This is a genomic window from Microbacterium imperiale (assembly GCF_017876655.1).
Lineage (GTDB): Bacteria > Actinomycetota > Actinomycetes > Actinomycetales > Microbacteriaceae > Microbacterium > Microbacterium imperiale.
On sequence record NZ_JAGIOK010000001.1, the window covers coordinates 2,832,901 to 2,889,904 of the forward strand.

At 71.1% G+C, this 57,004-nt stretch carries 49 protein-coding genes (2 of these 49 running past the window's edge); 30 read left to right on the forward strand and 19 right to left on the reverse strand.

The annotated features are described in order from the left end of the window. Positions 1–1,001: the 5' portion of an NAD(P)-binding domain-containing protein gene (locus tag JOF37_RS13695; RefSeq protein ID WP_210007321.1), read on the reverse strand. 103 nt of this gene lie to the left of the window's left edge; 1,001 of the gene's 1,104 nt are visible here — the first part of the coding sequence; the start codon lies at positions 999–1,001; its stop codon lies off the left edge, out of view. Between the two features lie 100 nt (positions 1,002–1,101). On the opposite strand from JOF37_RS13695, the gene JOF37_RS13700 reads away from it, so the two are divergent. Together JOF37_RS13700 and recR are read left to right on the forward strand one after the other, a co-directional pair. Next, positions 1,102–3,396 carry a DNA polymerase III subunit gamma and tau gene (locus JOF37_RS13700; protein ID WP_210007322.1) on the forward strand — a complete coding sequence of 765 codons (2,295 nt, stop codon included), beginning with the start codon at positions 1,102–1,104 and terminating at the stop codon, positions 3,394–3,396. Between the two features lie 3 nt (positions 3,397–3,399). After that, on the forward strand, positions 3,400–3,993 hold the full coding sequence (gene recR, locus JOF37_RS13705; protein ID WP_210007323.1) for a recombination mediator RecR: 594 nt from the start codon (positions 3,400–3,402) through the stop codon (positions 3,991–3,993). Positions 3,994–4,013: 20 nt separating this feature from the next. Here recR and JOF37_RS13710 read toward each other — a convergent pair whose 3' ends face one another. Further along, on the reverse strand, positions 4,014–6,158 hold the full coding sequence (locus JOF37_RS13710) for a S9 family peptidase (RefSeq protein WP_210007324.1): 2,145 nt from the start codon (positions 6,156–6,158) through the stop codon (positions 4,014–4,016). A gap of 200 nt (positions 6,159–6,358) precedes the next feature. Here JOF37_RS13710 and JOF37_RS13715 point away from each other — a divergent pair, with 200 nt between their 5' ends. The 10 genes from JOF37_RS13715 (at position 6,359) to JOF37_RS13760 (ending at position 17,269) form a co-directional block, all read left to right on the forward strand. Then, positions 6,359–7,594: an inorganic phosphate transporter gene (locus JOF37_RS13715; RefSeq protein WP_210007325.1), complete on the forward strand. Its 1,236-nt coding sequence runs from the start codon at positions 6,359–6,361 to the stop codon at positions 7,592–7,594. Next, positions 7,591–7,926 (forward strand): peptidase, encoded by a 336-nt coding sequence (locus JOF37_RS13720; RefSeq protein WP_210007326.1) that lies wholly within the window; start codon positions 7,591–7,593, stop codon positions 7,924–7,926. The genes JOF37_RS13715 and JOF37_RS13720 overlap by 4 nt, the downstream gene beginning before the upstream one ends. A gap of 23 nt (positions 7,927–7,949) precedes the next feature. Continuing rightward, the gene (locus tag JOF37_RS13725; RefSeq protein WP_210007327.1) at positions 7,950–8,882 is read left to right on the forward strand and encodes a phosphodiesterase; all 933 of its coding nucleotides are present in this window, start codon (positions 7,950–7,952) and stop codon (positions 8,880–8,882) included. A gap of 51 nt (positions 8,883–8,933) precedes the next feature. Further along, positions 8,934–10,397 carry an aspartate ammonia-lyase gene (locus tag JOF37_RS13730; RefSeq protein ID WP_210007328.1) on the forward strand — a complete coding sequence of 488 codons (1,464 nt, stop codon included), beginning with the start codon at positions 8,934–8,936 and terminating at the stop codon, positions 10,395–10,397. A gap of 17 nt (positions 10,398–10,414) precedes the next feature. Further along, entirely contained in the window at positions 10,415–10,879 is a 465-nt protein-coding gene (locus JOF37_RS13735; protein ID WP_210007329.1) for a DUF4190 domain-containing protein, read from the forward strand. 192 nt (positions 10,880–11,071) lie between these two features. Then, entirely contained in the window at positions 11,072–12,337 is a 1,266-nt protein-coding gene (locus JOF37_RS13740; RefSeq protein ID WP_271175098.1) for a sugar ABC transporter substrate-binding protein, read from the forward strand. Between the two features lie 5 nt (positions 12,338–12,342). Next, complete coding sequence (locus JOF37_RS13745; RefSeq protein WP_210007330.1) at positions 12,343–13,299, forward strand: carbohydrate ABC transporter permease; 957 nt, start codon at positions 12,343–12,345, stop codon at positions 13,297–13,299. Positions 13,300–13,303: 4 nt separating this feature from the next. Beyond that, complete coding sequence (locus tag JOF37_RS13750) at positions 13,304–14,188, forward strand: carbohydrate ABC transporter permease (RefSeq protein WP_210007331.1); 885 nt, start codon at positions 13,304–13,306, stop codon at positions 14,186–14,188. Positions 14,189–14,232: 44 nt separating this feature from the next. Continuing rightward, positions 14,233–16,077 carry a glycoside hydrolase family 3 protein gene (locus JOF37_RS13755; RefSeq protein ID WP_210007332.1) on the forward strand — a complete coding sequence of 615 codons (1,845 nt, stop codon included), beginning with the start codon at positions 14,233–14,235 and terminating at the stop codon, positions 16,075–16,077. Positions 16,078–16,114: 37 nt separating this feature from the next. Next, positions 16,115–17,269, forward strand: a complete 1,155-nt coding sequence (locus JOF37_RS13760; RefSeq protein ID WP_210007333.1) for a LacI family DNA-binding transcriptional regulator — start codon at positions 16,115–16,117, stop codon at positions 17,267–17,269. Here JOF37_RS13760 and JOF37_RS13765 read toward each other — a convergent pair. Further along, entirely contained in the window at positions 17,259–18,128 is an 870-nt protein-coding gene (locus tag JOF37_RS13765) for a fumarylacetoacetate hydrolase family protein (RefSeq protein WP_210007334.1), read from the reverse strand. The two genes, JOF37_RS13760 and JOF37_RS13765, sit on opposite strands and share 11 nt — an antisense overlap. Positions 18,129–18,137: 9 nt before the next feature. Then, complete coding sequence (locus JOF37_RS13770; RefSeq protein ID WP_210007335.1) at positions 18,138–19,520, reverse strand: MFS transporter; 1,383 nt, start codon at positions 19,518–19,520, stop codon at positions 18,138–18,140. Positions 19,521–19,669: 149 nt separating this feature from the next. Between JOF37_RS13770 and JOF37_RS13775 the strand changes: the two genes are divergently transcribed. The 6 genes from JOF37_RS13775 to JOF37_RS13800 all read left to right on the forward strand — a co-directional run bounded on the left by JOF37_RS13775 (position 19,670) and on the right by JOF37_RS13800 (position 25,135). Further along, positions 19,670–20,326, forward strand: a complete 657-nt coding sequence (locus tag JOF37_RS13775) for a response regulator transcription factor (RefSeq protein WP_210007336.1) — start codon at positions 19,670–19,672, stop codon at positions 20,324–20,326. Then, entirely contained in the window at positions 20,323–21,699 is a 1,377-nt protein-coding gene (locus JOF37_RS13780) for a sensor histidine kinase (RefSeq protein WP_210007337.1), read from the forward strand. The genes JOF37_RS13775 and JOF37_RS13780 overlap by 4 nt, the downstream gene beginning before the upstream one ends. Then, a complete protein-coding gene (locus tag JOF37_RS13785; protein ID WP_210007338.1) occupies positions 21,690–22,619 on the forward strand; it encodes a TAXI family TRAP transporter solute-binding subunit in 930 nt (309 codons plus the stop codon). Before JOF37_RS13780 ends, JOF37_RS13785 begins: the two co-directional genes overlap by 10 nt. Before the next feature lie 81 nt (positions 22,620–22,700). Continuing rightward, positions 22,701–23,867, forward strand: coding sequence for a PrsW family intramembrane metalloprotease (locus JOF37_RS13790; protein ID WP_210007339.1), 1,167 nt, complete (start codon positions 22,701–22,703; stop codon positions 23,865–23,867). Positions 23,868–24,049: 182 nt separating this feature from the next. After that, positions 24,050–24,418: an FKBP-type peptidyl-prolyl cis-trans isomerase gene (locus tag JOF37_RS13795; RefSeq protein WP_210007340.1), complete on the forward strand. Its 369-nt coding sequence runs from the start codon at positions 24,050–24,052 to the stop codon at positions 24,416–24,418. A gap of 162 nt (positions 24,419–24,580) precedes the next feature. Next, positions 24,581–25,135, forward strand: coding sequence for a YceI family protein (locus tag JOF37_RS13800; RefSeq protein WP_210007341.1), 555 nt, complete (start codon positions 24,581–24,583; stop codon positions 25,133–25,135). Positions 25,136–25,187: 52 nt separating this feature from the next. On the opposite strand, the gene JOF37_RS13805 is transcribed toward JOF37_RS13800, so the two are convergent. After that, entirely contained in the window at positions 25,188–26,492 is a 1,305-nt protein-coding gene (locus tag JOF37_RS13805) for an MFS transporter (RefSeq protein WP_210007342.1), read from the reverse strand. A gap of 118 nt (positions 26,493–26,610) precedes the next feature. Between JOF37_RS13805 and rpsO the strand changes: the two genes are divergently transcribed. Beyond that, complete coding sequence (gene rpsO, locus JOF37_RS13810) at positions 26,611–26,880, forward strand: 30S ribosomal protein S15 (RefSeq protein ID WP_210007343.1); 270 nt, start codon at positions 26,611–26,613, stop codon at positions 26,878–26,880. A gap of 179 nt (positions 26,881–27,059) precedes the next feature. Here the strand turns inward: rpsO and JOF37_RS13815 are convergent, their stop codons facing one another. Together JOF37_RS13815 and JOF37_RS13820 are read right to left on the reverse strand one after the other, a co-directional pair. Then, entirely contained in the window at positions 27,060–28,070 is a 1,011-nt protein-coding gene (locus JOF37_RS13815; RefSeq protein WP_210007344.1) for an isopenicillin N synthase family dioxygenase, read from the reverse strand. 9 nt (positions 28,071–28,079) lie between these two features. Continuing rightward, positions 28,080–29,243: an acyltransferase family protein gene (locus JOF37_RS13820; protein WP_210007345.1), complete on the reverse strand. Its 1,164-nt coding sequence runs from the start codon at positions 29,241–29,243 to the stop codon at positions 28,080–28,082. A gap of 147 nt (positions 29,244–29,390) precedes the next feature. On the opposite strand from JOF37_RS13820, the gene JOF37_RS13825 reads away from it, so the two are divergent. Together JOF37_RS13825 and JOF37_RS13830 are read left to right on the forward strand one after the other, a co-directional pair. Beyond that, positions 29,391–30,587: an LLM class flavin-dependent oxidoreductase gene (locus JOF37_RS13825; protein ID WP_210007827.1), complete on the forward strand. Its 1,197-nt coding sequence runs from the start codon at positions 29,391–29,393 to the stop codon at positions 30,585–30,587. Further along, a complete protein-coding gene (locus tag JOF37_RS13830) occupies positions 30,584–31,228 on the forward strand; it encodes an FMN reductase (RefSeq protein WP_210007346.1) in 645 nt (214 codons plus the stop codon). The genes JOF37_RS13825 and JOF37_RS13830 overlap by 4 nt, the downstream gene beginning before the upstream one ends. A 9-nt stretch (positions 31,229–31,237) precedes the next feature. On the opposite strand, the gene JOF37_RS13835 is transcribed toward JOF37_RS13830, so the two are convergent. Together JOF37_RS13835 and JOF37_RS13840 are read right to left on the reverse strand one after the other, a co-directional pair. After that, entirely contained in the window at positions 31,238–32,038 is an 801-nt protein-coding gene (locus tag JOF37_RS13835) for a DNA/RNA non-specific endonuclease (RefSeq protein WP_210007347.1), read from the reverse strand. Beyond that, positions 32,035–32,688 carry a DedA family protein gene (locus JOF37_RS13840; RefSeq protein ID WP_210007348.1) on the reverse strand — a complete coding sequence of 218 codons (654 nt, stop codon included), beginning with the start codon at positions 32,686–32,688 and terminating at the stop codon, positions 32,035–32,037. The genes JOF37_RS13835 and JOF37_RS13840 overlap by 4 nt, the downstream gene beginning before the upstream one ends. Positions 32,689–32,839: 151 nt before the next feature. On the opposite strand from JOF37_RS13840, the gene JOF37_RS13845 reads away from it, so the two are divergent. Further along, positions 32,840–34,825: a glycosyltransferase gene (locus tag JOF37_RS13845; protein WP_210007349.1), complete on the forward strand. Its 1,986-nt coding sequence runs from the start codon at positions 32,840–32,842 to the stop codon at positions 34,823–34,825. A 28-nt stretch (positions 34,826–34,853) separates the two neighbouring features. Here the strand turns inward: JOF37_RS13845 and JOF37_RS13850 are convergent, their stop codons facing one another. Both JOF37_RS13850 and JOF37_RS13855 read right to left on the reverse strand, forming a co-directional pair. Further along, positions 34,854–35,534: a response regulator gene (locus JOF37_RS13850; RefSeq protein ID WP_210007350.1), complete on the reverse strand. Its 681-nt coding sequence runs from the start codon at positions 35,532–35,534 to the stop codon at positions 34,854–34,856. Continuing rightward, a complete protein-coding gene (locus JOF37_RS13855) occupies positions 35,531–36,796 on the reverse strand; it encodes a sensor histidine kinase (RefSeq protein ID WP_210007351.1) in 1,266 nt (421 codons plus the stop codon). Before JOF37_RS13855 ends, JOF37_RS13850 begins: the two co-directional genes overlap by 4 nt. Positions 36,797–36,948: 152 nt before the next feature. On the opposite strand from JOF37_RS13855, the gene JOF37_RS13860 reads away from it, so the two are divergent. Then, on the forward strand, positions 36,949–38,397 hold the full coding sequence (locus JOF37_RS13860) for a cation:dicarboxylate symporter family transporter (RefSeq protein WP_210007352.1): 1,449 nt from the start codon (positions 36,949–36,951) through the stop codon (positions 38,395–38,397). A gap of 266 nt (positions 38,398–38,663) precedes the next feature. Here JOF37_RS13860 and JOF37_RS13865 read toward each other — a convergent pair whose 3' ends face one another. Beyond that, on the reverse strand, positions 38,664–40,097 hold the full coding sequence (locus JOF37_RS13865; RefSeq protein ID WP_210007353.1) for an HNH endonuclease signature motif containing protein: 1,434 nt from the start codon (positions 40,095–40,097) through the stop codon (positions 38,664–38,666). Between the two features lie 703 nt (positions 40,098–40,800). Here JOF37_RS13865 and JOF37_RS13870 point away from each other — a divergent pair. Beyond that, entirely contained in the window at positions 40,801–41,775 is a 975-nt protein-coding gene (locus JOF37_RS13870; protein WP_210007354.1) for an FKBP-type peptidyl-prolyl cis-trans isomerase, read from the forward strand. 129 nt (positions 41,776–41,904) lie between these two features. After that, complete coding sequence (gene dxr / locus JOF37_RS13875; RefSeq protein WP_210007355.1) at positions 41,905–42,990, forward strand: 1-deoxy-D-xylulose-5-phosphate reductoisomerase; 1,086 nt, start codon at positions 41,905–41,907, stop codon at positions 42,988–42,990. A 39-nt stretch (positions 42,991–43,029) separates the two neighbouring features. Here dxr and pflA read toward each other — a convergent pair whose 3' ends face one another. The 5 genes from pflA to JOF37_RS13900 form a co-directional block, all read right to left on the reverse strand. Beyond that, positions 43,030–43,842 carry a pyruvate formate-lyase-activating protein gene (pflA, locus tag JOF37_RS13880; protein WP_372445468.1) on the reverse strand — a complete coding sequence of 271 codons (813 nt, stop codon included), beginning with the start codon at positions 43,840–43,842 and terminating at the stop codon, positions 43,030–43,032. Between the two features lie 5 nt (positions 43,843–43,847). After that, on the reverse strand, positions 43,848–46,121 hold the full coding sequence (gene pflB / locus JOF37_RS13885; protein ID WP_210007356.1) for a formate C-acetyltransferase: 2,274 nt from the start codon (positions 46,119–46,121) through the stop codon (positions 43,848–43,850). Between the two features lie 182 nt (positions 46,122–46,303). Further along, positions 46,304–47,911: a Mur ligase family protein gene (locus tag JOF37_RS13890; protein ID WP_210007357.1), complete on the reverse strand. Its 1,608-nt coding sequence runs from the start codon at positions 47,909–47,911 to the stop codon at positions 46,304–46,306. 70 nt (positions 47,912–47,981) lie between these two features. Then, positions 47,982–48,674: a DUF1775 domain-containing protein gene (locus JOF37_RS13895; RefSeq protein WP_210007358.1), complete on the reverse strand. Its 693-nt coding sequence runs from the start codon at positions 48,672–48,674 to the stop codon at positions 47,982–47,984. A 62-nt stretch (positions 48,675–48,736) separates the two neighbouring features. Then, positions 48,737–49,324 (reverse strand): hypothetical protein, encoded by a 588-nt coding sequence (locus JOF37_RS13900; RefSeq protein WP_210007359.1) that lies wholly within the window; start codon positions 49,322–49,324, stop codon positions 48,737–48,739. A gap of 57 nt (positions 49,325–49,381) precedes the next feature. Between JOF37_RS13900 and JOF37_RS13905 the strand changes: the two genes are divergently transcribed. After that, entirely contained in the window at positions 49,382–50,686 is a 1,305-nt protein-coding gene (locus JOF37_RS13905; RefSeq protein ID WP_210007360.1) for a M50 family metallopeptidase, read from the forward strand. 28 nt (positions 50,687–50,714) lie between these two features. Here the strand turns inward: JOF37_RS13905 and JOF37_RS13910 are convergent, their stop codons facing one another. After that, positions 50,715–52,643 (reverse strand): anthranilate synthase family protein, encoded by a 1,929-nt coding sequence (locus tag JOF37_RS13910; RefSeq protein ID WP_210007361.1) that lies wholly within the window; start codon positions 52,641–52,643, stop codon positions 50,715–50,717. A 229-nt stretch (positions 52,644–52,872) separates the two neighbouring features. Between JOF37_RS13910 and ispG the strand changes: the two genes are divergently transcribed. Both ispG and JOF37_RS13920 read left to right on the forward strand, forming a co-directional pair. Beyond that, positions 52,873–54,003, forward strand: coding sequence for a flavodoxin-dependent (E)-4-hydroxy-3-methylbut-2-enyl-diphosphate synthase (gene ispG, locus JOF37_RS13915; RefSeq protein WP_210007829.1), 1,131 nt, complete (start codon positions 52,873–52,875; stop codon positions 54,001–54,003). 94 nt (positions 54,004–54,097) lie between these two features. Next, complete coding sequence (locus JOF37_RS13920; RefSeq protein ID WP_210007362.1) at positions 54,098–55,171, forward strand: hypothetical protein; 1,074 nt, start codon at positions 54,098–54,100, stop codon at positions 55,169–55,171. A 37-nt stretch (positions 55,172–55,208) separates the two neighbouring features. Here JOF37_RS13920 and pcp read toward each other — a convergent pair whose 3' ends face one another. Beyond that, positions 55,209–55,844: a pyroglutamyl-peptidase I gene (gene pcp, locus JOF37_RS13925; protein WP_210007363.1), complete on the reverse strand. Its 636-nt coding sequence runs from the start codon at positions 55,842–55,844 to the stop codon at positions 55,209–55,211. Positions 55,845–55,908: 64 nt separating this feature from the next. Here pcp and JOF37_RS13930 point away from each other — a divergent pair, with 64 nt between their 5' ends. Next, positions 55,909–56,442 carry an RNA polymerase sigma factor gene (locus JOF37_RS13930; RefSeq protein WP_210007364.1) on the forward strand — a complete coding sequence of 178 codons (534 nt, stop codon included), beginning with the start codon at positions 55,909–55,911 and terminating at the stop codon, positions 56,440–56,442. Further along, positions 56,433–57,004 carry the 5' end (the start) of a hypothetical protein gene (locus tag JOF37_RS13935; protein WP_210007365.1) on the forward strand. 634 nt of this gene lie beyond the right edge of the window, so 572 of the gene's 1,206 nt are visible here — the first part of the coding sequence; its start codon is at positions 56,433–56,435; the stop codon falls past the right edge of the window. The genes JOF37_RS13930 and JOF37_RS13935 overlap by 10 nt, the downstream gene beginning before the upstream one ends.

Genomic DNA, 57,004 nt, shown 5'->3' on the forward strand with positions numbered 1-57,004 from the left:
TACCCGATGAGGAAGAGGCGCGGCTCGTCGATCGACCGACCGTTCGCGACGCGGACGCCGCCGGCCGGCGTCCGCAGGCCGAGGGGCGCGAGATGGGGGATGTCGGCTCGGAAGCCGGTCGCCCACAGGATCGCGTCGGCGCGTTGGAACGACCCGTCCGGCATGCGGATGCCGTCGGGCTCGATCCGCTCGAACATCGGATGCCGCACGAGCACGCCCCGCGCCTGCGCCGACTCGGCCCAGCGGTTCCAGTGCAAGCCCGTCACCGAGATGACGCTGCCGGGCGGCAGGCCCCGCCGCACCCGCTCCTCGACCCCGGCGATCGCGGCGATGCGGGCCGCGGTGTCGAAGTCACCGGCATCCCACCGCAGCTCCTCGCGCGTCACCCAGAACGTGTCGGCGACGTGCGAGATCTCATCGAGCAGCTGGATGGCCGAGATTCCGGCACCGACGATGACGACCCGCTGGCCGGCGAAGCGGTCGGCCGCGACGTAGTCGTGCACGTGCAGCTGACGCCCGCGGAAGCTGTCTGCGCCCGGATACCGCGGCCAGAACGGGCGCCGCCAGGTCCCGGTCGCGTTGACGACCCACCGCGCCGACCAGTCGCCGTCGTCGGTGGTCACGCGCAGCCGGCCGCGGGGGTCGTCGTCCTCGCGCTCGACCCGCCGTACCTCGACGGGGCGGTGCACCCGCAGGTCGAACCGCCGCTCGTACTCGTCGAAATAGGCCGGCAGCACGGAGCGCGCCGACGCCCGCGGGTCGGCCGGCGGGACGGCGAACCCGGGGAGCTCGTGGATGCCGTTGACCGTCTCCATGCGCAGCGACTCCCAGCGGTGCTGCCACGCGCCGCCGGGCGCGGCCTCGGCATCGAGGACGACGAAGGTCCGCTCGGCGGCCCCGGAGCCGACGGGCCCGAAGCCGCGGCGCCGCAGGTGGTAGGCGGCCGACAGCCCGGCCTGCCCCGCTCCGATGACGACGACATCGACGGGCACGGCATCCATGCTCCGTGCAACCGTTGCGCTCGCCGCGCTGTTCCCGCCCGGCGCCGGAGGGGTGGATGCCGGCAGGACCCATGTCGGCGGTTCGCCGTAGTCTGTTCGGGTGACCACCGCCCTCTACCGCCGCTACCGTCCCGAAGCGTTCGGCGAGATGATCGGCCAGTCGCAGGTGACCGAACCCCTGATGACGGCGCTGCGCTCCGACCGCGTCGGGCATGCCTATCTGTTCTCCGGACCGCGCGGGTGCGGCAAGACCACCTCGGCGCGCATCCTCGCCCGCTGCCTCAACTGCGCACAGGGGCCCACCGACACCCCGTGCGGCACGTGCGACAGCTGCGTCGAGCTCAGCCGCGGCGGCGGGGGATCGCTCGACGTCGTCGAGATCGACGCGGCATCCCACAACGGTGTCGACGACGCGCGCGACCTGCGCGAGCGCGCCGTGTTCGCGCCGGCCCGCGACCGGTTCAAGATCTTCATCCTCGACGAGGCGCACATGGTGACGGCGCAGGGCTTCAACGCCCTGCTGAAGCTCGTCGAAGAGCCGCCCGCGCACGTGAAGTTCATCTTCGCCACGACCGAGCCCGAGAAGGTCATCGGCACGATCCGCTCGCGCACCCACCACTACCCGTTCCGGCTCGTCGCACCCGCCGCGATGCTCGAGTACGTCGAGCAGCTCTGCGCCCAGGAGGGCGTGCAGGTCGAAGCCGGCGTGCTGCCGCTCGTCGTGCGCGCCGGGGGAGGGTCGCCGCGAGACACGCTGTCCCTGCTCGATCAGCTGATCGCCGGCTCCGACGACGGGGCCGTCGCCTACGAGCGCGCCGTCGCACTGCTCGGCTACACCCACGCCGAGCTGCTCGACGAGGTCGTCGGCGCCTTCGGTGCGATCGACGCCGCGGCAGCCTTCGCCGCGGTCGACCGCGTCATCCAGACCGGGCAGGATCCGCGGCGCTTCGTCGACGATCTGCTCGAACGGCTGCGCGACCTCATCATCGTCTCGGCCACCGGTCAGGGAGCCTCTGCCGTGCTGCGCGGCGTGTCGGCCGAAGAGCTCGAGCGCATGGATCGTCAGGCGGCGCTGTTCGGCACCGACCGGCTCTCGCGCACCGCCGACCTCGTCGTCTCCGCTCTCGACGAGATGTCGGGGGCCACCTCGCCGCGTCTGCAGCTCGAGCTGCTCGTCGCGCGTGTGCTGGCCGCTGCCCAGCACGCGGTACCGGCGACGAGCGGCGCCCCGGTCGCGGCAGCCCCGGCCTCGTCGGCGGCATCGGCGCCCGCCGCGTCTTCGTCGCCGGCCGCGCCGCCGCGCATCGTCACGCCCGCCTCGCCCGCACCGACGACCGCAGCGCCGTCCGCCCCGGCCTCGGCGGCCACGCCTACCCCCGCCACGCCGGCCCAGACCGCCCCGGGCGCCCCGTCGCCGTCCAGCGGGTCGGATGCTGCGCCCGCCGAGCCCCGCGACCCGTCGTCGGTCACGCTCGGACAGATGCGCGACGCGTGGCCCGAGGTGCTGCAGCGGCTCGAGTCCGTCAGTCGCACGTCGTGGATGATCGCCTCGGTCGCCTCGCCCGTCGCGTTCTCTGAGACGGGTGTGCTGACGCTGTCGTTCCAGAGCCACTCCGACGTCCTGCAGTTCAAGAAGCTCAACGCCGGAAAGGGGCCGAGCGAAGACCTGCGCGGTGCCATCCTCAGTGTCCTCGGCGTGCGCGTGAAGTACGTCGCCCGGCACGACTCCGACCCCGGCGGCGGCCCGGCCCCCGGCGGTCCGGCCCCGACCGCTCCCGGTGGTGAACCCGGCGGCGACGCTCGTCCGCAGCCCGAGGGGCGCCCGGCGCCATCCGCTCCGCCCGCGCGGGGAGCGTCGGAAACGTCGGGGCAGCCCGCCGCCCGGACGACGGTCCCCGCGGCCGCGGCGGCACCGGGAGGACGAGCGGGCGGGGCGCCCGCACGTGGCGCTGCCTACGCCGCGCCCGTGACCGAGTGGGCGGTGGCTCCCATCCCGCAGGGCGAACCGGTCGCGCAGCTCGCCGTCGACGACGAGCCCGAGGATGCCGTCGTCGCACCGCGTCGCACGCTGACGGCACCCCACGACGGCGACATCGACCGGTATCCCGATCCGCTGCCGCCGATCGACGAAGAAGATCGCGACGACCCGCCGCCCCCGATCGACGACGAGGCTCCGCTGCCGCCGCGCGCGCCGGCCGCCGTCGAGCGGCCCGCACCCGAGCGTGCGTCGCCCGCGTCGTCCGCAGCGCCCGCACCGACCGCGGCGGCGGCGCCCGAGCGGTCCGCGCCACGGCGCGGCGGCATCGAGCGCTACGGCGAGGCCGTCGTCCGCCAGATGCTCGGCGCCACCTTCGTCCGCGAAGAGCCCTTCACCTCACCCACGAGATTCGGATAAGCCATGTACGACGGCATCGTCCAGGACCTCATCGACGAGTTCGGCCGCCTGCCCGGCATCGGGCCGAAGTCGGCGCAGCGCATCGCGTTCCACATCCTCCAGACGCCCACCTTCGACGTCTCGAAGCTCTCGCACCTGCTGGGCGAGCTGCGCGAGCGGGTGCGCTTCTGCGAGCTGTGCGGCAACGTCTCCGAGCAGGAGCGCTGCGCCATCTGCCGTGACCCTCGTCGCGACGGGTCCTTCATCTGCGTGGTCGAAGACGCGAAGGACGTCGCCGCCATCGAGCGCACCCGCGAGTTCCGCGGGCTGTACCACGTGCTCGGCGGCGCGATCAGTCCCATCGGCGGCGTCGGCCCCGACGATCTGCGCATCGCGCAGCTCATGCAGCGCCTCGCCGACGGCACGGTGCAAGAGGTCATCCTCGCCACCAACCCGAACCTCGAGGGCGAGGCGACGGCGACCTACCTCAGCCGGCTGCTGACGACCCTCGAGATCCGCGTCACGCGTCTCGCGTCGGGGCTGCCCGTCGGCGGCGACCTCGAGTACGCCGACGAGGTGACCCTCGGACGCGCCTTCGAGGGCCGCCGCCAGCTCTGACGACGACCCTCGAAGCGGCCTCAGCCCTCGGCCGGGGCGTCCGCGAGCCCGACCACGTCGAGAAGCCAGGCCAGCTCGAAGGCCCGCTCGCGCCAGGAGTTGTAGCGCCCGCTGACGCCGCCGTGGCCGGCTGACATCTCGCACTTGAGCAGCGCGTCGGCGCCGACCTCGCGCAGGCGAGCGACCCACTTCGCCGGCTCGACGTACAGCACGCGCGTGTCGTTGAGCGAGGTCACGGCCAGGATCCGCGGGTAGGTCGCGCCCTCGCGGACGTTCTCGTACGGCGAGTACGACTTCATGTAGGCGTACACCTCGGCGTCGTGCAGCGGGTCGCCCCATTCGTCCCACTCGATGACCGTCAGCGGCAACGACGGGTCGAGGATCGTCGTGAGCGCGTCGACGAAGGGCACCGCCGCCAGGATGCCGGCGAACAGCTCGGGGGCGAGGTTGGCCACGGCGCCCATGAGCAGTCCGCCCGCCGAGCCGCCCTCGGCCACGAGTCGATCGGGTGAGGTGTAGCCGGTGTCGACGAGGTGGCGGGCCACGGTGACGAAGTCGGTGAAGGTGTTGCGCTTGTGCAGCAGCTTGCCCTCCTCGTACCACTGGCGGCCCATCTCACCGCCGCCGCGAACGTGCGCGACGGCGAAGACGACGCCGCGGTCGAGCAGCGACAGCCGTGCCACCGACATCGCCGGGTCGATGGAGTGCTCGTACGAGCCGTAGCCGTAGAGGTGCAGCGCGCGCGGACCGGCATCCGTCGCGGTGGGGTCGCCGAATGAGCGCTTCCACACCACCGAGACCGGGATGCGGGTGCCGTCGTCGGCGACGGCCCACACGCGCCGCTGCTCGTAGTCCTCCGGCTCATAGCCGCCCAGCACCGGCTGGCGCTTGCGCAGCAGCAGCTCGCCGGTCTCGACGACGTAGTCGTAGACGGCGGCGGGCGTCACGAACGAGCCGTACCCGAGCCGGATCACCGGCGGGGCCCATTCGGGGTTCCCGCCCGAACCGACCGTGTACAGCGGCTCGGGGAAGGCGAGCTCGTCGACCGACCCGCTCGCGTAGTCGAAGACGCCGAGTCGTTGCAGCCCCTCGCGGCGGTACCCGAGCAGCGCCCAGTCCCGGAACGTCGACAGCCCCTCCAGTCGGCGTCCGGGCTCGTGCGCGAGCACGACCTCGCGTGCACCGGTCGGGTCGGCGGCGGCGACGCGGACGAGCTCGAAGTCCAGCGCGCCGTCGTTGTGCAGGATGTACAGCACGTCCTCGCCGCCGACGACCGCATGCGACAGCGAGTACTCGACTCCCTCGCGCCGCGGCCACACCGACCGGGGCTCGGCCCGCAGATCGTCGGCCGGCACGAGGAACTCCTCGCTCGTGATCGACGAGCCGACCTCGATCACGAGGTAGCGGTCGCTGCGGGTGAAGCCCGCACCCACCCAGTAGCGCTCGTCCGGCTCGTGGAAGAGGCGCTGATCGGATGCCGGCTCGGTGCCGATCTCGTGCAGCCACACCGTGTCGGGGCGCCAGGCGTCATCGACGGTCGAGTACACGACGAAGCGGCCGTCGGGAGACAGCGAAGCGCCGGCGAAGGTACCGGGGATCTCGTCGGGCAGCGTGCGGCCGGTCGCGATGTCACGGATGCGCAGGGTGTACCGCTCGTCGCCCTCGGTGTCGATGCCGTACAGCAGCAGCGAGCCGTCGTTCGACACCTCGAAGCTGCCGAGCGAGAAGAACTCGGCGCCCTCGGCCTCGGCGTTGCCGTCGAGCAGCACCTGCTCGCCGGGCACGTCGACGCCGGGCTCGAGCAGCGGGGGCGTCCAGTCGTCGGCGGACGCGAGGGGAGCACGGCAGTGGATGCCGTACTGGCTGCCCTCCACGGTCCGGCTGTAGTACCACCAGTCGCCACGACGCGAGGGCACGGACAGGTCGGTCTCGAGCGTGCGGCCCTTGATCTCGTCGAAGATGCGATCGCGCAGGCCGGCGAGGTGGGCGGTGCGGGCGTCGGTGTACGCGTTCTCGGCTTCGAGATGAGCCAGGACCTCCGCGTCGTCCTTCGCGCGGAACCACTCGTACCGGTCGACGAACTCGTCGCCGTGATGCCGGCGTCGGTGCTCGCGGACGGGGGCGATCGGGGCGGGCAGCGGTGCGGTGTCGCGGGAATCGGTCACCGTTCCACGCTAGTGCCGCGTCCGCGGTGCCCGGCCGGACGATTGCCGGTCGCCCGCGTCGATGTGGCAGGATTCGATGGTCCGGTTGCCGGACCCTGAACAGACGGTGAACTCTTCGTTCGCGCCCGCCGCGGCCGCGGCATCCCGATCCGTCCTGCCGGACCCGCGTTCGCGGGGCCGCACGTCACAGAGAGCGCGCAGTGGAAACCGCTGTACTCATCCTTCTGCTGGTCATCGCACTGGCACTCTTCTTCGATTTCACCAACGGCTTCCACGACACGGCCAACGCCATGGCGACGCCGATCGCGACCGGGGCGCTCAAGCCGAAGGTCGCCGTGCTGCTGGCCGCCGGCCTCAACCTCGTCGGAGCCTTCCTGTCGACCGAGGTGGCCAAGACCGTCTCGCACGGCATCATCCATGAGGACCAGCTCGCTGCGACGGCCCTGCTGCCGCTGATCTTCGCCGGACTCATCGGCGCGATCACCTGGAACATGCTGACGTGGCTGCTGGGGCTGCCTTCGAGCTCGTCGCACGCGCTGTTCGGCGGCCTCATCGGAGCGACCCTCGTCGGCGTCGGCGCCATGGCGATCGACTTCGGGGTCGTGCTGAGCAAGATCATCCTGCCGGCGCTCATCGCCCCCGTGACCGCGGGCGTCATCGCCTTCACCGTGACGAAGGTCGCGTACGCCGTCACCCGCCGTTACGACGGCAAGCCGGACGGGCGCGACGGATTCCGCTGGGGTCAGATCTTCACCTCGTCGCTCGTCGCGCTCGCGCACGGCACCAACGATGCGCAGAAGACGATGGGCGTCATCACTCTGGCGCTCATCGCCGCGGGATGGCAGAGCGCCGAGCACGCCGAGCCGCAGCTGTGGGTCATCGTCGCGTGCGCCGTCACGATCGCCCTGGGCACCTACATGGGCGGCTGGCGCATCATCCGCACGCTCGGCAAGGGGCTCACCGACGTCAAGCCCGCGCAGGGCTTCTCGGCCGAGGCGTCCACCGCGTCGACGATCCTCGCCTCGAGCGCCCTGGGCTTCGCGCTGTCGACGACGCAGGTGGCGTCGGGCTCGGTCATCGGCTCGGGGCTCGGGCGGCGCGGCTCGACCGTGCGGTGGCGCACCGCGGGCCGCATCGCGATCGGCTGGCTGCTCACCCTGCCGGCCTCGGGTGCCGTCGGCGCGCTCGCCGCGCTGCTGGTGGTGTGGTTCGGCGCGGTCGGCATCATCGTCGACGCGGTGCTCGCCGTCGCGATCGTCCTGGTGCTGTTCCTGCGGTCGCGTCGCGACGAGGTCCACGCCGGGAACGCGATGAGCGAGGTCGCCGACTCGGGTCTGGCCGTCGACGTGCCGTCCGATCCGCCGCCCACGCGCCGCCAGCGCCGTGAGAAGGCCGCTGCCGCCGCGCACACCCCGACGCGGGAGGAGGACCGATGAACGTCTCGATCGACTGGCTCGCCTTCGTCCAGGTTTTCGCGGCCGCCATCTGCGGCGCCGTGCTCGTCGTCGGCTTCTACGCGCTGGGACTGCGCCTGCTCGTGCGGGCGGGCCGGGTGCCGGTGGTCGCCCCCGCGGAGTTCACCGACGCGATCGCCGTGATCAGCGAGAAGCAGGCCCGCCGCCGCGCGAAGGCCGCCGCCAAGGCCGCGAAGAAGAGCCCGCTCACCGCGGGACAGAAGCGCGTCGCATACATCGGCGCCGTCGGGGCGTTCGCTCTGTGCGGCCTCGCCGTGCTGGGCGGCATCGTCCTCATCGTCGCGGGACGGTAGGAGGCCCGTCCTAGGCTGACGGTATGACCTCCCGCGAACCGTCCGACGCCCGCGTGCAATTCGGTCGCCACGCCCCGGCCGAGCACGTGATCGTCCACCTCAGCGACACGCACCTGCTCGCCGGCGGCGCCGCGCTCGGCGGCCGGTACGACGTCGAGGCGAACCTCGCGGCCACGCTCGCCGCGGTCGAGCGCACCGGCGTGCGCCCCGACGCCCTCGTGTTCACCGGTGACCTCACCGACCTCGGTGAGCCCGACGCCTACCGACGGCTGCGCGATGCGGTCGAGCCGGTCGCCGAGCGGCTCGGCGCCCCGGTCGTGTGGGTGGCCGGCAACCACGATGAGCGTCCCGCGATGCGCGCGGGACTGATGGATGCCGCGGCGCCGGGCGATCGTGACGACGCGCCGTTGACGGGTGTCTGGGACCTGCGCGGACTCCGGCTCGTCGCGCTCGATTCGACGGTGCCGGGATGGCATCACGGGCAGATCGACGCCGATCAGCTCGCGTGGCTCGCGGAGGTTCTCGCCGAGCCGGCGCCCCACGGCACGATCCTCGCGCTGCACCACCCGCCGCTTCCGAGCCACATACCGTTCTTCGACATCCTCGAGCTGCGCGAGCAGGACGCCTTCGCCGACGTCATCCGCGGCACCGACGTGCGCGGCATCCTCGCCGGTCATCTGCATTACTCGACCTCGGGCACGTTCGCCGGTGTTCCCGTGAGCGTCGCGTCGGCGACCTGCTACACGATGAACCTGCAGCGCCCCGCCGCCGCGGTCAACGGCATGGATGCCGGCCAGGCCTTCCAGCTCGTGCACGTGTACGACGACGTGATCACCCACGCCGTCGTGCCCGTCGTCGAGGCCCCGACGGGCGACTACTTCTCGGCCGAGTGGACCGCTCGCATGGCGGCCCTCACGCCGCAGGAGCGGCTCGAGGCTTTTTCGCGCAAGCGCTGAGTAGGCTGGGAGCGTCCCTCCCATCGCCGTGAGACCCACAAGGACCCGTGCATGAGCATGCCCACTGCCGCCACCCGCACCGAGACCGATTCGCTCGGATCGCTCGAGATCCCCGCCGACGCGTACTGGGGGGTGCACACGGCGCGAGCCCTCGAGAACTTCCCGGTCTCGCAGCGCCCGATCTCGGTGTATCGCGACCTCGTGCGCGGGCTGGCGATGGTGAAGCAGGCCTCGGCTCGCGCTAACCGCGACATCGGCGCCCTCGACCCGGAACGGGCCGACCTCATCGACCGCGCCTCGCAGCGGGTCATCGACGGCGAGTTCCACGACCAGTTCGTCGTCGGCGTGGTCCAGGGCGGCGCCGGCACGTCGACCAACATGAACGCCAACGAGGTCATCACCAACGTCGCGCTCGAGATGGCCGGCCGCGAGAAGGGCGACTACGCGTACCTGTCGCCGATCGACCACACCAATCGCAGCCAGTCCACGAACGATGTCTACCCGACCGCCATCAAGGTGGGGCTCGGGCTCGATCTGCAGACCCTGCTCGACGAGCTGGGGCTGCTGCGCGCGTCGTTCCTGGCCAAGGCTGTGGAGTTCCACGACGTGCTCAAGGTCGGCCGGACGCAGCTGCAGGATGCCGTTCCGATGACACTCGGGCAGGAGTTCCACGGCTTCGCCACCACCCTGGGCGAGGATCTCGAGCGCCTGGGCGAGAACGCCTCGCTGCTGTACGAGATCAACATGGGCGCCACCGCGATCGGCACGGGGATCACGACGCACCCCGACTACCGCCCCAGCGTCGTGCGGCACCTGCGCGAGATCACCGGTCTCGACCTGTCGAGCGCCGTCGACCTCGTCGAGTCGACGAGCGACACCGGCGCGTTCATGTCGTTCTCGTCCTCGCTCAAGCGCAACGCCATCAAGCTGTCGAAGATCAGCAACGACCTCCGGCTGCTCTCGAGCGGGCCGCAGGCGGGCTTCGGCGAGATCAACCTGCCGCCCCGGCAGGCGGGATCGAGCATCATGCCCGGCAAGGTCAACCCCGTCATCCCCGAGGTCGTCAATCAGGTCGCCTTCGCCGTCGCCGGCGCCGACCTCACGGTGACGATGGCGGTCGAGGGAGGGCAGCTGCAGCTGAACGCCTTCGAGCCGATCATCGCGCACTCGATCTTCCAGTCGATCACCTGGATGCGGCGTGCCATGCGCACCCTGCGCGTGAACTGCGTCGACGGCATCACGGCCAACCACGAGCGGCTCGGCGCCATGGTCGGATCGTCGGTGGGCGTCGTCACCGCCCTGACCCCGTTCATCGGATACGCGGCGGCCGCAGCTTTGGCCAAGACGGCGCTGCTGACCCACCGCAACGTGGGCGACCTCGTCGTCGAGGCGGGGCTGATGTCGCGCGAAGAGGTCGACAAGCAGCTCTCGCCGGCGCGCCTGTCGGGCCTGCAGGCGGTCACGGCGGCGATCCCGATCGTGCGTGCCGACATCGACGAGGATGTCGCGGGCTGACAAGCCTTTGTGCGGCGGTGACCGCTGTCGCTAACGTCGGTGGTGTTCATCGCTTCTCGACCGACCCGGGGGACCCCATGACCGACCCGAACAACCCGTCCGCGCCGCAGCCTCCGGCCTACCAGCCGCCGGCTTACCCGACCTCGTCCTCCGACACCTCGTACGGCAACCCCAACGCGCCCGTGCCCGGCAAGACGCTCGGCATCGTCGCGTTCATCCTGTCGTTCTTCGCTCAGCTCGTCGCACTGGTGCTGGGCATCGTCGCGCTGGTGCAGAGCAAGAAGGCGGGGCACAAGAACGGTTTCGCTCTCGCGGCGATCATCATCAGCGCCGTCCTCATGGTGATCGGCATCATCGTGGCGATCGTGCTGTTCACGATCTTCGGCAACGTGGCCAACGACGTCTACCAGGCGTGCGTCGTCGAAGGCGCCGACACGGTGACGGTGTGGGGCCAGACCCAGTCCTGCGCCGACATGCGCTGACGCCGTCAGCACGACGACGACCCGAAAGCCCCCGCGGATGACCGCGGGGGCTTTCTCTTGAGGGCCATCGCTGCGCGGTTCCCGGTTCGTCATCGCTCGGTTGCGCGATGACGATCAAAGCGCTTAAACTCACACCTGCGCGGTTTAAGCGCTTTGATCGCGCCGCGTGACCCGCGATTCAAGGAGGAAGACGTGAAGTTCAAGACAGTGGCCGGCGGCGTGGCGACTCTGACCGCATTCGCCCTGGTGCTGACCGGATGCGGTCGCGCCGATGACACCGCCTCGGGGCCGGCCGAGGTCACCTCGATCGATGACAGCCCCGCCACCGGCACGCTCAGCGTCTGGGCCATGGGCGCCGAGGGCGAGGCTCTGCCGGAGTTCGTGGCCGAGTTCGAGAAGGCCAACCCCGACGTGAAGATCGACGTCACCGCCATTCCGTGGGATGCCGCGCACAACAAGATCCAGACCGCGATCGCGGGCGGCAACACCCCCGACGTCGCCATGATGGGCTCGACCTGGATGGCCGACTTCGGCGACGCCTTCGCGACTGTCCCCACCGAGATCCCCACCGACGGCTTCTTCCCCGGTGCGCTCAGCACGACGGAGTTCGACGACCGCGCGGCCGGAGTGCCCTGGTACGTCGACACCCGCGTGCTGTACTACCGCACCGACCTGGCACAGCAGGCCGGGTGGACGGAGGCGCCCACCGACTGGGACGAGCTGCAGCAGCTCGCCGCCGACATGAAGGAGAAGGCGGGGGCCGACTTCGGCATCCGGATGCCGGGCGGCAACGACTCGTTCCAGGGCGCCATGTGGATGCCGTGGTCCGCCGGCGCCGAGCTGATCGACGGTGACTCCTGGACGCTCGACACCCCCGAGATGGCGGCGGGGCTGTCGTACTACCAGAGCTTCTTCGACGAGGGCCTCGCCGACGCCGACGCCGACGTCTCGGCCGGCGCCACCGAGGCGGAGTTCGTCGCCGGCACCACCCCGATGGTCGTCGAGGGGCCGTTCCTGCGGGGACAGCTCGAGCTCGTGGGCGGCGAAGACTTCGCGTCGAAGTACGCGACCGCCGTGCTGCCGGCTGCCGAGGAGTCGGTGTCGTTCAGCGGCGGTGCCAACCTCGTCGTCTTCGAGAACAGTGCCAACGCCGAGTCGGCGTGGAAGCTCGTGCGCTGGCTGAGCGAGCCCGAGACGCAGGTCGCCTTCTACGAGGAGACCGGTGACCTCCCGGCGCTGGAGTCGGCGTGGGACGACCCCGCGCTCGCGGACGATGCGAGCCTGACGACCTTCGGCGAGCAGCTGCGGACCGCGAAGGCTCCGCCCGTCACGACCAGCTGGGTTCAGGTCGCCGCCAAGGGCGACCAGGCGCTCGAGCAGCTGCGCCGCGGCGGCGCCGACGTCGCCTCGGTGCTGCAGAAGCTGCAGGCCGACGCCGACGCCATCGGCGTGAAGTGACGTCGATGTCCACCTCCACCCTCCCCGCGGCCGGAGCCGTCACCGACTCCGGCCGCGGGGCCTCCCGCCCCGGCGGCCTGCACGCGCGCCAGCGCAAGCGCCAGGCCCTCATCGCGTGGGCGTTCTGCCTCCCCTTCGTCGCGGTGTTCGCGGTCTTCATGCTCTTCCCGATCGTCGGGTCGTTCGCGATGTCGTTCACCGACTTCACCGCTCGCGACATCACCTCGCCGTTCGCGGTGAACTTCGTCTGGCTCGACCAGTTCGCGACCCTCTTCCGCGATCCCCGCTTCCTCACCTCGCTCGGAGTCACGGCGGTCTTCGTCGTCGTCGGCATCCCGGTGACGATGGTGCTGGCGCTCGCTCTCGCTCTCGCGCTCAACAGCGGGGGAGGACGCATCGTCGCGTTCTTCCGCGTCGGGTTCTACGCCCCCGTGGTCACGAGCATCGTCGCGGTGGCGGTCGTCTGGCGCTACATCCTGCAGCCCGAGGGCCTGCTGAACTCCGCTCTCGCGGTCGTCGGCATCGACGGGCCCAACTGGCTGAACGATCCCGCGTTCGCGTTGCCTTCGCTCATCATGATGGCTGTGTGGCGCAATGTCGGCACGTTGATGGTGATCTTCCTCGCCGGTCTCCAGGCGGTGCCGCAGGACGTCAACGAGGCGGCCACGATGGACGGGGCGTCCTCCTGGCGGCGCCTCATCTCGGTGACCCTGCCCCTGCTGCGTCCGACGATCCTGCTCGGAGCCGTCCTCATCTCGGTGGGCTACCTGCAGTTCTTCGAGGAGGCGTTCGTCATGACCAAGGGCGGGCCGCTCGATTCGACCCTGTCGGTCGCGTACTACACCTTCCAGCAGTTCGGCTTCGGTGAGTACGGCCTCGCATCGGCCGCCAGCTACGTCCTGTTCCTCGCCATCGCCCTGCTGAGCCTGCTGCAGTTCCGCCTGCTCCGTTCGAAGGACTGATCCGATGACCACGATCCCCGCCCCCGTGGTGGACACCGTCACGCCGCCACCCGCCCCGCGGCGCCGCCGCCGTCGGTTCGGTCCGCGTGCGATCACCTACACCGTCCTGACCGTCGGCCTCGCGCTGTGGCTGATCCCGTTCGTCTGGATGCTGCTCGGCTCGGTCAAGACGCAGGGCGAGATCCTGCAGCGGCCGCCGACATGGCTGCCCGAGAACCCGACGGGCGAGAACTTTGCGCAGTGGTTCGGACCGCTCGACTTCGGGCACTTCTTCGTCAACAGCCTCGTCGTGGCCGTCGTCACGGTGCTCGGCAACATCGTGTTCTGCTCGATGGTCGGCTACGCGCTGGCGAAGATGGAGTTTCCCGGCAAGCGCGTGCTGTTCGTCCTCGTGATGGTGACGCTCATGGTGCCCGGCGTCGTGACATTCGTGCCGTTGTTCGTCATGGTGTCGTCGCTCGGGCTGGTCAACACCTACCCGGCGCTCATCCTGCCCTTCATCACCGCCCCCATCGGCGTCTTCCTCATGCGCCAGTTCATCCAGGGCATCCCCGACGCCCTGCTCGAGGCGGCACGGCTCGACGGGGCGGGGGAGTGGCGCATCTTCTCCCGCATCGTGATGCCGCTGTGCGGTCCGCCGCTCGCGACGCTCGGAATCCTCACGTTCCTGGCGTCGTGGAACAACTTCCTCTGGCCGCTCGTGTCGGCCCAGACCGAGGACATGTACACGCTTCCGGTGGCGCTGTCGCTCTACTCGACGGGGCAGAACGCCACCAACTACGGGCTGCTGCTCGCCGGCTCGGTCCTGGTCATCGCCCCGATCATCGTGCTGTTCATCTTCCTGCAGCGCTGGTTCATCCGCGGCGTGGCCACGACCGGCCTCAAGTGACCGGCGCGCCGCGGCATCCGTCCCCCCACGAACGAAAGCTCCCCATGCGACCCGACTTCCAGACCGCACCCGACGGCACGCGCTTCCGCGACCTCAACGGCAACGGGGTGCTCGACCCGTACGAGGACCCCCGCCTGAGCCCTGAGGAGCGCACCGACGACCTGCTGGCGCGGATGTCGCCGGCCGAGAAGATCGGGCTGATGTTCCAGACCGTCATCGAGATCGGTCCCGAAGGCGAACTGCTCGAGACCCCCGGGGCGATCTCGAAGTCGCCGACCTCGGATGTCGTCGTGGGCAAGAACATGAGCCACTTCAACGTCCACGCGATCCGCACCGCGCGCGAGGGCGCCCGCTGGAACAACCACCTGCAGCGTCTGGCCGAGAGCACGCCGCACGGCATCCCGGTCACGATCAGCACCGATCCGCGGCACGCCTTCGTCGAGAACACCGGCGTGGCGTTCTCGGCCGGTCCGTTCTCGCAGTGGCCCGAGCCGCTGGGCCTCGCCGCCCTCGATGACCTCGACGTCATCGAGCGGTTCGCCGACGTCGCGCGGCGCGAGTACTGCGCCGTCGGCATCCGCGCGGCGCTGCATCCGCAGATCGATCTGCCGACCGAGGCCCGGTGGGGTCGGCAGGCGCAGACCTTCGGGTTCGACGCCGAGCGGGTCTCGCAGATCACCGCGGCGTACCTGCGCGGGTTCCAGGGCGAGCAGCTCGGCGCCGAGAGCGTCGCGTGCACGACCAAGCACTTCCCCGGCGGCGGCCCGCAGCTCGACGGCGAGGACGCCCACTTCCCTTACGGGCGCGAGCAGGCGTACCCGGGCGGGATGTTCGACTACCACCTCGAGCCGTTCCGCGAGGCGATCCGGCGCGGCACCGCCGGCATGATGCCCTACTACGGCATGCCCGTCGGGCTGGAGCGGAACGGAGTGCCGATCGCCGAGGTCGGGTTCGCCTACAACCGGCAGATCATCACCGACCTGCTGCGCGACGAGCTGGGCTATGACGGCGTGGTCGTCACCGACTGGGAGCTCGTCAACGACAACCACGTCGGCGACCAGGTCCTGCCCGCCCGCGCCTGGGGGGTTGAAGAGCTCGACCCGACCGAGCGCATGCTGCGCCTGCTCGACGCCGGTGTGGACCAGTTCGGCGGCGAGGAGTGCACGGAGCTGCTGGTCGACCTCGTCGAGCGCGGGGTCGTGCCGATCGAACGCGTCGACGCCTCGGCCCGCCGCATCCTGCTCGTGAAGTTCCGCCTCGGCCTGTTCGACGACCCGTACGTCGACGAGGACGAGGCCGAGCGCATCGTCGGCAACGCCGACTTCCGCGCCCTCGGCGAGCGGGCGCAGGCCGAGTCGCTGACCGTGCTGCAGAACCGCGACGGCGTGCTGCCGTTCGCGGCGATGTCGCGCCCCCGGATCTACGCCGAGAACATCGGCGACGAGGCGCTCGCCGCCGTCGGCGAGCGAGTGCAGCGACCCGAGGATGCCGACGTCGCGGTGGTCCGCGTCGGGGCGCCCTTCGAGCCGCGCGACGACCTCTTCCTCGAGAAGTGGTTCCACCAGGGGTCGCTCGAGTTCGGACCGGGGCTCGTCGCCCGGCTGGCCCGAGTCGCGGCGCACGCCCCGCTCGTGCTGGTCGTCGGGCTCGATCGACCCGCGATCGTGACGCCGCTCGTACCGGTGGCGTCGGCGATCGTCGCCGACTACGGCAGCTCGGATGCCGCGGTCCTGGCGGCCCTGACCGGTGCCGTGCCGCCACGCGGGCACCTGCCCGTCGAGATCCCGCGCTCGATGGAGCAGGTCCGACGCTCGCGCACCGACGTGCCGGGCGACACGGTCGACCCGATCTTCCCGCGCGGCACCGGTCTGTCGATCGTGACGGCATGAGGGCGCTGGGTAGACTCCCCGAGGAATCGAGGTAGCCATGGCGATCGGGCGTCCCACCGTCTATGACGTCGCGGAACGGGCCGGGGTGTCGATCGCGACGGTGTCGTTCGCGTTCCGGCGGCCCGACAAGGTGCGCAGCGAGACCCGCGAGGTGGTGCTGCGTGTCGCGCGCGAGCTCGGCTACGTCCCGAGCGGTTCGGCCCGCAACCTCGCGCGCGGTCGCACCGGGGTGCTGGGACTGCACCTGTTCGACCTGCTGGTCGAATCGGCGACCCCGCTCGAGCTCGATCCCGCTCGGCCCGTGCCGCCCGAGCGGGGCCGACTCACCGACCTCGCCGATCTCGACCTCGACGGGGGCCTGCTCGCCTGGGACTCGGATGAGGACAGCCGTCGGAGCGAGCCGCGCACGTTCCCGCTCTACGTCGACGAGATCCAGCGCGGCTTCGTTCTCGAATGCAAACGCAACGGGTCGGCGGTGCTGCTGAGCACCGGCGGCCTGGGCGCCTCCGAGATCGCCGACACGGCCGGCCAGGTCGACGGCCTCGCGATCCTGCCGGGTGCGACCGTCAACGCCTCGCTCGGCTCGGTCGCCTCGACCCTGCCGGTGGTCGTGCTGAGCTCGCCGATCGGCCACGCGCATCACGTCCTCGCCGACAACGTCGGCGGCGAGCGGATGCTCGTCGACCACTTCGTGCGGACGCACGGCGCACGATCGTTCGGATGGATCGATGCGCCCGCGGGCTTCGACACCGACGAACGGCGGACCGCGTTCTTCGATGCCGTCGCGGCGCACCCGGGAGCCTCCGCCGAGGTGCTCGACGTCGTCGACCTCGAGCGCGCGCCGTCGTTTCCCGAACTCACCGGCCGCATCCGCGCCGGCGCGCTGCCGGACGCACTGCTGTGCGCCACCGACCAGCTGGCTCTCGCGACGCTCGACGTGCTCCATGCCCACGGCGTCGACGTGCCGCGTCAGGTCGGATTGGCCGGGTTCGACGGCATCCAGGCGGCACGGATGTCGACGCCGCCGCTGACGACTGTGCGTCAGCCCATGGAGCTGATGGGACGGCTCGCGGCGCATCTGCTGCTGAACGATCCCGCGGACGGCACGCTCGACCGGCGCAGCGTCCGCGTCGAGGTCGAGCTGCGCGTCGGGGGCAGCTGCGGCTGCGAGGCCGGCGCCGTCAGTCGATGATGCGGCAGTGGGTGCGCAGCTCGCCGATGCCGTCGATGCCCACCGTGACGACCGAGCGGTCGCGCAGGAAGATCTGCGGGTCGCGCGAGTAGCCGGCGCCGCCGGGGCTGCCGGTCGAGATGAGCGTTCCCGGCAGCAGCGTCGCAGCCGTCGACAGGTGGGCGACGAGCGTCGCGACCGACCGGATCATCTGGCCCGTCGAGGCATCCTGCACCGTCTGCCCGTCCACGACGGCCCAGATGTGCAGGTTCTGCGGGTCGGGGATCTCGTCGGCGGTCACGACGACGGGTCCGGTGGGGGTGAAGCCGTCGAACGACTTGCAGCGCGACCACTGCGCCTCGGAGAACTGGATGTCGCGGGCGGTGATGTCGTTGACGACGGTGTAGCCCCAGACGTGGTCGAGGGCGGTGTCGGCGGCGACGTTCTTCGCCGGACGGCCGATGATGACGCCGAGCTCGGACTCGTAGTCGACCGACTCGCTGAGGCTGCGCGGCCACGAGGTCGTCGCCTCGTGGGCGGTGAGCGAGTTCGGCCACAGCGTGAACACGGTCGGTGCGCTGTCGGCCTTGAGTCCCAGCTCGCTGGAGTGGGCGGCGTAGTTCAGCCCGACGGCGAGCACGATCGGGGGGTTGAGCACGGCCGACGCGTAGGTGACTCCGTCGAGCTCGTGCCAAGCGACCGCGTCTGCCGCTGCGGCCTCGGCGACACGGGCCAGACCCTCGTCGCCGAGCTCGACCAGCTGCTGCAACCGCTCGGGTGCGCCGTCGAACAGGTCGCCGACGAATGTGGCCCGGTCGTCATCGACGAGCACGAGACGGGGTTCGTCGGCCCCCGCGGTCATCACGTGGGCAAAGCGCATGATCCCAGGCTACCGGGCGCCGGACGCGGATGATCCCGCGCGTGCATCCGCCGCGGCCCGCTCGCGGGGCGCCGCCGGGTGCTTGTCGGTGTCGAGCCAGTTCGTCTGGTCGGTCTTGAGGAACTTCGCGTAGACCACGAGCGAGACCGCGATGACGACGGTGACGTAGGCGATGAACAGCGGCACCTGCGAGCTGGCGTTCGCCGCGGTGAACAGCAGCGGCGCCGTCCCTCCGAAGATCGAGTTGGCCATGGCGTACCCGAATCCGACGCCGAGGGCGCGGACGTAGGTCGGGAAGAGCTCCGCCTTCACGATCGCGTTGATCGAGGTGTAACCCGTGAGGATCACGAACGCGCCGATGAGCAGGGCGAAGGCGATGACCGGATCGGTCTGCTGCGGCAGGTAGGTCAGGAAGAACCAGGTGTAGAGCACTCCGCCGATGCCGAAGAACACCAGCAGCGCGCGGCGTCCGACGCGGTCGGAGATCCAGCCGCCGAGCGGCTGCAGCAGCATGAGCACGGTCAACGCGATGAGGTTGATCACCGTTCCGGCGACGACGTCGCCGTCCGCGAACGCGTTCTTGACGATGTTGGGCCCGGTCACCGAGTACGTGTAGAACGCCACGGTGCCGCCCATCGTGACGAGGAAGCACAGCAGGAGAGGCCGCCACTGCACCACGAGGAGATCGCGCATCGACCCCGCGCGGGTGAACTGCCCGGTGCGCACCGCGTCGAGCGTCTCCTGGCTGAGCGACTCGTCCATGGTGCGGCGCAGCCAGAACACCACGATCGCGGCGAGGCCGCCGATGCCGAACGCGACGCGCCAACCCCAGTCGCTGATCTGCTCGGAGCTCAGCGTCAGCACCATCACCAGCAGGGTCGTCTGCGCCAGCACGTGCCCGCCGACGAGGGTCACGTAGTGGAACGACGAGAGGAAGCCTCGATGGCCGGGGACCGCCGCCTCGGACATGTAGGTCGCGCTGGCCCCGTACTCGCCGCCCGTCGCGAAGCCCTGCGCCAGTCGGGCGATCAGCAGGATCACCGCCGCACCGCCGCCGATCATCGCGGCCGTCGGCGCCAGCGCGATGAGGGCGGAGCACGCCGCCATGACGGTGACCGAGACGGTGAGGGCGAACCGTCGTCCGCGGCGGTCGGCGAGACGGCCGAAGTACCAGGAGCCGAGGGGACGCATGAGGAACGTGACCGCGAAGATCGCCCACGCGTACAGCGTCGAGTTCTGGTCGTCGGCGCTGAAGAACTGCGACTCGAAGTACGTCAGGAACACCGAGTAGACGTAGACGTCGTACCACTCGACGAGGTTGCCCGCCGAGCCCTTCAACGTGTTCAGGACGGAGCGCTTGACGCTGCGGGGCCGATCTGTCGTCGTCGACATGAGCGAATCCTCTCTCTGCGGCGGGCGCTTCGGTGCGTCCGTCGGACTCTTCCACGCCCAGGATCCCCGCCTCATCGCATCGTCGCCGCGATCTTTACGTCGCCTTTACAGCGCGATCGGTCGGCGTCCGATCCGTCGTACCCTGCAGTATGCGTTTGCTCATCGTCGAGGACGACGACTCGGTCGCCGCCGCGCTCGTCGCGGGCCTGCGGCGATCGCCGCACTCGGCCACCCGCGTCGCGCGGGCGAGCGATCTGCTGCTCCAGCACCACGACCACGACGTCGTGCTCCTCGATCTCGGGCTGCCCGATCTCGACGGCATCGAGGCGCTGCGTCGCCTGCGTCGCACCACCGAGGTTCCGCTCATCGTCGTCACCGCCCGCGGCGACGAGGAGTCGACGGTGCGCGCGCTGCGGGCAGGAGCGGACGACTACGTCGTCAAGCCGGTGCGCATCCCGGAGCTGCTCGCGCGCGTCGAAGCCGTCGCCCGCCGTCGGGGCGAAGCGCCCCGCGTCGACCGGGTGAGCATCGGCGACCTCGCGATCGACCTCGCGGCGCGGCGAGTGATGATGCGCACCGACGAGGTGCACCTGACCGCCACGGAGTTCGAGATGCTCGCCGAACTCGCCCGCTCGGCGGGGCGTGCGGTCAGCCGCCATCGCCTGCTCGATGCGGTGTGGGGTGATGCGTACGCCGCCTCGTCGCGGTCGTTCGACGTGCACCTGACGGCACTGCGTCAGAAGCTGCCCGGCGCGACGATCACCACGATCCGCGGCTACGGCTATCGCCTCGAGACGGAGACATGAAGGCGCGGATGCTGCTGGGGCTGCTCCTGCTCGGAGGTATCAGCCTCGTCGCCGTGCTCGTGCCGCTGCTCGGCGCGCTCGCGTCGGCGCGGACCCAGTCGCTCGTCCTGCAGCGGGGAGCCGCGCTGACCGAGATCGTCGAGCTCGCCGCGACGACCGGCGAGCGCGACCCGGTGTCGCTGCAGCGCTATCTCGACCGGTTCTTCGAGGTCCACGGCGAGTCGGTGCGGGTGGTCGACGGCACCGGGCGGACGATCGCCGCCGTGGGCGAGCTGCCGGATACCGAGCGTGCGGACCGGATGCTGCTGTCCGCGCGCCGCAACCTGCCGCAGTACGACCTCCCCGTGGTGCTGCCCTGGTCGTCCGAGACCGCGCTGATCGCCGCGCCCGTGCGCCGTGCGTCGGAGGTGGCGCGCGGTGCGGCGATGCTCGTCGTAGACGTCGGCGAGGCCCGGGCCGACGTTGCGCGATCGTGGGCGATCGCCGTCGGTGTGGCGGTGGTGCTGCTCGGCGCCCTGATCGTGTTCTCGCTCCGGTTCGCCGAGTGGGTGCTGCGCCCCGTGCGCATCCTCGATGCCGCGGCCACCGACGGGGCGATCGGCGCGGGCGGGGTCGATGCCGTCCCGATCGGCCCGCCCGAGATCCAGCACCTGTCGGAATCGGTGGCGCGGATGACGCGCGCTCGCGAAGAGGCGCTCCAGCGTCAGCGGGGGCTCGTCGCCGACGTCTCGCATCAGCTGCGCAACCCGCTCAGCGCCATGCGCTATCGCGTCGACGACCTGCTCGCCGACGACCCGACCTCGGAATCCGTCGCCGCCCTCGACACCGATCTCGAGCGGCTCAGCGCCACGCTCGACCGGCTGTTGCTCCTCGCCGAGGCCGAGCAGCGGGCGAGCTCCCGCCCCGACGACGGCACGGCCGCGGCGGAGCACGTGACCTCCGCCGACGCGCTCGTCGCGCTGTTCCGGCAGCGCCGAGACCTCGACGGCCTCCGTCTGGCATCGGCCGGCAGCGACGAGGTGGTGGTCGGGTGCCGCCGCAGCGACCTCGAGGACGTGGTGTTCATCCTGCTCGAGAACGTCGGGAAGTACGCCGGTCCGACCCCGACGGCGACGCTGGCGCTGCGAGCCGAGGGGGACCGGGCGGTGCTGCGGGTCACCGACGACGGTCCCGGACTGCCCGACGAAGACCTTCCGCTCGTGGGTCGGCGGTTCTGGCGTGCGCAGGCGCACCGGACCATGCCCGGCACCGGCCTCGGCCACGCCGTGCTCGCCGCGATCGTCCACGCCAACGGCGGGACCGTCTCCGTCTCGCAGGCACGCCCGCGCGGGCTGGCCGTGACGGTGACGCTTTCAGGTGCGTCATGGAGTTGACCCGTCGAGCGGTTCTCGGGCTCGGGCTCGGACTCGGCTCGGTCGCTCTCGCGACGCTGACGGGATGCGCGCCCGGGGATGCCGCTCCGACCCTGCGCCTGGCGTGCGGGGAGCGGGGCGGAACCTATCTGCAGTTCGGCGAGAACTTCCGCGACCGCCTCGACACCCGTCGCCCGGATGCGGTGCGCGTCGTCGAGACGCAGGGGAGCGCCGAGAACGTCGACCTGCTCCGCAGCGGCGACGCCGACCTGGGGCTCTGCCTCGCGGACCTCGCCGCCGAGCGGGCCGACGGACTGCAGGCGGTCGGGCGGGTCTACCAGAACTACCTGCAGTGCCTCGTGCGGGCCGATTCCGACCTCAGCGCCGCCGAGCAGCTGGCGGGGCTCACGGTGTCGATCGGTGCTCCGCGGTCCGGGGCGGCACTGGCCGCCCGGCGCATGCTCGAGGTCGGCGATCCCGCCCGCTGGCCGCGGATCCGGCAGCTGCCGCTGCGTGCGGCGCTCGATGCGCTCGAGGCTCGGGAGCTCGATGCCGTGTTCTTCTCCGGCGGCGTGCCCATCCCCGAGCTCGGCGACCGACCGCCCGCGACGGCGCTGCGTCTGCTCGACCTCGACGAGCCCGCGGCGCGCCTCGCGCGGGACTGGCCGGAGTTCTATCGCCCGGTCGATATCGCCGCGGGGGTCTATCCCGGGCAGAACGTGGCCCGGACGGTCGGCATCCCGAACCTGCTGCTCGTGCGACCGGATGTCGCGGTCGACGCGGTGCGGCTGCTCGTCGACGTCCTCGTGGATGACGCCGCGCGGCTGGTCCCGCCCGGCAGTCTCGGCGTGCAGTACCTCACCGAGTCCTCGCTCATCGACACCGCACCGCTCGAACTGCATCCGGGCGCGCTCGCCGCCTACCGCGCGCGTTACGGCTGACGAGGCGCGGGCTGCGCGCTCGCGCCGTGCGATTCGAACGATCCGGCTCCCGAGCGAGCGGGCGCACCCTAGGGTGGGGGCGTGTCGTACCCGTCGCCGCTCTCGCAGCCCCAGCCCGGTCAGCCCGGGGCAGTTCCGCCCGCCCCCGCCTCGCCGGCGACGCTGCCCGTCCACGCGCGACCCGGCGGCTGGGCCGCCCTCTGGGTGATCGCGCTGCTCGTCGTGCTGCTGCTCGGGCTCGTCGCCTACTTCGTCACCTTCCTCGGGTGGGTGGCTTCGATCGTCGGCGCGGTGCTGGCCCTCCTGCCTCTGCTGGGCGTGCTGTGGGTCGTGCGCATCGTCGACCGGTGGGAACCCGAGCCGCCACGTCTGCTCTGGCTCGCCTTGGGCTGGGGTGCGATCGCGTCGGTCGTCATCGCGCTCGGCGTCGACCTGCTGCTGACGATCGCGTTGGGACCCTCACGGGATCCGCTCGCCTCGGCGATGGCGAGCGTCGTGCAGGCGCCGATCGTCGAAGAGATCGCCAAGGGTCTCGGCATCCTGCTCCTGCTCTCGATCGGACGGCGGTACTTCGACGGGCCCGTCGACGGCGTCGTCTACGGAGCGATGATCGGAGCCGGCTTCGCCTTCACCGAGAACATCCTGTACTTCGCCGAGAGCCTGATCTCGGGCGGTTTCGCCCAGGTCACCGTCACGTTCGTGCTGCGCGGCATCCTCTCTCCGTTCGCTCACGTCATGTTCACCGCCGCGACCGGCTTCGCCGTCGGTCTCGCGGTGCGCCGAGGCGCGCGCGGGGGAGCGGTGTTCGGCCCGTGGGCGGGCGGTCTGGCCGTCGCGATCCTGCTCCACGCGCTGTGGAACGGGTCGGCCGCTTTCGCCGACTTCTTCGCGCTGTACGTGACGCTGCAGGTGCCGCTGTTCATCGCCTTCGTGCTCGGCGTCATCCTCCTGCGCCGCGAGGAGTCGCGGCTGACCCGCGCGCGGCTGCAGGACTACGCCGCCGCCGGCTGGTTCACCCCGGTCGAAGTCGACCTGCTCGCGACCGGATCGGGTCGGCGCCGCGCCCTCGCGTGGGCGCGGTCGCTGCCCGGTGACCGCACCGAGACGATGCGTGCGTTCATCGCCGAGGCCACGCGACTCGCCGCGGCGCGCCAGCGCGCCCTCACCGGACGCGACGACGAGGCCCTCGCCGACGAGCGCGCCCACCTGGCGCGCGCGACGCGGCTTCGGCGGACGCTGCTGCTCTGACGCCGCTCGGCTGACACCGGTACGAAGACTCAGCGCCCGGTGCCGCGGCGATGCCTGCGTGTCTCCCGGGCGCTGAGTTGGCCTGAGACCATGATCCATCCGGATGCCGGGGTCGTCAAGGGTGGTCGCGTCGCCCCCGGCTCGCGTTGCACCCGGCCCCGCGCTCGGGTTGGATGGAGCCCATGACTGACGACCGCACCAAGCCCGAGATCGACGCCCCCGAGGGCCCGGCACCCGACGACCTCGCCGTTCGCGACCTGATCGTCGGCGACGGCGCCGAGGCCAAGCCCGGCGACACCGTCACCGTGCACTACGTCGGTGTCGAGTACACCTCGGGGGAGGAGTTCGACTCGTCGTGGAACCGCGGCGAGAGCATCCAGTTCCCGTTGCGCGGCCTCATCCAGGGCTGGCAGGACGGCATCCCGGGCATGAAGGTCGGCGGACGCCGCGAGCTCGTCATCCCGCCGCACCTCGCGTACGGCCCCGCCGGTGGACACTTCCTCGGCGGCAAGACCCTCATCTTCATCATCGACCTGCTCGCGGTGGGCTGACCCCGCTCCGACGCTCTTCCGGGCGGATGTCGCGCGCAGCGGCATCCGCCCGTCGTCGTTCCGTCACCGCGAATTTACATTCGTGGGAATACGATGTTCGGTGGGCGCGTTGTCGCCCCCCTGTACGCCGGACCCGCCGGACGCCCTACGAGAAGGACGATCATGACCACCACGACTGACATCCCCGGTTACAAGGCAGGCACCTGGGTGCTCGACGCCTCCCACAGCGAGGTGGGCTTCAGCGTTCGCCACATGATGATCTCGAAGGTCCGCGGCACGTTCGCCGTCGCCGAGGCCACCATCGTCGCCCCCGAGAACCCGCTCGACCTGACGCTCGAGGCGAAGGTCGACGTCGCGTCGATCAACACCAAGGACGAGGGCCGCGACGGCCACCTGCGCAGCGCCGACTTCTTCGACGTCGAGACCTACCCGACCATGACCTTCGTCTCGACCGGTGTGCGCGAGCAGGGCGGCGACTTCCTCGTCGACGGCGACCTCACCATCAAGGACGTCACCAAGCCCGTCACCTTCACGGTCGAGTTCGGCGGCTTCGGCACCGACCCGTGGGGCAACTACAAGGCCGGCGCGACCGCCAAGACGGTCATCAACCGCGAAGAGTTCGGCCTGACCTGGAACGCCGCCCTCGAGACCGGTGGCGTGCTCGTCGGCAAGGACGTCACGATCGAGCTCGACCTGCAGGGTTCGATCTCGGCCTGATCGCCCGTATTTCCGAGGGGCGGATGCTGCGGCATCCGCCCCTCGTCGCGTCTCAGGGCGTCGGGTGGGCTGCGTCGTAGGCGCGGAACGCCGGGGCCAGTCGCACGAGCAGGGTGACGAGCCCGATGATGACGAAGCCGCCGAGCAGCGGCGGGAACCACAGCGCGGTGACGGTGGCGAGCGTGCCCGCGTACAGCGCTCCCAGCCGTGGCCCACCGGCCACCACGACGATGAAGAGTCCCTGCAGGCGACCGCGGATGGCGTCGGGGACGGCTGCCTGGACCATCGTGTTGCGGTAGATGGAACTGACGTTGTCGGCGGCGCCCGATCCCGCCAGCGCGAGGGCGGCCAGTGCGATGAGGGCGACGTTCGCGGAGTCCTCGCCGATCCGCTCCGGCGCGAGCACCCCGAAGCTTCCGGCGAGCAGCACCCCGCCGAAGAGGGCGATCGACGCCCCGTACGCGATGATGGCGCGCTCGATGCCACGGCCGTGCAGCGGGTAGCGGGCGATGGGGCCCGAGAACAGGCTCGAGAAGAACGCGCCCACGGCGATCGCGGCGGTCAGCAGTCCGGTCGTGATCGCACCGCCTCCCAGCAGCACGGCGCCGATGGCGGGGAAGAGCGCGGTGGGCTGACCGAACGTCATCGCGATGATGTCGAGGATGAACTGCATCCGGATGTTCTTCGCGCGGCTCACGAACCGCCAGCCGTCGGCGAGCGAGCGCAGACCCGGCCGCACGACGGTTCCCTCGGGACGGATGCTCGGCAGCGACCACAGGCCCAGGAACAGCGCGCTCATGAGCACGAGGTCGATCGTGTACGTCCAGCCGTAGCCCGTGAAGGCGACGAGCAGCCCTGCGGCGGCGGGTCCGACCGACACCATGATCCCCATCGTGATGCCCCCCAACGCGGATGCCGCGGGCAGCAGCTCTCGGGGGATGAGCCGCGGCACGATCGCCTGGCGCGCCGCCATGACGACGGAGTTGGCGGCCGAGTTGACGACGGCGATCGCGTACAGCCACGCCACGGTCTCGTCGCCGGTCCAGGTCAGCACCATCAGCACGGCCGTCGAGGCGAAGGTGATCGTCGCCGCGATCAGGGCGACGCGGCGCCGGTCGAACGCGTCGGCGAGCATGCCGCCGTACAGGCCGGCGATGATCATCGGCACGAGGCCGGCGACGGCGATCATCGCGACGGCGAAGGTCGACGCGGTCAGCTCGTACATGTGAAGCATGATCGCGACGATGGTCAGCTGACCGCCGAGGCCGGCCAGCGTCGAGCCGACCCACATGCGGGCGAACGCGGGAGAGGTGGTGAGCGGCCGCAGATCGATCAGATGGTCTCGTCGCAGGCGCATCAGATGAGCCTAAAGGACTGGTACAGTAGAGCGGTTGCCGTTCGATCGGCCGCGGATAAAGAGAGCTCGCACATCGGGTGACGGGCGCCGCGCAATGAGAAGGAAGGGGATCCCATCTATGGCACTCGAAGCAGACGTCAAGAAGGCGATCATCGAAGAGTACGCGACGCACCCCGGTGACACCGGATCCCCCGAGGTGCAGGTCGCGCTCATGTCGCAGCGCATCAAGGACCTCACCGAGCACCTCAAGATCCACAAGCACGACCACCACTCGCGCCGTGGACTCTTCCTGCTCGTCGGTCAGCGCCGTCGACTGCTCGGCTACCTCCAGGAACTCGACATCCAGCGTTACCGCAAGCTGATCGAGCGCCTCGGTCTGCGCCGCTAAGGAGCACGACCCGCGCACAATCGCGCAAAACATTCTTGCGAAGGCCGTCCCAGGTGTGGGGCGGCCTTCGGCTTTTCCCGGTGACCCGCGACGCGAGAACGCACCCGCCCGCCGAGCGCGTACCGTCGCCGGTGCGTTCTCGGTGAGAGGGTGCGTCCTCGGCGCGGTGGCGCGTCGCGTCAGGCGCGGGCGGCGAGGAGGTCGCCGTGCCAGCGCTCGGCGACGTCGGGATGGGCCCGCAGGCGTGACTTCAGTGCGTTCTCGCCGTGCACGGCGTGGATCGGGTTCGACGGGTCGCGGGTGACGCCGCGCGCCTGGGCGGCGAGCTCGGCGGGCAGGTCGATGAGCGGGAAGCGCGCGTCGAGGGCGGGGTTGAAGAAGAACGGCACCGAGATGCGGTCGTCGGGGTAGCGGGGCGAGACCACGCGGTGGTTCGTCGCGATCAGGTAACCGTCGGTGGCGTGCTCGAGCAGCTCGCCGATGTTGACCACGAAGGCTCCCGGCACCGGCGGCGCGTCGACCCAGGTGCCGTCGCGCTCGACCTGCAGCCCGCCCTTGCCCGGTTCGACCCACAGCAGCGTCAGCGCGCCGGAGTCCTTGTGCGCGCCCACGCCCTGAGCTGGCGTCGGGTCGTCCTTGCCGGGGTAGCGGACGATCTTCAGCAGCGTCTGCGCCTCGCCGAAGTGGTCCTCGAAGTAGGACGCGGGAGCCCCCAGGGCCTCCGCCCAGGCGCGCAGCAGCCGACGTGCGACCTCCGACAGATGGGCCACCCACGCGTCGGTCACCTCGCGCAGCTCGGGCTGGGCCTCGGGCCACAGGTTCGGGCCGATGAGGCGGGCGTAGTCGGGAGCGTCCGCATCGGTCACGGCGGGGCGCTCGGGCCCGATGTCGATCTGCTCGCGCCAGTCGACGCGTCCCTGCGTGCGCTCGCCGCCCACGCGCGTGTACCCCCGGAAGTGTGGGCTGGTCACATTCTCAATCGCCAGCTTGTCGGCCTCGGGCAGCGAGAAGAACTCGCGCGCCACGCGGTGCAGGCGCTCCTCCAGGCCGGCGGGGATGCCGGTGCCGGTGAGGTAGAAGAAGCCGACGTCGTGGGTCGCGGTGCGCAGCTCGTCCTGGAACCGGGCCACGGCCGCTGCGTCGCCGTCGAGCTGCGAGAAGTCGAGAACGGGCAGGGAGAGGTCGCTCATGCAGCGAGGCTACGAGCCGTCGGCGGCATCCGCTCGATTGTTGCGGGGGATGACTCCACCGGGTTCGCGGGGCCGGCGCGATCCCGTCGGGTCGTTGCGGCGGCCCTCGCGTGCCGCGAGCCCCCGGTCGGCGAAGATCCATGCCGGACGCGGCTCGACGAGGGGGCGGAGCAGGCGGCGCACCGGGCGGCTGGCGAGGCCCAGGGCGATGCCGAGCGACGACACGACGACCAGAGGCAGCCACAGCCAGGTGGGCTCGGCGTCGCGCAGGATCCCGGACTCGCGGAACGGGTAGAGCACGAACGAGTGCAGCAGGTAGACGTACATCGTGTACTGGCCGAAGCGGGTCCAGCCGTGCTCGCCCCGCGGCACGAGGGCGAAGAAGGCCGCCGTCAGCACCAGGGCGAGCAGGAGCAGGGCGATGCGGATGCCGCCGGCCCACCACTCGGCGGTTCCGGCGTCGGCATAGCTGGCGTCGTACGAGAGCCACCGCGCGAGGTCGACCTCGCGCCAGGTGTCGACGAAGGCCCAGGCGGCCCAGCCGGCGACCGTGAACGTGGCCACCGCGGCGACGACCGACCAGACGCTGCGTCGCAGCAGGTGGAAGCGTTCGACGATGTCGCGGTCGCGGAGCCACCAGCCGAGGACGAAGAGCGGCAGGAAGCCGAAGGTCCGCGACAGCGACAGCGTGGAGTCGATGTTCGACAGGTATCCCGCTGCGATCGAGATCGCGAAGGCCCACAGCAGCGGCCAGCGCAGCAGGGCGAGGTAGGGGAGTACGAGGCGGAAGATCCCGAGCGCGAGGAGGAACCACAGCGTCCACGACGGCTGCGTGGGATTGGGATTGGCGTGGCCCTCGACGAGGAACTTCGTCAGGGTCCACAGCCCCTCGAAGATGACGTAGGGCGCGACGATGTCGGTGAGGATGCGAGCCATCTGCCGGCGCGAGGGCGGGTCGGACTTGGAGAAGTAGCCCGAGATGATCGCGAACGCCGGCATGTGGAAGGCGTAGATCACGAGGTACATCGCCATGGCGATGTCGGAGTCGTACGTCAGGCGCTGCACGGCGTGGCCGAGCACGACCAGGACGATGCACGCGAAGCGGGCGTTATCCCAGAACGGGACGCGGCGCTTCGGGCGCGCTGCGGTCGTGCCGGCTTCGGGATGCGTCATCGTGGATGACACACTATCCCGCGGGAATACTCCGGGCGTGACGACGTTCCATGGTTTATATTCATTTGCATGAAACGGATGCCGAGGCGTCCGGGAAGGCGGATCGACGTGAACACGCACACGAGCGACAACATCAGCTGGCCGGGGATGCAGTTCGGCATCTTCACCGTGAGCGACATCACGGCCGACCCCACCACCGGTCACACCCCGAGCGAGGCCGAGAAGATCCGTGCCGCGGTGACCATCGCCAAGCACGCGGAGGAGGTCGGACTCGACGTCTACGCGATCGGCGAGCACCACAACCCGCCGTTCTGGTCGTCGTCGCCGACCACCACGCTGGCTTACATCGCGGCTCAGACCGAGCGGCTCATCCTCTCGACAGCCACGACGCTCATCACCACGAACGACCCGGTGAAGATCGCCGAGGACTACGCGATGCTGCAGCACCTCTCGGGCGGCCGCGTCGACCTGATCATGGGGCGCGGTAACACCGGCCCCGTGTACCCCTGGTTCGGCAAGGACATCCGCCAGGGCCTGCCGCTCGCGATCGAGAACTACGCGCTGCTGCACAAGCTGTGGCGCGAGGACGTCGTCGACTGGGAGGGCAAGTTCCGCACGCCGCTGCAGGGCTTCACCTCGACGCCCCGCCCGCTCGACGGTGTCGCCCCCTTCGTCTGGCACGGCTCGATCCGCACGCCCGAGATCGCCGAGCAGGCCGCGTACTACGGCGACGGCTTCTTCGCCAACAACATCTTCTGGCCGAAGGAGCACTACCAGCGCCTGATCGACCTGTACCGCCAGCGCTTCGCGCACTACGGTCACGGCACTCCCGAGCAGGCGATCGTGGGGCTCGGCGGCCAGGTGTTCATGAGCGCCAACTCGCAGGATGCCGTGCGGCACTTCCGCCCGTACTTCGACAACGCGCCGGTCTACGGCCACGGACCCTCGCTGGAAGACTTCAGCGAGATGACGCCGCTCACGGTGGGCTCGCCGCAGCAGGTCATCGACCGCTACGCCGCCATGCGCGAGACGTTCGGCGACTACCAGCGTCAGCTGTTCCTCATCGACCACGCGGGGCTTCCGCTGAAGACGGTGCTCGAGCAGCTCGACATCCTCGGCGGGGAGGTCGTGCCGGTGCTGCGCAAGGAGCTCGCGCAGGGTCGCGGCGCCCAGGTGCCCGATGCCCCGACGCACGCCGCACGCGTCCGCGAGGTGTACGGCGACGGCCCCGCGCGCGAGGCGCGTCCCCGCGCCAACCGCGGTGACAACCTCAGCGGCCCCTCGCCCTACCAGGACGCTCCGGCGCCCGCGGGCTCGGCCTTCGGTGTGGCGGCAGCACGATGAGCGCCCGGCGTATCGCGGTCGTCTCGGCCGGTCTGTCCAACCCGTCCTCGACGCGCATGCTCGCCGACCGGCTCGCCACGGCGACGATCGCCGAGCTGGCGGCATCCGACGTCAGCGCGACGGCCGACGTCATCGAACTGCGGGATCTGGCGCACGACATCACGAACAACCTGCTGACGGGTTTCGCCCCGCCCGCGCTGGAGTCCGCGATCAACTCCGTGGTCTCGGCCGACGCGTTGATCGCCGTGACGCCGATCTTCTCGACGAGCTACTCGGGGCTGTTCAAGTCGTTCATCGATGTGCTCGACCCCGACTCGCTCACCGGCAAGCCCGTGCTCATCGGAGCGAACGCCGGCACGGCACGGCACTCGTTGGCGATCGACTACGCCATCCGTCCGCTGTTCGCGTACCTGCACGCGGCCCCGGTCTCGACCGGTGTGTTCGCCGCCTCGAGCGACTGGGGCAGCAAGGCCGATGACGTCGCGCCGCTGAGCGCCCGCGTCGACCGCGGCGCCCGCGAGCTGGCGGCGGCCATCATCGCCCGGGCGCCGCAGACCGACGCCGACCCGTTCGATCCGTCGACCTACCTCGGTGACGGCAAGTCGTTCGGTCACCTGCTAGGCGGTCTTGCGGGGGAGTGACCCGCGGGCTCAGGCCAGGACGACCTGCGAGAGCGACGTGAGCGGCATCCATTCCGGTGCCCGCAGCGTCGCTCTCGCCACGTCGGCGGCGACCAGCGGTCCGAGGTCGACGCCGGCGAGCTCGCCGATGTCGGCGATCGGCACCTGGAACGTCCGGAATCCGGCGAGGGGCGGCACCGCGGTGCGCACAAGCATCGCGGTCTGATCGAGGACGAAGCCGGCGGCGGCCAGCCGGGGCGACTCGCCGGGATCGGCCGCATTCCAGGCGGCGACCTTCCAGAACCGTCGCGGGATGAGGATGCCGCGATAGACGGGGTCGTCCGAGGCGAGCGCCGGCGCGGTGAAAACGCTCACGCGCCGGCCGTTCGCTTCTGCGTAGGCGAGAACATGGTCCTCCAGTCCCACCCACAGCTCGGGCGACTGGTTGAACGCCGCGGCCTGCGGTGCGGCGTTCGGGTACGCGAAGGTCGCCTCTGTCGCCGCTCGCGCCCGGTCCGGCGCGCCCCAGCCGGGGTCCCGGCGGCGGACGAGGTGGCCCCGGTCGTAGTCGTTGTCGCGGTAGAGCTCGTTGCCGGCCTGCTCGCCAGCGGGCACGCGCGGGTCGAGGTGCCAGTCGCCCGAGCGCGGGACGTCGCGCAGCGACGAGCCGTCGATGTTCACCCCGGTCGAGACGGCGAGACGCCGTGCCGGGTCGAGCAGCACGCTGAAGTGCGGGTAGGCGAGGTCGCGCAGTGGCCGATCGTCGGCGGGCCGGGGAAGCGGAACCGCGCTTCCGAGGAAGTCGGCCGCGTAGCCGTCGCGCGATGTCATGGGTCCTCCGCTGTGGTCGGCCGGACGGGGTCCGGGTCGGCATCGCCCGTGGTTCGCGCGGCGCGGCGCCGCGAGATGCCGGCCGAGAGCGAGTCGACCACGACTCCGAGCGCGAGCGCCACCCCGATCGACGCCAGCACGGCCACCACCGGTGCATCGGGCAAAAGTGCGCCGATCGCGGCACCGATGACCGCCTGGTACGACGCCCACGCCGTCGCCGCGATTGCCGCGATGGGGAGGAAACGCCGCGCCGGAACACGCGTCGCGCCGGCGGTCAGGTTCACCGCGAGGCGTGCGAAGGGGATGAACCGCGCGGTGAAGACCACCGTCGCGGTGCCCTGGGTCAGGCGCCGCCCGGCCCAGTCGAATGCTCGCTGGACGCGGACGTGCCGCATCCAGCGCCACCGTCCCAAGCCGACCCGCCGGCCGACGGCGAAGCAGAGCACGTCGCCGCAGAAGGCCGCGAGAGCCGCGACCCCGATCACCGCCAGGAGCGGCGGCGCACCGGTCGCGGTCGACAGCGCCCCGGCCGCCGTCACGGCGAGCTCGCCGGGAATCACGACGACGATCGAGTCGGCGAGCACGAGCGCGAACACGACGACCAAGGTCCACGGGCCCTCCGACATCGCTGTCAGCAGGTCGGCGGGCACGGCAGCATGCCTATCAGGCGGGGGTGAACGGTGCGGGAACGACGACCGTCAGGCGACCGCGAGGTGACCGGGGACGGAGGACTGCGTGAACACTCCGCGATCGGGGCCGTTCGGCGCTGCTGGGCGTGTCCCGCGGGGGCACCCTGGTCGTGTGAGAGTCGCGGTGGTCACCGAGTCCTTCCTGCCCCACATGAACGGGGTCACCGGTTCCGTGCTCCAGGTGCTCGATCATCTCGAGCGACGTGGACACGAGGCCTTCGTCATCGCCCCCGGCGCCGGCCGTGAGCACCCGCTCGCGATGCCCGGGCGCTCCGTGCCGTCGCTGCCGCTGCCGCGTTACCCGGCGGTCCGGGTCGCCGCACCCCCGGTCGCCTCGATCACCCGCGCTCTGCGCTCCTTCCGCCCCGATGTGATTCACCTCGCGTCGCCGTTCGTCCTCGGGTGGCAGGGCCTGCTCGCCGCGGAGGGGCTGGACGCGCCGAGCGTCGCGGTCTACCAGACCGACGTCGTCGCCTACACCGAGCGCTACGGCCTGCCGCACGCGACCGCGCTCGCCGCCGCGCACGTGCGCCGGCTGCATCGGCGCGCGACCCTCACGCTGGCCCCGTCCGAAGCGGCGCGGGCGCAGCTGGCGGACCTCGGCGTGGATCGGGTCTCGATCTGGGGCCGCGGCGTCGACGGCATCCGATTCGCTCCGCATCGCCGGGACGACAGCTGGCGGGCGCGCATCGTTCCCGGAACGACGCGCGGCGAGGTCATCGTCGGATACGTGGGCCGGCTCGCGCCCGAGAAGCAGGTCGAGGACCTGGCCGCGCTCGCTTCGCTCGAGGGAGTGCGTCTGGTCATCGTCGGAGACGGTCCTGCTCGGCCGGCGCTCGAGCGGCTGCTTCCGGATGCCGTCTTCCTCGGGCACCTGCAGGGCGTCGAGCTGGCGACCGCGATGGCGAGCTTCGACGTGTTCGTGCATCCCGGTGAGAGCGAGACGTTCGGCCAGACGATCCAGGAGGCGCAGGCCAGCGGGGTGCCGGTAGTCGCGACGGGACGCGGCGGTCCGCTCGATCTGGTGCGCAACAGCATCGACGGCTGGCTGTATCGGCCCGGCGACGCCGCGGATCTGCGCGCGCGGGTCGCCGACCTCGCCGGGGATGCCGCCAAGCGCCGAGCCTTCGCCGACGCCGCGCGCTCCGCCGTCGCGGACCGCACGTGGGAGAGCCTCGGTGACGCGCTGCTGTCGCACTACGAGCGCGCGGCCGCGCTGCACGGCATCGACCGTGGTCTGCGCGTCCGGGTGTGGCCGCGCCCCGACCCGGCTCCGGCGAACAGTGCACCGCCGCTCTGGCGTCGGTACGTCGCTCTCGGCGACTCCATCACCGAGGGGCTCTGCGACACCTCACGGGTGCCGGCGGGAGCCTACCGGGGCTGGGCCGACCGGCTCGCGCAGCTGCTGGCGCTCGCCGCCCCGCGTTCCGCCGGCCAGGCGGCAGCGTTCCAGTACGCCAACCTGGCCGTGCGCAGCCGGCGCGTGCGGCACCTCGTCGACGAGCAGGTGCCGGCCTGTCTCGCGTTGCGACCCGACCTCGTGTCGGTGCTCATCGGGGCGAACGACCTCGTGCGTGCGCGGGTCGACGTCGCCGCCGTGGCGGACGAGGTCGAGATCGCCGTCCGGCGTCTGCGCGACTCCGGAGCCGATGTGCTGCTGGGCACCGTCTTCCTGCCGGAGCGGGCGGCGGCGGGCGTGCTCGCGCGCCGGTTCGCCGCCTACAACGCGCGACTGCGTGCGATCGCCGCCGCGACCGGCGCGATCCTGCTCGACCTCGAGGCCGTACCCGAGCTCGGGCGCGTCGAGCTGTGGGCCGACGACAAGGTGCACCTGCGCTCGCGTGGCCACCGACTCGTCGCCTATCGCGCGGCTGAAGCGCTCGGCGTCCCCGATGCCGAGGCGCTCGGTGACCTCGACGAGGCGCTGCACCTCGACGAGGACCCACCGCTCGCCGGAACCTGGCTGCGCCGCGACGCGCTGCCCTGGATGTGGCGCCGGCTGCGCGGTCGCACCGCCGGCGACGGCATCGTGGCTAAGCAGCCGGTGTATCTGCGGATCGGCCCATCGGATCGCCGGCGGTCGTCGTTGTCGCAGTGACCACGCACCGGCGGGCCCGGCACGGGGCTCAGCCGCGCCAGCGGTACTCGGTCTCGGGGCGGCCCGGTGTTCCGTAGCGCTGGGCGCGTTCGGCGCGTCCGCCGTCGGCCAGATGCTCGAGATAGCGCCGCGCCGCGACGCGCGACAGCCCGAGCGAGGCCGCGGCCTCGCGGGCCGAGAGCGCGCCCGCGGACCTCAGGCCGGCGGACACCCGTTCCAGCGTCTCGGGCGCGAGGCCTTTCGGAATGGGCGCCGTCACCGGTCGCAGCGCACCGAGCAGAGCGTCGATCTCTGCCTGCGTCGCCGCCCCCGTCGTCTCGCTCGCCCGTTCGCGGTACCGCGCGTACTGCGTCATCCGCTCCTGGAACATCGCGAACGTGAACGGCTTGACGAGGTAGTGCATGGCCCCGAGGCCGACCGCCTGTCGCACGACGTCGGCGTCGCGCACCGACGTGATCGCGATGACGTCGACGGTGCGCGCCCGAGCCCGCAGGTGGCGCAGCACGTCGAGTCCCGTGCCGTCGGGCATCGTCATGTCGAGGAGGACGAGGTCGATCTCGGGCGCCAGCGGGCCATCGAGCAGCGCGCTGAGCGCCGACCGTGCACCCGAGCATTCGCCGACGACACGGAACCCCTCGAGCCGTTCGACGTAGTGCCGGTGGAGGTCGAGGGTGAGGGCCTCGTCATCGACGAGCAGCACGCCGATCACGGGTCCCTCCGCGGCAGGACGACGCGGAACGTCGTGGGTTCGCGTTCGAGTGCGAGCGAGCCGCCGGCGTCGTCGACGCTCGCCGACACGAGGGCCAGGCCCACCCCGCGCCCGTCCGCGCCGGCCGGCTTGGTCGAGAAGCCGTGCTCGAAGATCCGCCCCTCGAGTTCGGCCGGTACGCCGGCGCCGGAGTCCGACACGGTGATCTCGAGCTCGTCGTCCGTCGTTCGGGTCATCCTCACCTCCACCCAGCGCGGTTCGGGGCCGCTCGCAGCGGCATCCAGGGCATTGTCGATGAGGTTACCCACGACCGACACCGCATCGACGGGGGTGAGGACGGAACGCGGCGCGTCGGGCTCGATGTGCGAGCGCCATCGGATGCCGCGCTCTTTCGCCTGCGACGCCTTGCCCAGCAGCAGCGCGCCCACGGTGGGGTCGCCGTCGCGGCGCGCGGCGACCTGATCGACGAGTACCTGGCTCTGGCGCGACGTCTCGGCCAGGATCTCGATCGCCTCGGCGGTGCGCCCGAGCTCGAGCAGCGCGATGGCCGTGTGCATGCGGTTCCCGTGTTCGTGGGTCTGCGCCCGCAGAGCCTCGCCGAGCGTGCGCAGCGACTCGAACGACGACACCGCGTCGCGGATCGCCCCGGCCGGCAGGTCGCCGGTGACCTGACGGGTGGCGCGGCGGGCGACCACGGCGCCGACGAGGCCGGCGGCCAGCAGAGCCGCGGCGATGCCGGCCACCACAAGCAGCCGGGGACCGAGGGTCGCGGTGATGCTGCCGATCGTCACGCCGACCGACACCCAGCCGACGATCCGATCGCCGCGCTCGACGGGGACGATCGTGCGGACCGACGGGCCGAGTGTGCCGGTGAACTCCTCGGTGAGCGCGACGGGGGCGGCGGGGATCGAGCCGAGATACGGTTCGCCGATGCGCTCCCGGTCGCGGTGCGTGATGCGGATGCCGTCGGGGTCCATGATCGTGACGAAGTCCACGCGCGCATCGACGATGACCTGCTCGACCTGCGGCTGCAGCAGCGCGGACGCATCCGCGGCGTCGGCGGATGCGAGGGCGTCGGCGACCTGAGCGGTGTCGGCGACGGTCTGCGCGACGGCTTGTGTGACGCGTTCGGCCTCGCCCCGCGCCGTGCGCTGTCCGTCGACGATCAGGATGCCGGCGATCGCGAGGCTGAGCACGGCGACGGCGACCGTGACGGCGACGAAGACGAGCGAGGCCGCACTGCGGGTGCGTCTGAGCGCCATCGCGCCTCCCTCTCTCGCCTCGTTGCGGGTGCGCTGCTCGCGCTCCGCGACCAATACGACCACAAATCGGACGCGGAGCAGAACCGGCGCACGCTGAGGGAGACCGACAGAGGCGTCGGCCACGGACAACGACTGTTCACCTGGAGAAGATCATGGCTCTCACATCATCCTTCCGCCTTCCGGGCTACAACTTCCGCCGGGGCAAGCAGGCTTGGGACAAGCACACCTGGCTGTACGTGTCGGTGATCCTCGCCGTCGTGCTCGGCGCCGTCGTCGGTCTGCTGTGGCCGAGCTTCGCGGTCGGGCTCGAGCCGCTCGGCAAGGGCTTCGTCAGCCTGATCAAGATGATGATCGCGCCCATCATCTTCTGCACGATCGTCGTGGGCGTCGGCTCGATCGCCAAGGCCGCGACGGTCGGCCGGATCGGCGGCCTGGCGCTGCTGTACTTCATGGTCATGTCGACCTTCGCGCTCGCGATCGGCCTGGTGGTGGGCAACATCATCCACCCCGGCGAGGGCCTGAACATGCAGAGCGCCACGTACGACGCCGGCACCGCGGCCGAGGCGAAGTCGACCACCGACTTCATCCTCGGCATCATCCCGACGACCTTCTTCTCGGCCTTCACGGGCGAGAGCGTGCTGCAGGTGCTGTTCATCGCGCTGCTGGTCGGGTTCGCACTGCAAGGGCTCGGCAAGAAGGGCGAGCCCATCATGAACGCCGTGAAGTACCTGCAGACGCTCGTCTTCCGCATCCTCGGCATGATCCTGTGGCTCGCACCGATCGGAGCCTTCGGCGCCATCGCCGCGGTGGTCGGCAAGACCGGTGTCGCGGCCATCGTGAGCCTGGGCGTACTGATGATCGCGTTCTACATCACCTGCATCGTCTTCATCGTCGCGGTGCTCGGCAGCATCCTCTACGCCGTCGCGCGGGTCAACATCTTCAGCCTCATGAAGTACCTCGCGCGGGAGTACCTGCTGATCGTCGGCACTTCGTCGAGCGAGTCGGCGCTGCCGCGACTGATCGCGAAGATGGAGCACCTCGGTGTCTCGAAGCCGGTCGTCGGCATCACGGTGCCCACGGGCTACTCGTTCAACCTGGACGGCACCGCGATCTACCTCACGATGGCGTCGCTGTTCATCGCCGCGGGCATGGGCGCACCGATGTCGATCCCGGAGCAGATCGGACTGCTCGTGTTCATGATCATCGCCTCGAAGGGCGCTGCGGGTGTCACCGGTGCAGGTCTGGCGACGCTGGCCGGCGGCCTGCAGGCCTACCGCCCCGACCTCGTCAACGGTGTCGGAGTGATCGTCGGCATCGACCGGTTCATGTCGGAGGGCCGCGCGCTCACCAACTTCACCGGCAACGCCGTCGCGACCGTCCTCATCGGGACCTGGACCCGCGAGTTCGACCGCGAGCAGGCGCGTGCGGTGCTCAGCGGACAGCGCCCCTTCGACGAGTCGACGCTGACGGGACACGGCCACGACGGGATGTCGGACGACACCGGCGCCGTCAACACGCAGGGCCTCGAGGAAGCGGCGCTCACCGAAGCCACCGCCAAGGAGGAGCGCGCCCGCCAGCGCCGCGCGGCCGTGAGTCGCTGAGTCGCAGAGCGGCAGGATCGCTGAGCGGCAGGGTCGCTGAGTCGCAGGGGCGCTGAGCGGCAGGGTCGCTGAGTCGCAGGATCGCTGAGCGGCAGGGTCGCTGAGTCACAGGGTCGCTCAAGCCCGACGGTCGCGGGTCCGAGGAATCGGATACCGCGGCCGTCGGGCGTTGTGCGCGGAGAGTCGGCGTTCGGGATCGAGTTCGGGCGCCGGCTCGCAGGCGTACGAGCCTCGCGGACCATGACTCACGGCCGCGGCAAGCGGTCTCAGAACGGTGGCGGCGAGTCGGCGGGTGCCCGGCCGATTCCCGGTGGCTCGCCCGCCCCCGGCGGATCGGCCGCGGGTGTGAAGGCCACGAGCGGTCGCGGCGCGTCTTCGCGGTAGACCCTTCCGGTGGGCGAGGTCCACACGAGGAGTCCTCCGGTCAGCTGTCTCACGCGCCACCGCGTGTGGTGCTTGACGTCGTGATGGCGTTTGCACAGGTGGGCGAGGTTGCCGACGTGGGTGGGCCCGCCGTCGGATGCCGCGTGCGTGTGGTCGATCTCGCACCGAATGGCGGGCTGTCGGCATCCGGGGAAGCGGCAGTGCCGGTCTCGCGCCCGTAGGAGCCGTCTCATCGCTGCGGTGGGCTGGTAGGCATCGCACTCCAGCACGGTTCCGGTCACGGGATGGGTCAAGAGCCGGTCCCAGGCGGTGTTGTCACCGGCGAGTTCCCGGGCGGTGGCGGCGTCGATGGGGGAGCGGCCGACGAGGTCGGCGGGCCCGTCGTGTTCGCCGGTCAGGGTGAGTGCTGAGACGACGACCTGCACCTTCGCGCGGATCGCGCCGAGCGCACCGTTGCCGTCATCGTCGGCCGTGGGGTCGAGCGAGGGCGCCCCGGCGAGGAGGAGGTCGGCGAACACGTCGGCGCGGACTTGGTCGATGCTGCGGGTATCCGCCGCGAACGACGAGCCGTTGGGCGCGTCCGCGTTCGCGTCGGCTTCAGCGGCCGCGTCGCCCGGGTCCGTGTCGCCCGCTCCCGCTCCCGCCGCGTCCGCGTGAGGGCGGGCGTCGATGATCTCGCGGGCCTGTCGCGTCAACCGGTCGACGACGCCCTCGGCGATCACGGTCGGCAGTGTCGCGATGAGGTCCGACATCCCGTCCGCCCCCGGCTGCACGCGGACGCAGCGCCCCGCGGCGGCCTCCTCGTGCAGCTCGGTGAACGGGCGCGGGTGTAGCCTCTCCGCCAAGTGCACCAGCGCGTCCCGCACCCGGTTGGGTGTCTCACCCTCGCACCGTTCGATGGCGGCCCGCTCGAACTCGCCGCGCACCTCGACCGGCACGACGCACCCGGTGTCTTGGATCACCCGGACATGCCCCCGCGTGATGCGTCCCGCCTCCCAGGCATCCATCGTCGCGGGGTAGTTGTCGACGAGGTCTCGCGCTTCGTCGATCCGCCGCTGCAGCGTCCGGTCCGTCGTGACGAAGACTCCCGCAAGTTCCGCTGCGATGCTCCGCAGTGCCATCTCGCGGGCCTTGACCCTCTCGTCCGCTCCCGCTGCTTGCCGCTCGGCCAGCCGCCCCGCGGCCGCGAGCACGCGCACCTCGCGGATCTGCACGGCGCGCGCGGCATCGGTGACACCCGCGGCGTCGGCAACGAGCTCAGCGAGCGCGGCGACGTCCGCGTCGCTCCCGCTCCCGACCTCATCTTTCGAATGCATGTTCGAATAGTGTCACGAACCTCCGACATCGCCCCCGGCCTGGACACCTGGCCGTGTCGCGCTCCGGTGGTCGCCGGGCCGCGGCTCCGCGACACCGGGGTGCGGGTGGTCGGAGGGTCGGTAGCATGCGGTTCTCATGAGGTGGAATCGGACCGTCAGCGCTCTGCTCTCGATGATGGTGATCGTTGCCGTGAGCGGGTGCGCTCCGGAATCAGCAGGGCCTCAGTCCCTCGCGGAACGTGTGGTTCGGGGAGTCCCCGAGACCTGGACGGGTCCTCCGCTGGATCCTCTGGACGGAAGCCCGGAGGTGGGGTGGCTGAGCGACGCCGAGTTCGGTGTCGTGACGAGGGGGAGCAGTTCCTGTCCTCCCGTCGCGATCTCATTAGAGAGGACCGAAGAAGGGGACGTGCGGATCGAGTTCGCCGATTCTCCACACGACACGTGCACCGCCGACGACGGTCCCACGACGCACGTCCTCCGACTTCCCGACGGTGTCGACGAGCGCCCGGTCGCCGTCACGCTCACGTTCGCGTCTGGAGGCACGTATTCGCTTTCCCTGCCCTAGTCGGCAACGTGCGTCGGTTCGCCACCGTCCGTCCGTCCCCACCGCCCGTCGCGCCCCCGCATCCGCGCCGTTCCCAGCCGCCGCTGATCGTCGTGCGAGAGGATGGAGTCTTCCATTCCCCGATCGAAGAGGTCACTCGTGCGTCTGCGCCCGCTCGCCGCTCTGTCCGTCGTCGCCGTGTCGGCGCTCGCACTCGCCGGTTGCGCCGGTGGGGGAGAGCCCACCGAGACGCCCAGTCCGGACGCCTCCGGCTCGTCGCAGTGCCTCGTCGACGCTCAGCCCGGCGAGTCCTCGAACAGCATCGAGGTCGAGGGCTCGGCGCCCGACCTGACGGCGACCGTGACTCCGGGCATCGAGCCGGCGGACATCGAGCGCACCGTGACCGCCGAGGGTGACGGCGAGGAGCTCGTCGCGGGTGACCTCGTCTCGGGCGCCTACGCGATCTACGATGGCGCGACCGGAGAGCTGCTCGAGTCGTCGGCGACGACCTCAGCCGACGACTCCGGCCTCGTGCCGATCCTGCTCGACCCGCAGCAGTACTCCGTCTTCGTCGCCGCGCTCGAGTGCGCTCCGCTCGGCTCGACCGCAGCCCTCGCCATCCCCGGCTCGGCGTTCGGCGAGGGTCGCACCTCGGTCGTCGTGGTCGCCGAGGGCGTCGAGAAGCTCGACACCCGTGCCACCGGCAAGGACCAGGAGCCGGTCGACGGTATGCCTGCCGTCGAGCTCGCCGAGGACGGTGCCCCGACCATCACGATCCCCGAGGGTGACGCCCCCACCGAGGTGCAGCTCGCGAACCTGAAGACCGGCGACGGTGCGACCGTCGGCGCCGGCGACACCGCGTTCGTGCAGTACACCGGCGTGAAGTGGTCGGACGGCACGGTCTTCGACTCGAGCTGGGACCGCGGTCAGCCCGCGGCCTTCCCGACCAACGGCGTCGTCGCCGGGTTCCAGCAGGCACTCGAGGGGCAGCAGGTCGGTTCGCAGGTGCTCGTCGTCATCCCGCCTGCGGCCGGGTACGGCGCGCAGGAGGGCAGCGAGCTTCAGAACGAGACGCTCGTGTTCGTCGTCGACATCCTCGGCGTGCAGCGCACCCCGGTTCCCGCCGCCGGCTGAGACGACGGACGGTGCCGCAGCCGCAGCCGCGGGCGGTGCCGCAGCCGCAGCCGCGGGCGGTGCCGCAGCCGCAGCCGCAGCCGGTGCCGCAGCCGCGGCCGCGGCGCGGTGAGCGCCTAGGCTGACGACATGCGTCGCGTCCTCATTCTCGGCTCCACCGGATCAATCGGAACGCAGGCGCTCGACGTCATCGACGCCAACCGCGACCGGTTCGTCGTGGCCGGACTCGCGGCGGGCTCGAACAGCGAGCTCCTGGCCGCGCAGGCGGCGCGGTTCGGCGTCAGCGAGACGGCCCTCGGCGCGATCGACGCGGAGCGTCTCGTCCGCGACGTCGATGCCGACGTCGTCCTCAACGGCATCACGGGGTCCGTCGGGCTGGGGCCGACCCTGGCCGCCCTCGAGACGGGCCGCACGCTCGCCCTGGCCAACAAGGAGTCGCTGATCGTCGGCGGCGAGCTCGTGACCTCGCTGGCGCGGCCCGGTCAGATCGTGCCCGTCGACTCGGAGCACTCCGCGATCGCGCAGGCGCTGCGTGCGGGTGAGCACTCCGAGGTGCGGCGGCTCGTGCTGACGGCATCCGGGGGACCGTTCCGGGGTCGCAGCCGCAGCGAGCTCGCCGGCGTGACGCCCGCCGAAGCCCTCGCGCACCCGACGTGGGACATGGGCCGCGTCGTGACGACGAACTCGGCCACGCTCGTCAACAAGGGGCTCGAGGTGATCGAGGCGCATCTGCTGTTCGGCGTCGACTACGACCGCATCGACGTCGTCGTGCATCCGCAGTCGGTCGTGCACTCGATGGTCGAGTTCATCGACGGATCGACGATCGCGCAGGCGTCGCCGCCGGACATGCGGCTGCCGATCTCGCTCGGGCTCGACTGGCCGCGCCGTGTGGCGGGCGTCGGAGCGCCGATCGACTGGACGCGGGCGACGTCGTGGACGTTCGAGCCGCTCGATGCGCAGGCCTTTCCCGCCGTCGCGCTCGCGAAGAGCGTGGGCCGGGCTGGGGCGACCTACCCCGCGGTCTTCAACGCGGCGAACGAGCAGGCCGTCGAGGCCTTCCACGCGGGCGCGCTGACGTTCCCGGGCATCGTCGAGACGATCGAGCGCGTCGTCGACGCTCACGTGCCGCCCGCCGAGCTCAGCCGCGAGAGCCTCCTCGACGCCGAGACGTGGGCGCGGTCGGCGGCGGACCGGGCGATCGCCGCGGCATCCTGATCCCCGCGCGCCGGACGCACCCGACGCGCCCGCGGCGGTTCAGTACACGGTGAGGCCGCGCGCGGCGAACTGCGCCCGAACCCGGGCGACGAGGTCGGCGTCGGGCGTCTCGCGGCCGGCCAACGGGTAGGGGATGCCGAGACGCTCCCACTTCGATGTGCCCATCTGATGGAACGGCAGCACCTCGACGCGCTGGACGTTCGACCATCGCGCGACGATGTCGGCGACGGCATCCACGTTCTCGCGCGCATCCGTCAGTCCGGGGACGAGCACGAATCGGACCCACACCGGCACGCCACGCGCGGCGAGGCGATCGCCGAAGTCGAGCGTCGGCTGGAGCTCGCGGCCGGTCACCTCGCGATACGTCTCGGGGAGGCCGGACTTGACGTCGAGCAGCACGAGCGACAGGTCGTCGAGCAGGCCGTCGGATGCCGCGCGGCCGAGGTTGCCGGAGGTGTCGAGCGCCACGTGGACGCCGAGCTCGGCCGCGGCTCGCGCGAGCCGGGTGACGAAGGCCGCCTGCTGCAGCGGCTCGCCGCCCGAGATCGTCAGGCCGCCTCCCGTCGCGTGGAAGACGGGCAGGTAGCGGCGGATCCGAGCGAGGATGTCGTCGATCGCCGTCAGCTCGCCGTCGCGCTGCCGCCACGTGTCGGGATTGTGGCAGTACTGGCAGCGCAGCGGGCACCCGGCGAGGAAGAGGGTCATCCTGGTGCCGGGGCCGTCCACGGAAGTGACGAGCTCCCAGGAATGCACGCTCGCGATGTGCCCGGATCGTCGTGCGGCGAGACGATCGCGAGGGGCCTCGCACAGATCAGCGGTGCTCGGTGCCCCCGGCACCAGGATGGCGGACACGGGACTCAGACTCCCGTGTGGAACGTGCGGCTGAGGACGTCGAGCTGCTGCTCGCGCGTCAGGCGCACGAAGTTGACCGCGTATCCGGAGACACGGATGGTCAGCTGCGGGTACTTCTCGGGGTGCTCCATGGCGTCCTCGAGCGTCTCGCGCGTGAGGACGTTGACGTTGAGGTGGTATCCGTCCGATCCCATCTGGGCGTCGAGCAGACCGACGAGGTTGCGCACCCGCTCTTCGGCGGTGCGGCCGAGACCGTTCGGCGTGACCGTCGTCGTGAGCGAGATGCCGTCCTGCGCCTGGTCGAACGGGAGCTTTGCGACCGACAGCGCGGCGGCGAGCATGCCGTGGGTGTCACGGCCGTTCATCGGGTTGGCGCCCGGGGCGAAGGGCTGGCCGGCGCGGCGGCCGTCGGGGGTGTTGCCGGTGGCCTTGCCGTAGACGACGTTCGAGGTGATCGTCAGCACCGACTGAGTGTGGACGGCGTCGCGGTACGTCTCGTGCCGGCGGATCATCGCCATGAAGTCCGAGACGAGCTCGCGGGCGATCTCGTCGACGCGGTCGTCGTCGTTGCCGAAGGTGGGGAAGTCACCGTGCACGAGGTAGTCGACGACGAGCCCCGACGCGTCGCGCACCGGCTCGACGCGGGCGTACTTGATCGCCGACAGCGAGTCGGCGGCGACCGAGAGGCCCGCGATGCCGCACGCCATCGTCCGCAGGACGTTGCCGTCGTGCAGGGCCATCTCGAGCCGCTCGTACGCGTACTTGTCGTGCATGAAGTGGATGCAGTTGAGTGCGTCGACGTAGGTCTCGGCGAGCCACTCCATCATGACGCGGAAGCGCTCGCGCACGTCGTCGTAGTCGAGGACGTCGCCGGCGACCGGGGCCGCGGCTGGAGCGATCTGCTTGCCGCTGACCTCGTCCCGTCCGCCGTTGATCGCGTACAGCAGCGTCTTGGCGAGATTGACCCGGGCGCCGAAGAACTGCATCTGCTTGCCGACGGTCATCGGCGAGACGCAGCAGGCGATCGCCGCGTCGTCGCCGCAGAGAGCCCGGATGTGGTCGTCGGATTCGTACTGAATCGACGAGGTGTCGATCGACACCTGCGCGCAGAACTCCTTGAAGCCCTCCGGCAGCGCGTCCGTCCACAGCACGGTGAGGTTCGGCTCGGGGGCCGGCCCGAGGTTGTAGAGCGTCTGCAGGAAGCGGAACGCCGTGCGCGTGACCAGCGTGCGTCCGTCCTCGCCGACGCCGCCGATCGACTCGGTGACCCAGGTCGGGTCGCCCGAGAACAGGGAGTCGTACTCGGGGGTGCGGAGGAACCGCACGATGCGCAGCTTGATGACCAGGTCGTCGACGAGCTCCTGGGCCTCGACCTCGGTCAGGGCGCCGCGGGCCATGTCCCGCTGGATGTAGACGTCGAGGAACGAGGTGTTGCGGCCGAAGCTCATCGCCGCGCCGTTCTGCTCCTTCACGGCGCCGAGGTAGGCGAAGTACAGCCACTGGATCGCCTCCCGAGCCGTGGCGGCCGGCCGGGTGATGTCGAACCCGTACGACGCCGCCATCTCGGCCAGTTCCTGCAACGCCCGGATCTGCTCGGCGTTCTCTTCCCGCGAGCGCAGGATGTTCTCCGTCGAGGGGTGCATGTCGAGCTCGGCGCGCTCGACGTTCTTGGCGGCGATCAGGGCGGTCGTCCCGTACAGCGCGACGCGGCGGTAGTCGCCGATGATGCGGCCGCGGCCGTACGCGTCGGGCAGGCCGGTGATGATGTGGCTGCTGCGGGCGCGGCGCACGGCGGGCGGGTAGACGTCGAAGACGCCGTCGTTGTGGGTCTTGCGGTAGCGCGTGAAGATCGTCTCGAGCGTCGGGTCGACCGGGTAGCCGTAGGTCTCGAGCGCTCCCTTGACCATGCGCCATCCGCCGTTCGGCATGATCGCGCGACGCAGCGGCGCGTCTGTCTGCAGGCCGACGATCAGCTCGTCGTCACGGCGGATGTAGCCCGGCGCGTGCGACGTGATCGTCGAGGGAGTCGCCGCGTCGACGTCGTAGACGCCGCGCTCGCGCTCGGCCGGGAACATCTCGCTCAGCGTCTGCCATAGCCCCGTGGTGCGCGCGGTCGGTCCCACCAGGAACGACGCGTCGCCGGTGTAGGGCTCGTAGTTGCGCTGGATGAAGTCGCGAACGTCGATGTCGTCCTGCCACGGACCCGGGGCGAACCCCTCCCAGGCCGCGGGAACCGCGTCGTCGTCGTGTGCTGTCGAGGTCGGGATGACTGTGCTCATCGTGGGTCCTTCGTCCTGTCGGAAGGCCCGCCGGGGAGCGGGGGAGGCGCTGGTCGTGCCTGCCGCGGCGTGCCTGAGCCCGACGCTACGCCCGGGCGCACCGAGCGATACGGAACGTGCACGGTCGCTACAGGAGCTATGGGTCCCGCTGATTATTCACAGTGGTCTGACCACAAACGCGCTCAGTCGGCGTACGGCACCGGCCAGCTCGGCTCGGGCACCGGCCACCCGGCGTCGCGCAGCGCCCGACGGGCCAGCTCGCGCGCCGAGTACGGGGTGCGCTGGCCGCGGATGTCGCGGTAGTCCTGGTGACCCGGGCCGGCCCACAGAATCGCGTCGCCCTCGCCCACGAGCGACACCGCGTCGACGATCGCCTGCTCGGGCGGCGAGGACTCGCGGATGTCGGCATCCGGGCGGGCGCTGCGGGCACCCTCGAGCAGCGTGGCGCGGATGGCGTCGGGGTCCTCGAACCGGGGGTGGTGGTCGGTCACGATGAGGATGTCGCTGCCGAGCACGGCCGTCGCACCCATGTCGTGGCGCTTGGTCTTGTCGCGGTCGCCGTCGGCGCCGAACAGCATCAGGACGCGCCCCGGGGTGACGCGGCGCACCGCGGCCAGGGTCTTCGAGAACGCGTCGGGGGAGTGCCCGAAGTCGACGTACACGGCCGGACCGCGATCGCCCGAGACGCGCTGGATGCGGCCGGGCAGGTGCGCGTCGATCACCGATCCGTCCAGCGCGCCGACGATCGTGTCCCACGCGTAGCCGCCCTCGAGGAGCATCACGATCGCGAGACCGGCGTTGGCGGCCATGTGCGGCCCGATCACCGGCACCGTCGTCGTCAGCTCGCGCTCGCCCGGACCGCGCAGTCGGAAGCGCGTTCCGTCCTGGCGCTCCTCGACGATGTCGATGGTCCAGTCCGCCGTCTGCGCCGGATCGTCGGCGATCGCGGGCGTGACGATCGTGACGACCGGGATGTCGGCACGCGCGACGATCTCGGAGCCGGCGGCGGAATCGAGGCAGACGACCCCCCGACGCGAACGGTCCGCGCGGAACAGCGGCAGCTTCGCCTCGAAGTACTCGGCCATGTCGCCGTAGTCGTCGAGGTGGTCGTGCGTGAGGTTGGTGAAGCCGGCGACGTCGAACACGACTCCGTCGACGCGGTGGCGCGTCAGCGCCTGCGCGCTCACCTCGACCGCGACCGCCTCGACGCCGCGTTCGCGCATCAGCGCGAGCAGGGCATGGAACTCGGATGCCTCGGGCGTGGTCAGTCGCGAGACGATGACCTCACCGGCGATGTGGCGTTCGGCCGTCGACGAGAGCCCCGTGACCGCGCCGAGCTGTCCGAGGATGCCCTCGAGCAGGTGCGAGACGCTCGTCTTGCCGTTGGTTCCCGTGGTGCCGAACAGGACGGGAAGATCGCCGTCGCGACCGGTGCCGTAGACCCAGGCCGACAGGTCGCCGAGTGCCGCGCGCGGATCATCGACGACGACGATCGGCAGCCCGGCAGCCTCGGCGATGTCGGCACCGGCGGCATCGGTCACGATGGCCGTCGCGCCGCGGTCCGCGGCGACCGACGCGAACTCGGCGCCGTGGCGGGCACCGCCGCGGACGGCGACGAACGCCTCGCCGGCGCGGAGGTCGGCGGTGGCCAGTGTGATCCCGGTGACGGTCACGCCGTCGGCGTCACCGATGAGGCGGCCGCCGACATGGGCGACCAGGTCGACCAGCGCGCGGCGCGGAGGACGCGCGGGGCGCAGGACGGGAGGGAGGTTCGAGGCGTCGGTAGGCATTGCCGACCATTCTGCCACTCCAGGCAGGTCCGGGCGGGCGGGTGCGACGGCCCTCCCGCCCGGACGATGATCAGGCGCGGCGCCGGGCGATCGCCAGCACGAGCGCGGCCGCGGCGACGACGAGCGCGCCGGCCGAGAGCCACACCGGAAGCGGGTCTGCAGCGGGAGCGGTCGACGCAGCGTTCTCGGCGTCCGCAACGGCGTCGTCGGCGTCGTGCTCGCTCGTGTGGCCGCCGTGGCCGTCTTCCGCCGCGGCGCCCACGACGACCACCGGAGCGGGGTACTCGAGGTCGTGCGGGTCCTGTCCGTCCTCGGCGATCTCGACCCAGGGCGCCTCGCCGGCTTCGCACTGCTGCGTCACCGGGAACGCGAAGCTCTCACCCTCCGTGGATGCGGGGAAGATGACGTTCATGCCCACCGAGGCGGCGTACGCGTCGGGCACGGGGGTGACAGCCGTGTAGGTGACGCGGGTCGGGATGCCGGACTCCCCGTCCTCGGTGGTGATGGTCCAGGCGCCGTCGACCACCGGCACCGCTCCCTGGGCCTCGGCCGGGATGTCGACGACGAGGGCGGTGGTCGGGGATCCGTCGCAGCCGTGACTGAACGAGAAGTCGATGCGCGTGGAGCCGTTCGCAGCGACCTCCTCGGGGGTGACGTGGACGTGCGCCGATGCCGCGAGCGGCAGGGCGAGGGCGAGGGCGGCGCCGGCGGTGACGCCGGTCAGGGTGCGCACGCGGCGGCGCGCGGGAGTGCTGCGGGACATGGTTCTCTCTCGGAAAGGGCGCGCCGCGTCGTGCGACGTCGCAAAAAAGGGTGGGTCGGAGGTCACGCGGTCGCGACCGGCGGACCCCGCAGCGAGAGGAAGGAGCGGACGGGGCGGGCGACGATGAACCGCCGCCGGCGATCGGGCGACGAACGCACCAGCGCAGGCACCGGCGCCACGGGCGCCATCAGCCGCTCGAAGCGACGGATGCCGCGGGCGATCGCCGCGATGAGGCGTTCGCCCACGACGAGGGCGAGGGTCGTGAACGCCGCGGCGGCGAGGTGGGTCGCCGTCATCGACGCGCTCGCCGGATGCGCGTGCGACACCGACGCGAGCGCGAGCTGCGATCCCGGATGCACGTGCGCCGAGGCCGCCGCCGGGTTCGCCGACCCGGCGATGGAGAAGAAGGTGTGGAAGAGGCCCTGGCTCGCGAGCACGACGAGCGCCGTGCGCCCCGACGACGGCGTGCGACCGACCAGCCACACCGACACCGGCGTGGCCAGCAGAGTGGCAGCGGCGATCAGCCAGAGCGGCGCGAGCCCGCCCGAGATCGTGTGGGCGGTGGCGGCCAGGACGGTGGCGATCGCCGCCGACCCGGCCCCGCGGACGGCGCGCAGACGCCGAGCGCGCGCACCCCCCGGCCGGTCCATGGGTCCGAGTTTAGGGCCCCGGGCAATTCAAAGGCTCGACCGGTAGCCTGACCGCTCGTGGATGTCCTCGCCTTCGCCATCGGAGTGGTGCTGCTCGTCGTCGGGCTCGCGGTGTCGATCGCGCTGCACGAGATCGGCCACCTCGTCCCTGCGAAGGCGTTCGGCCTGCGGGTGGGGCGCTACATGATCGGTTTCGGGCCGACGCTGTGGTCGCGGCGCTTCGGCGAGACCGAGTATGGCGTGAAGGCGCTGCCGCTCGGCGGCTACATCTCGATGTCGGGGATGTACCCGCCCGCCCCCGAGGGGCCGAGCGCGACCGGTCGGGCCGGTGGGGGCTTCTTCGCCACCATGGTGCAGGACGCGCGAGACGCCAATGCCGAGACGCTCGTCGAGGGCGACACCCGGCCCGCCTTCTACCAGCTGTCGGTCTGGAAGCGCGTCGTGATCATGCTCGGCGGCCCGGTGATGAACCTGCTGTTCGCGATGGTCCTCTTCGGCGTCGCCCTCAGCGCCGTCGGCCTGCCCGCCGTCTCGCCGACGGTTGCGGCGGTCAATGAGTGCGTCATCCCCGCCGGGGCGGAGCGGACGACCTGCGAAGCGGGCGACCCGACCTCGCCGGCCGCGGCCGCGGGCATTCGACCCGGCGACGTCATCGTCGCGGTCGACGGCACCGACATCGACTCGTTCGCGGCGGCGACCTCGATCATCCAGGACGCACCGGGGCGCAGCATCCCGATCGTCGTCGAACGCGACGGCGAGCGTGTCGAGCTCACCGTCACGCCGGTGCGCGCGGAGCGGCTCGTCGCGACCGCCGACGGGGGGACGACGCGCGCCGAGGTCGGCTTCGTCGGGATGAGCGGGACGCGGGTCAACGAGCCGCAGCCCCTCTGGGCCGGACCGCAGGCTGCGGTCGATCGCGTCGGCGCGGTCGCCGGCGTCATCTGGCAACTGCCGGTCAAGGTCTACGAGACCGGCGTCACCCTCGTCACGGGCGCCGAGCGCGACCCCAACGGCCCGCTGTCGGTCGTCGGTGCGGGCCGCATCGCGGGCGAGGTCGCCGCGACCGAGGCGCCGATCCAGGACCGTGTGCTCCACCTGCTCAGCCTGCTGGGCTCGCTCAACATCGCCCTGTTCGTGTTCAACCTGCTGCCGCTGCTGCCGCTCGACGGCGGACACGTCGTCGTGGCCCTCTGGGACGGACTCAAGCGAGCGTGGGCGCGGGCGACGGGCCGGCCGACGCCGCGACCGGTGGACGCGACGAAGCTGGTCCCGGTGACCTTCGTCGTCGTCATCGGGCTGATCGTCATGGGCGGCACGCTGATCCTCGCCGACGTGTTCAACCCGATCTCGCTGCTCGGCTGACCGCCGACGCGTCCAGGCGCCCGTCGGGTCAGCGCTGGACGGGCTCGAGGGCGAAGCCGATGAGGCGCTCGAGCGTCGGCAGGCCGTCGCGCGAGAGGATCGACTCGAGGTGCCCCTGCACCGAGGCGTAGCCCGGTCCGCGCAGCGCGTACACATCACCCGAGGCAGCATCCGCGGCGACCTCGGTCGCGCCGAAGTGCTGAGTCCCCGCGGGCACGCGCGCCGTGAAGGTGTTGTAGAAGCCGATCGACGACGGCACCCCGAAGACGTCCACACGCTTCTGCAGACCCTGGTGCGGTGACGCGAGCGGCGCGAGATCGAGCCCGACACGGTCGGCCAGGATCTGGTGGCTGAGGCAGACGGCCAGCAGCGGGCGACCCGCGTCGGCGCGGCGGGCCACGAGGTCGCGCATGCGAGCGATGCGGGCACTCGCCCCGTCGCGCGGGTCGCCGGGACCGGGGCCGAAGACGACGAAGCCGGCCTCGTCCACAGCGGCATCCGTCACCTCGCTCCACGTCCGGATGTCGACGCGGAAGCCGAGGTGGTGCAGCTGATGCCCGAGCATCGTCGTGAAGCGGTCCTCGGCATCGACGACCAGCACGTCCCGACCGGCGAACGGCCCGCCCTCGGCTGCCTGCGGGTCGAGCCAGAACTGCGCGAGTCGCGCGTTGCGCGATGCGAGGAGCTCGGCGATCGTCGGATCGTCGCCCAGGCGGGGGCGGGGCGACTCGGCGGGGGCGTCCTCGTCGACCGCGCCGGGAGTCGGAGCGTCGTCGCGGTCGACGGCGCCGATCGCACCGAGCACGCCGGCCGCCTTGCCGTGGGTCTCGCCGACCTCGCCGGCCGGGTCGGAGTGCCGCACGAGCGTCGCGCCCACCGGCACCCGCAGGCGGCCGTCGACGAGGTAGGCGGTGCGGATGAGGATCGGGGCGTCGAGGTCGTGGCCGCCGTCGACGGTCGGGGTGAACAGTGCCGCCACACCGGAGTAGTAGCCCCGGGGCGAGCGCTCGTGCCGGGCGATGACGGTGCAGGCGTTCTGCATGGGCGAGCCGGTGACCGTCGGGGCGAACATCGTCTCGCGCAGGATGTCGCGGGGGTCCATGGTGCTCGACCCGCGGAGCATGTACTCGGTGTGGGTCAGGCGCGACATCTCCTTCAGATGCGGGCCGGTGATGCGCCCGCCGTCGGAGCACACCGCCGACATCATCTTCAGCTCCTCGTCGACGACCATGAAGAGCTCCTCGGTCTCCTTGGTCGACGACAGGAACTCCGTCAGCGTCTCGGCGGTCGCGCCGCCGCGCGGATGACGGAAGGTGCCCGAGATCGGGTTCATCGTCACGATGCTCGTGCCCGGCTCGGCAGGCGGACCGCTATGAGCGCTGACGTGCGCCTCGGGGCTCGCGCCGACGGCGACATGGCCGTCGGTGACGACGAGGAAGGTCCAGTAGGCCCCGCGCTCGTGCTGCAGCAGCGCCCGGAACCACGTGAGTCCGGCGGTCACCGGGTCGCTGTCGACGGTCGCGGTGAAGTCGCGGCGGATGACGAAGTTCGCGCCCTCGCCACGACCGATCTCATCGGCGATGACCCGGCGCACGATGTCGGCGTACTCGTCGTCGGAGATGTCGAAGCCGGCGTCGCCCAGAGGGATCCGGTCGGACGGCAGCTCGCGCAGGGCGTCGGCGAGCGGGACGGAACCGTGCTCGGTGATGCGCAGGCAGCGCAGGGGAGCGGCGTCGTCATGGCAGACGAAACCGCGCTCGACCACCTGACGGAACGGGACGAGGGCCAGCACCTCGCGCGGCGTGCCGTCCGCGTCGTGCAGGGGGATGTCGCCCAGCAGATCGACGTCGACGACGTCGCCGCGCAGCACCTCCACGGTGGCGCCGTCGCGTGCGATGAGGGCGAACGGCTCGCCGCTCGCGGCGAGATCGGTCAGCGTCGAGGGGGAACCGTTCATCGTCGTCTTTCGTCGTCGGGGCCTCCGCCCCACGAAAAAGACCGCCGGGCCTTCGTCGCCGGGCGGTCTGTTGTCGTGTGCACGTCGGACACACCGCCTAAGCGGTGTGCCACCAGGAGAAGCGCGTGCGCATGCGGCGAAATTATCACACCCGCCGGCCGCGCGCCGTTCTCAGCCGCCGCGCGGCGGTGCCGTCTAGGCTGAGCGCGTGCCAGCAGTCAATCTCGGGATGCCGCAGATTCCCGACGTTCTCGCTCCCCGCCGCAAGAGCCGGCAGATCCGCGTCGGGCGCGTGCTCGTCGGCGGTGGTGCCCCGGTCAGCGTGCAGTCGATGACGACGACGCCCACGACCGACATCAACGCCACCCTGCAGCAGATCGCCGAGCTGACCGCATCCGGCTGCGAGATCGTGCGGGTGGCCGTGCCCTCGCAGGACGACGCCGACGTGCTGCACATCATCGCCAAGAAGAGCCAGATCCCCGTCATCGCCGACATCCACTTCCAGCCGAAGTACGTCTTCCAGGCGATCGATGCCGGCTGCGCAGCGGTTCGCGTCAACCCGGGGAACATTCGGAAGTTCGACGACCAGGTCGGGGCCATCGCCAACGCGGCGAAGGCCGCCGGTGTGTCGCTGCGCATCGGCGTCAACGCCGGTTCGCTCGACCGCCGCCTGCTCGAGAAGTACGGCAAGGCGACCCCGGAAGCCCTCGTCGAGAGCGCCGTATGGGAGGCGTCGCTGTTCGAGGAGCACGACTTCCACGACTTCAAGATCTCGGTCAAGCACAACGACCCGATCGTCATGGTCAAGGCGTACCGGCAGCTCGCCGAGCGCGGCGACTGGCCCCTGCACCTCGGCGTGACCGAGGCGGGACCCGCGTTCCAGGGCACGATCAAGAGCGCGACGGCGTTCGGCATCCTGCTGGGCGAGGGCATCGGCGACACGATCCGCGTCTCGCTGTCGGCGCCGCCGGCGGAGGAGGTCAAGGTCGGCCACCAGATCCTGCAGTCGCTGAACCTGCGCGAGCGCAAGCTCGAGATCGTGTCGTGCCCCTCGTGCGGGCGTGCGCAGGTCGATGTGTACACCCTCGCCGACGACGTGACCGAGGGGCTGAAGGACATGACCGTCCCGTTGCGTGTGGCCGTCATGGGCTGCGTCGTCAACGGGCCCGGTGAGGCTCGCGAGGCCGACCTGGGCGTCGCCTCCGGCAACGGCAAGGGGCAGATCTTCGTCAAGGGCGAGGTCATCAAGACGGTGCCGGAGTCCGAGATCGTCGCGACCCTGATCGAAGAGGCGCGCCGCATCGCCGACGAGCTCGGTCCGGACGCACCGCTGGGCACGGCGCAGGTCGTCACCGCCTGACCCCGCACGCGCCGCCGGAACCGCGGACGACGATTCGGTAACGGCTCGGCCCCGGATGCCGCTGCGGGCATGGCTGTGCTGACACAGTGTTGTCATGCCGCGCCGCCGTCTCGCCGTCCTCACGCTCGTCCTCGCCGGAGCCCTGACCGCCGGGTGCGCGACGGCTGCTCCCGTCGCCGAGACGCCGACGCCGACACCGACACCGACTCTCGACGCGAGCCCGACGCCCGCGCCGTCGGCGACGGCTGATGCCGGTCCCGTGCGGGCGTTCGACGCCGATTGCGCGCAGATGCTGACGAACGATCAGCGCGACGCGATCCTTGGCTCCGGGTCGATCACCGAAGCCGAGCAGATGGCGCAGTGGAACCCGGACGCGGGGGTGGTGGTCGCCCTCGATCCGGTGGGGACACTGGGCGGCCTGGAGTGCTCGTGGTACGCCGCGGAGGGCGCAGATCTGCCCGAAGGCCTCACGACTCTCACCACGATGGTCGTCCCGGCCTCGGCCGTGCCGGCGGAATACGCCGCCAAGTACTCCGTCCCGGTCTGCGAGCCCAACTACGATTCGAGCGGATGTCGCTTCGGGCGCATCGTCGGTGAGAACTGGGTCTCCGCCTACGTGGGGTTCGCGGTCTACGAAGCGCCGAGGGAGATGCTCGCCGGCGTCGTCGACACGGTCGAGCAGAACCTCGCTACGGCGACGCAGCCGCGCCCGGACACTCGGACCGACGGAGTGTGGGCCATCCCCGACTGCACCGAGCTCGGCCGGGCGATCGCGCTCGAGGAGCTCATCGGCCCCTACCTGCACGGGTATTGGGAAGGCTCGGAGCAGCCCGAAGAGGTCCTGTTCGCCGCCGCGGGCGTCGCCCGAAGCTGCCCGCTCTTCTCCGACAGCGCACGGGTGGATCCTGCGTCCGAGAAGTTCGTCATCATGACGCCGCAGATCGCCCCGGGCCTGGGCTGGCAGTGGGAGCAGCTTCGTGCGGACGCGGGGAGCGCACCCCTCCCCGTCGAGGTCGATGGAGCCGCCGATGCGTTCGCCGTCGACAGTGGGCACGGCGCATATGGCTTGTTCGCGACGGACGGGACGAACGTCGTCAGCGTCTACTCGGAGGATCTCGAGCTGGACGCGCAGATCCTCGGACGCATCATCACAACGCTGTCGTCCTGACCGGTCCCGCGATCAGCGCGACGACCCGTCGGAGCGATCAGGAGATCGTGCCGGCGGCGTAGGTGGCGTCGGTCTCGGCGTCGAGCGATGTGCGGATCGCGATGCGCAGGCCTCGAGCGATATCGGCGAGCGGCAGTGAGGGCTGGCCCTCTGGCGCGTTCTCCGAGGCGTGGGGCACGTGGATGAAGCCGGCTCGCCGGCTCTCGCGATCAGTGCTGTCGAGGGCCGTGTACATCGCGTGGTTGCAGACGAACGTTCCGGCGGAGTGCGAGACGGATGCCGGCACCCCCGCCTCGACGATCGCCGCCGTGATCGCCTTCACCGGGATCGTTGCGAAGTGCGCGGCTGGACCATTCGGGCGCGAGGGCACGTCGACCGGCTGCGCGCCCGCGTTGTCGGGGATGCGCGCATCCATCAGATTGATCGCGACGCGCTCGGGGGTGATGCCGCTGCGGCCCCCGGCGAGTCCCGTCGCGACGACGACCTCCGGGCGGTGGGTCGCGATGAGCTCGGTCAGCGTTCGTCCGGCTCGATCGAACTCGACCGGCAGAACCTCGACCACGAGGCGTTCGGGGTCGTTCCATTCCGCCGCGACGAGTCGGACGGCATCGCCCGAGGGGTTCGTCGCGTCGCCCGCGAAGGGCTCGAAGCCGGTCAGCAGCACGGTTCTCATCGACCCAGGCTAGATCTTCCGAGAGCGTGAACCATTCGGTCGATGCCGGACACTACAGAGTGTGATGGAAGACGACGCCGCCGTGTGGCGGCGATTGCGGGCCGGCGACGAGTCGGCGCTGGGTGATCTGTTCGACGTGCACGAAGCGCGGCTCTTCCGTCATGCGTGCCGACTGTTGACGGATCGAGAGGATGCGAAGGATGCCGTCGCCGTGGCGTTCTTCGAGCTGTGGCGCAAGCGCGCGTCGGTGCGTCTGGTCGACGGCTCGCCGCTGCCCTGGCTGTTGACCACGGTCGCCAACGCGGCGCGCAACCTGGAGCGCTCGGGCCGGCGTTACCGCGCGCTCCTGGCCAAGACGCCGTCCGCGTCGGTCACCGAGGCGCCGTCCGGACCCGACGAGAGCGGCGTCCTGGCGGCTCTGCGGAAACTGCCCGCGGGCGAGCAGAGCGTCGTGGTCCTCAGCGTGCTCGAGGGCTACGCCGAGCGCGATGTCGCGCAGACGCTGGGGATCCCCCTCGGCACGGTGAAGTCGCGGCTGTCGCGGGCGAAAGCCCGGCTGCGTGACGAGATGACGGCGATGGAGGCATCGTGGACCTGAACGACGGACTCAGCCCGAACGAACACGCCGACCTGCGCCAGCGGGTCGTCGGCGGCGCGAAGCGGATGCGGGCCGCCAGCGCGCGCCGTTCCCGGATCGTCGCGGGAGCGGCCGCATCAGCCCTGGTGGCGGTCGTGGTAGCCGGCATCGCCTTCACGGCCCTGCGCCCCGATGACCGCATCGCGACTCCGGTCGAGACGTCGACGCCCACGCCGACGCCGACGCCGACGCCGACCCCCACTCCTACGCGCCAGCCATCGCCCACCCCGACAGCGACTCCGGATCCGGAGCCGCAGCTGTCCGCGCCGAGCATGGCCTTCGGCGGCGACTGCGCGCGGATGGCAGACCGGGTACACCTCTCGAGCGTCCTCGCCGAAGAGTTCGACGAAGCGTCGGAACTGGCGACGCCCGAGGTCCGGTCGCTCGGCGGAATCGACTGTCGCTGGCATTCCCCGAGCAGCGGCTACGGCGTTCTCGCCTACGCGCTGCCCTCGAGCGTCGTGCCCGGTGACGTGGCTGCTCGGTATGACAACGCCGTCTGTGAAGGGTTCCTGTACGACGG

What these genes read in the sequence shown, in the direction of transcription:
- recR (WP_210007323.1), top strand. Translation starts at nt 3,400, where the DNA reads ATGTACGACGGCATCGTCCAGGACCTCATCGACGAGTTCGGCCGCCTG.
- JOF37_RS13720 (WP_210007326.1), top strand. Translation starts at nt 7,591, where the DNA reads ATGAACGTCTCGATCGACTGGCTCGCCTTCGTCCAGGTTTTCGCGGCC.
- JOF37_RS13725 (WP_210007327.1), top strand. Translation starts at nt 7,950, where the DNA reads ATGACCTCCCGCGAACCGTCCGACGCCCGCGTGCAATTCGGTCGCCAC.
- JOF37_RS13730 (WP_210007328.1), top strand. Translation starts at nt 8,934, where the DNA reads ATGAGCATGCCCACTGCCGCCACCCGCACCGAGACCGATTCGCTCGGA.
- JOF37_RS13745 (WP_210007330.1), top strand. Translation starts at nt 12,343, where the DNA reads ATGTCCACCTCCACCCTCCCCGCGGCCGGAGCCGTCACCGACTCCGGC.
- JOF37_RS13750 (WP_210007331.1), top strand. Translation starts at nt 13,304, where the DNA reads ATGACCACGATCCCCGCCCCCGTGGTGGACACCGTCACGCCGCCACCC.
- JOF37_RS13755 (WP_210007332.1), top strand. Translation starts at nt 14,233, where the DNA reads ATGCGACCCGACTTCCAGACCGCACCCGACGGCACGCGCTTCCGCGAC.
- JOF37_RS13760 (WP_210007333.1), top strand. Translation starts at nt 16,115, where the DNA reads ATGGCGATCGGGCGTCCCACCGTCTATGACGTCGCGGAACGGGCCGGG.
- JOF37_RS13765 (WP_210007334.1), bottom strand. Translation starts at nt 18,128, where the DNA reads ATGCGCTTTGCCCACGTGATGACCGCGGGGGCCGACGAACCCCGTCTC.
- JOF37_RS13770 (WP_210007335.1), bottom strand. Translation starts at nt 19,520, where the DNA reads ATGTCGACGACGACAGATCGGCCCCGCAGCGTCAAGCGCTCCGTCCTG.
- JOF37_RS13775 (WP_210007336.1), top strand. Translation starts at nt 19,670, where the DNA reads ATGCGTTTGCTCATCGTCGAGGACGACGACTCGGTCGCCGCCGCGCTC.
- JOF37_RS13780 (WP_210007337.1), top strand. Translation starts at nt 20,323, where the DNA reads ATGAAGGCGCGGATGCTGCTGGGGCTGCTCCTGCTCGGAGGTATCAGC.
- JOF37_RS13785 (WP_210007338.1), top strand. Translation starts at nt 21,690, where the DNA reads ATGGAGTTGACCCGTCGAGCGGTTCTCGGGCTCGGGCTCGGACTCGGC.
- JOF37_RS13795 (WP_210007340.1), top strand. Translation starts at nt 24,050, where the DNA reads ATGACTGACGACCGCACCAAGCCCGAGATCGACGCCCCCGAGGGCCCG.
- JOF37_RS13800 (WP_210007341.1), top strand. Translation starts at nt 24,581, where the DNA reads ATGACCACCACGACTGACATCCCCGGTTACAAGGCAGGCACCTGGGTG.
- JOF37_RS13805 (WP_210007342.1), bottom strand. Translation starts at nt 26,492, where the DNA reads ATGCGCCTGCGACGAGACCATCTGATCGATCTGCGGCCGCTCACCACC.
- rpsO (WP_210007343.1), top strand. Translation starts at nt 26,611, where the DNA reads ATGGCACTCGAAGCAGACGTCAAGAAGGCGATCATCGAAGAGTACGCG.
- JOF37_RS13815 (WP_210007344.1), bottom strand. Translation starts at nt 28,070, where the DNA reads ATGAGCGACCTCTCCCTGCCCGTTCTCGACTTCTCGCAGCTCGACGGC.
- JOF37_RS13820 (WP_210007345.1), bottom strand. Translation starts at nt 29,243, where the DNA reads ATGACGCATCCCGAAGCCGGCACGACCGCAGCGCGCCCGAAGCGCCGC.
- JOF37_RS13825 (WP_210007827.1), top strand. Translation starts at nt 29,391, where the DNA reads ATGCAGTTCGGCATCTTCACCGTGAGCGACATCACGGCCGACCCCACC.
- JOF37_RS13830 (WP_210007346.1), top strand. Translation starts at nt 30,584, where the DNA reads ATGAGCGCCCGGCGTATCGCGGTCGTCTCGGCCGGTCTGTCCAACCCG.
- JOF37_RS13835 (WP_210007347.1), bottom strand. Translation starts at nt 32,038, where the DNA reads ATGACATCGCGCGACGGCTACGCGGCCGACTTCCTCGGAAGCGCGGTT.
- JOF37_RS13855 (WP_210007351.1), bottom strand. Translation starts at nt 36,796, where the DNA reads ATGGCGCTCAGACGCACCCGCAGTGCGGCCTCGCTCGTCTTCGTCGCC.
- JOF37_RS13860 (WP_210007352.1), top strand. Translation starts at nt 36,949, where the DNA reads ATGGCTCTCACATCATCCTTCCGCCTTCCGGGCTACAACTTCCGCCGG.
- JOF37_RS13865 (WP_210007353.1), bottom strand. Translation starts at nt 40,097, where the DNA reads ATGCATTCGAAAGATGAGGTCGGGAGCGGGAGCGACGCGGACGTCGCC.
- dxr (WP_210007355.1), top strand. Translation starts at nt 41,905, where the DNA reads ATGCGTCGCGTCCTCATTCTCGGCTCCACCGGATCAATCGGAACGCAG.
- pflB (WP_210007356.1), bottom strand. Translation starts at nt 46,121, where the DNA reads ATGAGCACAGTCATCCCGACCTCGACAGCACACGACGACGACGCGGTT.
- JOF37_RS13890 (WP_210007357.1), bottom strand. Translation starts at nt 47,911, where the DNA reads ATGCCTACCGACGCCTCGAACCTCCCTCCCGTCCTGCGCCCCGCGCGT.
- JOF37_RS13895 (WP_210007358.1), bottom strand. Translation starts at nt 48,674, where the DNA reads ATGTCCCGCAGCACTCCCGCGCGCCGCCGCGTGCGCACCCTGACCGGC.
- JOF37_RS13900 (WP_210007359.1), bottom strand. Translation starts at nt 49,324, where the DNA reads ATGGACCGGCCGGGGGGTGCGCGCGCTCGGCGTCTGCGCGCCGTCCGC.
- JOF37_RS13910 (WP_210007361.1), bottom strand. Translation starts at nt 52,643, where the DNA reads ATGAACGGTTCCCCCTCGACGCTGACCGATCTCGCCGCGAGCGGCGAG.
- ispG (WP_210007829.1), top strand. Translation starts at nt 52,873, where the DNA reads ATGCCGCAGATTCCCGACGTTCTCGCTCCCCGCCGCAAGAGCCGGCAG.
- JOF37_RS13920 (WP_210007362.1), top strand. Translation starts at nt 54,098, where the DNA reads ATGCCGCGCCGCCGTCTCGCCGTCCTCACGCTCGTCCTCGCCGGAGCC.
- pcp (WP_210007363.1), bottom strand. Translation starts at nt 55,844, where the DNA reads ATGAGAACCGTGCTGCTGACCGGCTTCGAGCCCTTCGCGGGCGACGCG.
- JOF37_RS13930 (WP_210007364.1), top strand. Translation starts at nt 55,909, where the DNA reads ATGGAAGACGACGCCGCCGTGTGGCGGCGATTGCGGGCCGGCGACGAG.